The sequence below is a fragment of the Mycoplasma sp. AC157 genome (assembly GCF_054343415.1).
The window spans coordinates 1-55367 of sequence record NZ_JBTGVE010000005.1 but is presented as its reverse complement, the minus strand read 5'-3'; the positions used below and the strand labels follow the sequence as shown (position 1 = coordinate 55367).

Here is a 55367-nt window from a genome sequence, read left to right as displayed (position 1 = left end):
TTTTACCAGTGATATCACTGGTAAAATGTGTCCCAATAAATTGTCCCACTTTATATCACTAAAAAAGGGACATTTTGATTAATAATTTACATTGTTTTAATAAAACACCACTAAATTTTGAAGTGGTGTTTCTTTATTCTTTAAAGCTATTTTTTTATAAATTCTCTAAATTCTTTGTAATTTAAGAATTTGCTTTTTATTTGTAAATTATTTAATTCATCATTTGAGAATAATGATTTAGAAATTTTAAAAGCAGTATAACTAAAAGTTGGTCAAAAATACTCAGTAGTTTTAAAAATAGGTTCTTCTTTATTTTTGCTCTTTAAATATGAATAATGTTCTAAATCTGCGGAATTAAAAATTAATTCATTTTTATTTTTTTGTACTATTGAATAATAAGGAATCTCAATTTCAAAATTATTTATCTTATTAAAATCTGAATCTGAACTTTTATACAAATTTTGAAAAGTGGCAAATAAATCTCTACTTTTAGCAAAATTATTGAAAATATATATATTGTTATTTAAGTCTAATTTGTTTAAATAAATTAATAAATTTTGATAATTGATTGAATTATATAGATTTTCGTTTTTAAATCTCGCTTCATTTTTTTCTTCTTTATACTTTTCAATATAAGATGCAAAAATATCTTTTATTTGCTTAATATCTTCTTCATTTTGAATAATATAAAATTCTCGCAATTCATTTTTGGTGTTTTCGCTATTAGTTAAGAAAGTAAAATTTTTATTATTTTTTATAATTTTACTTTCTTGATATTTATTAAATTCCTTTTTATATATATTATATTGCTCACTTTCATCAATTGAGTGTGCATTTATGTTACAAGAAACAAAAGTTGTTAATACAGAAATGGGCAAAATAAATGAAAAAAATAATTTATTTTTTAACATAAGATAACGCTAATAAATCATCTACTGAATTTTTAAATAAAGCTGATTCTTTATTTAAAACTCTTAATCTATAATCACCAGTTTCATTTACTTTGTATCTAATAAATTCAACATTAGAATCTTTTGAATTAATTTCAACAACCTTATCTCATGTATTATTTTTTAATTTTTTTTCTAAAATTAAATTATAATTAGAAAATTTTAAATTATTTTGTCTTTTTATTGTTTCTTCTTTTTTTAATTGTTTTGATGAAATATGTTTTTTATTCCAATCATCTTTTTTTCAATAATTTCAAAATTCTCATCATCCTACTTCTGGGATTTTTTCCTCTTCTTTTAGTAAACCTGCATTATAACTTCAAGCAATAGATGCTTGTAATGTTTCACCTTTATTTAAATGAATATTTTCAGAAGTTAATACATATTTTTTTTCTTTATCTTCAAAAGGAATGGAAACTGTTTTTAAATTATTTTTAGCCTCTAAAATTTTTGAGTATTTAATTAAGCCAGCACCTATTTTTTTATCCAAACCATTTGTATTTTTTACAATGGCTCCATTATAATCTTCAGTATCAGCAGATGTAGTCAGAATTGATTTATAAATTAAAGGATTTAAAATTCCAAAATCTAAATCTTTTGTTCTCATTAATAGAGAAATAACTCCAGTAACAATCGGTGCAGAATAACTTGTACCAATTAATGTTTTTTCTGGTTTATCATTGAGAAATAAAGTTTCCCCAGGAACAACAAGAAGTGGGTGAGGTAATTCTTTATCTTTTTCATGCAATAAATAATTTGAGAAATCAGACTTTAACATAATATTATTATCAAAATCATAATAAGATGAACCTACTACAATATTATTATATGCTTTTTTGTATGAATTTATAAATTCATTTCCAGTTTCTCTTTCGTCATCATTATTTCCTGAACTAAAAACATTTATAATTCCATATTTTCTAGCGATTGTGTTTAAAAATTCTTCTGCTTCTTCATTTTCATCGTTATCTCCGTTAGTTCCATAACTATGATTTATCACTTTCACTTTTCTTTCTAAAATTAATCACTCTATTTTTTTTCTCCATTCATTTCAAGAAGAAAAATTAGCGTAATTTATTGAAGAAAATCTATCTATTCCTTCATTTCCTGTGGCGATTGAAGTTACGTTTGTACCGTGATTTGAAACATTAGAATCTAATTTATCAAAATCTTTAGCAACAATTAATCTATTTTTAAAATTGCTATTATTTATATTTAAATTGTTTTGATCATCTTTTGTTCTGGTCTCCATTATTCCAATATTATTTTCGTTTTTTATATAAAGGTTAGAATTATTTTCTTTTTGTCTTTCATAATATATTTCTATTAATTTAAACAATTTTTCAAAGGAAATATTGTTATATTTAGAATCCTTTTGTTCTTGCTTGTATTCGCTTTTATAATAATCTGGAATATAATTCTTAATAGTGTTAAAATTATCAACAATATTTTTTAAAGAAAATTTATTTATTTTTAAATTGTTTTTTAACTCTTTATCAATAAATTCTATTAATAATTTTTCTGAACCATAAACTCAAATTTTTGGTTCAATTAAACTAAATTCAAATTTTAATAGTTTATTTTTTTCTGCAAATTTTGAAATATATTTTAAATTTTTATTTTTTCAAAACTCGGTGTTATTTGATGATTTGTCTTTCTCGTTTTCTGATGAATTATATGTAAATTCAATATATTTTTGACTGTTATTGTCGCTTTTTTCCTTAAAACTTATTGTAGGAAAAATGGTGCTAAATGTAATAATTGGTAAAGATAATGTCATTAAAAATTTCTTTTTGATACTTTTTTTCATATAATCTCCTTTATGTTTTTTACAATTAAATTATAGCAAAAATTCATAAAAATTTATTAATACTCATTAATTTATTTATAAAATTTAATATAATATTAAAAATTTGCTCAAATTTATCAAATTTAACTATTATATTAATATATTATTAAAATGAAAATTATTTCTGTTTGGTAAAAATTCAATAAAATTAATAAAACACCACTAAATTTTAAAGTGGTGTTTATTTATTTATTTATATTTTAAAACTTATTTTTTAAGTTTGTTTAATTGGTGAACTGCGTTTCTTGCTGCTTCTCATAACACTTCACTAAATGTTGGGTGTGGGTGAATTGTTGAAGCGATGTCATAAATTGTTGATTCTAAATCCATTGCAAGAACTACTTCAGAAATTAAATCTGTAGCTGCAGCACCAATGATGTGACAACCAATAATTTCTCCATGTTCTTTATCAATAATAAATTTAGCAAATCCTTTTGATTCATGAGCTGCTAATGCTTTTCCGATGAAAGTAAATTGGTGTTTTGCAACAATAAAGTCTTTACCTTGTTCTTTAGCTTGATCTTCTGTTAAACCAACAACAGCAATTTCAGGGTGTGTATAAATACATGCTGGAACTGTTTTTGCAGAATATTTTACTTGTTTTTTAAGAATATTTGAAACAGCAACAACTGCATGACGATAAGCAACGTGAGCTAACATAGCTTGTCCTACAACATCTCCTATTCCATATACTCCTTCAACATTTGTTTGACAGTATTCATCAACTACTAATTGTTTTCTGTCTCCAAGTTTAATACCTACTTCTTCTAATCCAAGAGATTCAGGAACTCTACCTACTGAAACTAAAACTAAATCAGATTTAATTGATTCTTCTTTTCCATTAACTTCATAGAAAATTTTACCTTTTTCATATTTAGTTGTGTTGGCATTTGCTATAACTTCAACACCCATTTCTACTAAGTCATTTGAAACTTGTTTAATAATATCTTTATCTAGCATTCCAAGCACTGTTGGTAAGTTTTGGATGATTGTTACTTTTGTTCCTGCTGAAGCAAATACTTGAGCAAATTCAACTCCAATAACCCCACCACCAATAATTGTTAATGATTTTGGTTGTTTTTCTAAATTAATAGCTTCTTTAGAAGTGATTAATTTTCCTTCAGCATAACCTTGTTCAAATCCAGGTAAAGGAATTTTTCTATCACTTGAACCGGTAGCAATAATAATATTTTTAGCTTTATAAACTTTAGAATCAACTTCCACTTCGTGAGCACCTACAAATTTTGCGGTTCCAAAAATAGTTTTTACTTTATTCATTCTCATTAATGCTTGCACACCTGAAGTTAATTGTTTAACAACTTCAGATTTTCTTGCATGCATTTTAGTTCAGTCAATTTTTACGTTTATATTTCCTGTAATTCCGTATTCTGTAGCATGTTTAACTGAGTGAAGAACTTCTGTTGTTTTTAAAAGTGCTTTTGTTGGGATACATCCAACATTTAAACAAACTCCACCTCAGAATTCTCTTTCAATAATTAATGTTTTTAGTCCAGCTCCACCAGCTTCTTCAGCTGCTAAGTATCCACCAGGACCTGATCCAATAACAATAACATCGAATTCTTCTTCAATTTTTCCTGTGTATGCTTTGCCTTGTTCTTTATTTGAAGATGCTTCTTTTCTTTCTGATGGTGATTCAACTTTAGTTGTAGCAGTTGTAGAAGGTTTTTTTAATGAGGATAAATCAAATAATTGATTTGAAACTTTCACTTCTCCTACAACAGAAGCACCTCCTCCAGTAGATTCTTCTTTTTTAGACTCTTCTTTTTTAGGTTCTTGGGAAACTACATCACCTTTTCCATCATCAATGTGATAAATTTCTTGTCCAACGTGGATTGTATCTCCTACTGCCATTAAAACTTTAACAATTTTTCCTGTAGCAGGAGAAGGAATATCGGAAGTTACTTTATCTGTTTCAACAGAAAATAAAGAATCTCCTTCATTAACCATATCTCCTTCTTTTTTATAAATTTCAGCAACTACACCTTCATGTAGTCCTTCACCTATATCAGCAAATTTAAATTTATGCATCTTATAAAACTCCTAAAATTTCTGGTTTTTCTAATAATTCTTTTACTCTTGAAGCAAATCTACCAACTGTTGCTCCATCAATTCATCTGTGATCTGCTGATACAGTTAAATTCATAATTTTTCCTGGAACAATTGTTCCATTTTTAACAACTGCACGATCTACAATTGAACCAACTCCAGCAATTGCTAATTCTGGATAATTAATAACTGGTGTTCCAAATAAAGCACCTACTGAACCATAATTTGTTATTGTAAACGATCCGCCTGACATTTCATTTGGTTTTATTTTTCTATCTCTTGCTGCTAAAGCTAATCTTGAAATTTCTTTAGCTAATTCAACAATGGTTAAATTTTGAGAATCTTTAACAACAGGAACCATTAATCCAGCTTCTGTATCAACAGCAATTCCTAAATTTAAAGTTGTAGGAAAGACAATTTCTGAATTTGCTTCATCATATTTAGCTGCAAGAATTGGGAATTCTCTTAAAGCAACTAAAATTGCTTTTGCAATATAAGGTAAAAATGTTAATTTTACACCTGTTGTTTTTTGCACATCTTCTACAATAGATTTTCTTAAATCTCAAAGTTTAGTCATATCAATTTCATTAACTAAACTAAAGTAAGCAACTGAATCTCTAGAATTAATCATTGCTTTTGCAATTGCTTTTCTAATTGGAGTAATTTTTTCTCTTTTTCCATCTAAATAATTAGTTGAAGAAACTTCTGGTTTAACTGCAGGTGTTACTTCTGTTTTTGGTGCAACTTTAAAAGATAAAACATCTTCTTTTAAAATTCTTCCAAATGGACCTGTACCTTTAACTTGATTAATATCAATTCCCATTTTGGCAGCAATTGCCCTTGCTAAAGGGGTTGAAATAATTTTATTCATATTTTCCTTTCTTTTAGAACTTAAATCCTACTACTTCTTTTATTTTAGCAACTATTTTATCGCTATCAATAGCATGATATTTTTCTCCTCTTGCTAAAGGAACTGTAATATCATAACCTGTTAATCTTGTTAAAGGTGCTTTAATATATTCAAACGCTTTTTCATTAACTCTTGTAATAATTTCTGCAGAAACAGAGAATGATTTAACAGCTTCATGAACCACTAATAATCTTCCTGTTTTCTTTACAGAATTAACAATTGTTTTAGTATCAATTGGTTTAATAGTTCTTAAATCTATTAATTCAACACTAATATTTGATTTCTCTTCTATTAATTTTTTAATAGCTTCTATTGAATCATGAACTTGTGCTCCATAAGTAACAAGTGTTAAATCATTTCCTTCAATTAAAACATTTGCTTTTCCAATTGGAACTTCATAAATTTCAGCTGGTATTTCTTGTTTAAATGAACGATAAATTTTTTTAGGTTCTAAAAAAACCACTGGATCTGGATCGTTTAACGCTGCAATCATTAATCCTTTTGTATCGTAAGGTGTTGAAGGCATAACCACTTTTAAACCTGGAACATGAGCAAACATTGCTTCAATAGCTTCTGAATGGTGTTCTAAAGCTCTAACTCCACCAGCCATTGGCATTCTTAATACTAAAGGAACACTAAATCTTCCTCTTGATCTATTTCTATATCTTGCTGCGTGAGTCATAAGTTGTTGAAATGCTGGGTAAGAAAATCCTTGAAATTGCATTTCAACAATTGGTTTTAGTCCAAAAAGAGCTGCTCCTATTCCAATCCCCATCATTGAAGCTTCTGCAATAGGTGTATCTCAAACTCTTTCAACACCATATTTTTTTTGCAATCCTTCTGTTGCTCTAAAAACTCCACCTTCATATCCTGCATCTTGACCTCAAAGAACAATATGTGGATCTTTTTCCATCATTAAATCGATTGCGTGAGTTACAGCGCCTATATTATTTAATTCAATTTTTTTATCCATTATTTATTCTCCTTTGAATAGTAATCAATTGCTTCTGCTTTTTGTTCTGCTAACTCAGGTGTTAATGTTGCATAAGTATGATCAAATACTTCATTTAAGTCAACATCTAATTCTTCTAGTGATTGTTGATAAGCTTCCTTAACTTGATTTAAAGATTCTTCTCAAATTTTATCTTTTTCTTCTTTTGTTAAATATTTTTTACTTTCTAAATAAGTCTCAATACGGTGCATTGGTTCTCATTTTTCATTTTCTTGTTCTTGTTCTATAGTTCTATAAATTCTTGGATTGTCACTTGTTGTATGAGGTCCTTGTCTTCAAGTTATAAACTCAACAACAACAGGTCCATTTCCAGATCTTGCAAACTCCACAGCTTCTTTTGCTACAACATAGGAAGCTAATAAGTCATTTCCATCAACTCTAACTCCTGGGATTCCAGCAGCTGCTGCTTTAGCTGCAATAGTTTCTGAACCAGTTTCTAAATGTTCTGGTGTTGAAATTGATCATTGGTTATTGTTTACACAGAAAACTGATGGTCATTTTCAAATTGCTGATGTATTAATTGCTTCATAAAATTCACCTTCAGCAGTTCCACCATTACCAATAAATGACATTGAAACTACATTTTTTCCAGTTAATTTTGATGCATAAGCAATACCAGCAGCATGTGAACACTGTGTTGCTATAGGAATATTAATTGGAAGTAAATTTATTCCTTCAGGTGTAACGCTTCCTCTTTCGTTTCCATTTCAATATAACATTTGATTTTTTATAGGCATTCCCATATATAACATAGTTGCATTTGATCTAAATGCAGGAACAAATCAGTCATCTTCTTTTAAAGCCATAGCTGAAGCTACTTGTAGTGCTTCTTCACCAAAATTAGGTGCAAAAGTTAACATTCTTCCTTGTCTTTGTAACTGTGACATATATTCATCTTGTCTTCTTGAAAGAACCATAAATTTATAAGCTTTTAATAATTCTTCTTTGCTTAATTTTGGTTCGTTGTTTTTACCTTCTTTAGTTAAGTTTCCATCTATATCTAAAAAACGAATGATTTCGTCTTTAGAAAACATAACTTTGCCAGGTTTAACAAATTTAAATTGCATTTTTACTCCTTATTTTTTTAAAATTAATTAGAATTTAAACTAATATTATAATTATATTCTTTTTATTGATTTTATTTCAATTTAAAGTATAAAAATTCATTTTTTTATTAATTTTTTGAATTTTTAACATTTAAATTCAAAAAAATATTGTTGTTGCGATAGTTTGAAACTTATTTTAATTAAAAATATTAATCATTTTTGACTTATATTTTATTTATTAATTACTTTTTAAATTTTCTTTTATAGTTAACATTAAATTTTCAAATAATGCTGTTATAGTCATAGGACCAACCCCGCCTGGAACTGGAGAAATAGCTTCTACTTTATCTAAAACATCCAGAAAATTAACATCACCAGTAATTTTATTATTAGATAAAGTGTTTATTCCAACATCGATAATTATCGCTTTTTCTTTTATATTATCCTTTTTAATTAAGTGCGATTCTCCTGCTGCTACAACTAAAATATCAGCTTCTTCAGAACCTTTAATTCCTGTTTCTTTGTTGAAACTATGAGTAAAAGCTCCTGCATCAACAAGTAATTTTTTTGTTGGTTTTCCTACTAAATTAGATTCACCAATAACATAGCATTTTTTGTTTTGAACTTGAATATTGTAAAAATCTAATAGCATCATAATTCCTTTTGCTGTCGCTGGAGCAAATGAAAATTCATTATTATAAAATTGATTTTGATTTTTACTTGAAAGTCCATCGATATCTTTAAAAACAGGAATAGAATCTAAAACTTTTTGTGAGTTTATGTGTTTAGGTAAAGGTAATTGAACTATTATTCCATCGCAATCTATTGATTCTTGTCTAACTATAGATAACAAAGATTCTTCACTGATGTTTTTATCTAATTTAATTAATATACCATTAACACCTAATTCTTTAGCTCTTTTTAATTTATTTTTTATATAACGATTTGATGCTTCTAAATTACCTACTTGAACAATTTTAAATATTGCTTTTCTTGGTAAAAGATTAAAAAAATTAAGCTGTTTTTGAAAAAAAAATTCTGAAGCTTTTTTACCATCTAAAATTTTTGTCATTTTAATTTTTGAAAATAAAAAAAGGTAATCTTACCCTTTTCTAAATTTTCCATCTTTTCCTTGGATCATAACAGCTGTTGTTTCTTTTAATTGTTTTGCATATTCAATAGCTTCTTTTTGAGTTTTAAAAATTTTTGTAGCTCTTTCTGCATTTGCGTTTTTTACAGCTCAATCTCCATTATGGTTTACAACGTACTTTATCATTTTTTCTCCTTAAATATGTTTTATTTATTTTTTTCTATATATAATTTTAACTTTTCTTTATATAATTTTAACTTTTTTTCTTCATTTTCAATTTTTTCTTTTGGTGCTTTTGCTAAAAAGTTAGAATTTGATAGCATATTTTCTGCTCTTTTTATTTCAAATTCAATTATTTTTATTTCTTCTTTTATTCTTTCTGCTTCTTTTTTTTCATGTTCTGCAGATAGCTGAATATAAATTTCAAAATTTTCTGTTTTTAAAACTGAATGTTTGTTTTCAAATAATTCAGCATTACACATATTATTTATCATTAATATTGATGTTACATCAAGTTTTTTATCTGCGATTCAATATTTTAGAACTTCTTTTTTAGAAATGCTATGTTTTTCTCTATATTGTCTTAAATTTTTAACTATTTCAATAACTTTATCTATATAGTTAACATTTCTATAAGTTGTAATATCTGTATTTTCGTGTTCTAAAAGTTCTTGATTAAATAATTTTTCAAATAAATAATCTGTTAAAAAAGGACAGAATGGATGAATAATAATTAATAATTTTTTAATTATTTCTAATCCAAATGTTTTACTTGGTTTGGTTTTAGATAATTCAATATATCAAGACGAAAGATCTTCAAAAATAAATTTATGTATTGCTTTATAAACTAATGTAAAGTCATATTTTTTCATAAATTTATCTATTTTTTTATTTAAATCACTCAATTTATTAGATATTCATTTGTCTTTGTCTGTAATTTCTTGACAAGTGCTGCATTCTTCTAATTCATAAAAGTATTTAACTATATTTCATAGTTTGTTATTAAAAATTCAAGCAGCATATATTTTGTCTTTAGAAAATTTAATATCCTGCCCTGGTGTTGAATTAAATATTAAAGATTCTCTTAAAACATCTGCACCGTATTGATCAATAACTTCCATCGGATCTATACCATTACCAAGTGATTTAGACATTTTTATCCCTTTTTCATCTCTTATCAATCCGTGCAACAATACTTCATCAAATGGTTTTTCATCCATAACGCTTAAACTAAAGAAATACATTCTTGCAACTCAAAAGAAAATTATATCTCAACCTGTTACAAGTAATGAAGTAGGGAAATATCTTTTTATTTTTTCGTTTGACTGTGGTCAACCTAAAAAAACAAATGGTGCAAGCCCTGATGAAAATCAAGTATCTAAAACATCTGGATCTTGAATTCATCCTTCACCAGGAGACTCAATTTGCACTTTCATTTCTTCATTTTTATATCATGCTGGTATTCTATGTCCTCATCATAATTGACGTGAGATGGTTCAATCATATACGTTTTCCATTCATTTTTTAATAACTGTTTGAAAACGTTTTGGATAAAATTTAACAGCATTTTTGCTTTTTAAATGATTTAACAGCATTTTTTGTAAGTCTTCCATTTTTACAAATCATTGTTCTGACATAATTATTTCAGAAACTTCACCACTTCTTTCTGAATACCCTACATTAGATATTATTTCTTCTGTTTTAACAATATAATTTTCTTTTAATAGTTTTTGATAAATTTGTTCTCTTGCTTGAAAACGGTCTAATCCTTCAAACTCTAAAGCTAAACTATTCATTTTTCCATCAGGATTGATTGATTCATTAATTTCTAAATTGTGTTTTTTTATAATATCAATATCTGCCATAGCATGTGCAGATACTTTCATAACACCTGAAGCAAATTTTTTATCTATATAATCATCTTCAATTATTGGAATTATTTTTTTAGTAAAAGGATGAATAACATTTTTACCCACAAGTGATTTATATCTTTTATCTTCTGGATTAACACCAAGTGCCACATCAGAAGGAATTGTTTCAATTCTTGTTGTAGCAACTGTTAAGAATTCATCGCTGTTTTCAATAAAGTATTTAATATAATACATTTTTTGATTAGTTGGTTTATTAATTATTTCAATATTTGATAAAGCTGTTTTTTGTTTAGGATCTCAATTAATTGCTTTTTTATCTTTATAAATTCATCCTTTATTATAAAAATCAACAAATATCTTTAAAACTGCTTCATTAGCATCTTTATCTAGTGTAAATCTTTCATTTGTGTAATCGAGTGCTAAACCTAAAGAATTTCACTGTTCTTTAATTTTATTGTAATATTCATCTTTTCATTTTCAAACTTCTTCTAAAAATTTTTCTCTTCCTAAGTCATGACGAGTTTTATTTTCTTTTCTCAATAATTCTTCAACTTTTGTTTGAGTTGCTATACCCGCATGGTCAACTGCAGGTAAAAATAAAACATCATACCCTTTTAATTTTTTATATCTAATAATAGTGTCTTGAATATATTCATCTCACGCATGTCCTAAGTGCAATTTTCCTGTAACATTAGGAGGTGGCACAATGATTGTAAATGGTCTTTTACTCGAATCGTGATATGAAAAATATTTTTTATTAATTCATTTCTGGTTTCTGTTTTTTTCTATATCTTTATGATTAAAATTTTTATCCATATTTCCCCTTTTATTCTGTATTTTCTAAACTTTTCTCTTCTGTATAATCAATTATAACCGTGTCTTCTAATTTTACAAAATTAGGTGTTTTTTTCGGTTTTTGTCTATGACTTAAAATTTTAGATGAAATTAATTCATTATCTGAAATATAAATTTCTGATCGATTACTTTTAAAGTATCTTCTTGAAGAATATAATTCATCATATTCATGTTCGCTAATTTTATCAATAATAGAAAAATCGAAAGATTTAAATTTATAAAATTTTTTAGCAAATTCACTTTCAAATTCCTTTTTAATATTATTAAATGAACATTCAATTATTCTTGATTTTTCTATAAAAACAAAATTTTTAATATGTTTTGTTTCAATAAAATCACTTGCAAAAATTATTAAACTAGTATTTGGATTTTTATTTGCCACCAATTGATCTACATACGTTTTATCAAAAATTGTCTTATTTAAATCAACAAGAGCAACTTCTGGAGAATATAATTTTAATTTTCCTATGTCTATTTTTATTTTCTCTTCTTGTGTTAAATCTGAATAAGGAATTCAGAGTTTATCAATACCTATATTAATAGATTTTAAAAAATTATATAATTCATTTTTAATAATAACGTTCTGAATGATTTCATTATCTTCAAAGTCATTTGTATATAAAAAAGAAATAGGGTGATAAATAACATAAAAATGATCATTTAAAAAAATTACGTTTTTTATTTTTTTAAATATTTCTAATTCCACTTCATTGCTATTTTCATTTTTTCTTTTTAAGAAAGAAAATAAAAATCTATCAATTTTAGTAATTGCAATAATATTATTGATAATTTCTTGTTCTAATTTAGAATTATTTTGCATTTTAATTTCAATGCTATTAGCTAATAAATTTTCATTTTTTTCTTTTTCTCATACATAATTTGCTTTTTTTTCTCATAAAACATTTGTTTTTTTATGTTTTTCTACTTGATCGATTTCTTTAGAACCTTCAATTGTTGCTTTTTTTAAAAAGTTTATTTCTTTTTTTAATTCTTTTTTTTCTATTAAAGTGTCTAATAATTTCTTTTCATTTAAGATTTTTATTTTATTTAGTGTAAATTTCTTTTCGTGATATTCTTCTATTATTTCTAGTTGATTATCCAATTTAATTGTTTTACCCCTTTTAAAATCAAAAAATAGGTTATTGAAAAATTCAATTTCAAATTCTTTAATAGTGTTATAAAAACCTTTAACAACGCTCGGTTTTACATACTTTAGATGTTTTTTATTATGTTTAAAAATATAAAGTGTTTTTCTTTTGATTCAATAGTTTATTTTAGCTTTTACAATCTGTTCTTTGTTTGCAGATTTATATGCTTCTTTTAAATCCTTTTTAGTTTCTTTAATTTTTAGTTTCAATGATTTTATAAGTAAATAATATATTCCATTTTTTAAAAACCCGTTTTTTAAAAAATTATTTCTTTTTTTAAGTTCTGCTTTTAATTGATTAATTTCTTGAAAGTGATTATGAGAAGCGATTTCAAATTCTGAAGAATGTTCAAATGATTCAACTTCTTTTTCAGCAATTTCAAATTCAGTTCTTAAATTTTGTAATTTTCCTTCATTTTTTCTGTATTTATCTCTATATTTTTCATAAACATTAAATTTTTTAATTTCATAGTAAGTTATATTGTTTAAACTTGTATTTAGCATATCTATTCTTTTATCTAAATAATTATTTAACTCATTTAAATTAAAACTATTTTGCTCTAATTTCTGTAAAAATTCTTTATAATTAATTTTTTTAAAAAATTGATCAAAAATTTTAATTTGTGTTTCAAAAAGATCGTATGATATTTTTTCTTCCTCTTCTTTTATGAAAAAATGATATTCATCACTAACTTCTTTTCAATCTTTACGGAAATCTCTCATTAATTTAAAATCATATTCATTAGTATTAAAAGAATATTTCATTATTTCAAATAATGGTTTATCGAAATAGTGATTTTTATTTTTATTAGAAAAAATTGATAAAACTTTTTCAGGTATTCAAAAATCTTTAAAATTCTTTTTTAAAAAATTCTTTCCTATTTTAATGACGCCAGAATAGTTTTTATTTTTAAAAACTAAGAGTTCTTTAAAACAAAAAGGAATTTTCTTATTAGAAGAAAAAATAAGGACATCTTCTCCTTTATTTATTTCTAAATTTAAGTTTTTTAATTTGTCTTCATAAGTAACATCAAGTAAAGAAATTATTTTGTTTGTAAATTCCATATTTTCCTTTAATAATTATTTCTATTTTTGTTTTTTACAATCGGAAGGATTACTAAACTTGTAAGGTAAATAACAAATAAATTAACTCAAATTTTAATAGGCGACACAATAAAATGTGTAATTAGTGCTACTTCAAAAGTTGGGAAAGCACCAGATTGAACATCACCTAAAGCTAATATTGCACTTGATGTTGGTTCTAAAATAACTGAAAAAGCAATAATAGGAACCATTGTAGTAAATCTATCTTTTTGTTGAAAAAATTTTAAAAATCTTGCTATTGTTATAAAAATCAACATGGTTCCGTTTCCAGATAACATTAAAATTAAAAAACCTACTTTATTTTTTATGTATTTTGATTCTTCTAATAATTTATCAGGAGCTAAAAATACAATGGTAGAAACAATAGCAGCAACAACTATCATTATAATTCAACAAAAAATTAACATAGAAGTAAATAAAGTATTTTGTTGTGTTTCTTTATTTAATCTATTAATTCTTTTAGAAATTGTTGAAATTTTTTTATTAATTTTTTTTATTTCTTTTTCATTAGAAAGAGAAAGTAGTGATAAAGAAAGATTTTCTATTTTTAAAGCATAAAATTTACTTTTTTCTTTTATATTTTTTTGAATATAATTTTCATTTAATCTTTTTTTAATAAAATCAAAAAATAATCATGAAATTATTCCTGGAATAAATCCAGTAATAGATAAAGCTAAAGTGTAATAAATTGAATAGGTGCTAGGAACAAATTGAAAAGAAATTAAATCTGATAAAAATCCTGTTAATAAACCTACAATTGGTCCAAAAATAAATCCTGTAATTTTAATAGGTAAACCAATTATTGAAAAACGAAAATTAGGTAAAGCTGCAAAAGGAAAAAATCTAATACCCAATAAAAGCATTATTGTAGATATGGACATAAAAACAGCAACAAATGCTATTGTTTTTGCGTTAAATCTTCTCATAAATCTTTCCTTATATATAATTATTTAAATTTTACCACTATTATTTTAAGATTTTAAAATATATTTTTTATTTTAATAAAAAAGAAACTTAGAAAAGTTTCTCTTAAATTATTTATTGAATTGATTTGATTGTTTCTTTAACAATTCTTACAGAATTAGCAAATTTTGCTTTTTCTTTGTCGTTTAAATCTAAGTTAAGTATTTCTTTTATTCCTTCAGAACCGATAATAGCAGGAACTCCGATTACAACATCAGAAGCACCATATTCGCCATTTAAATACACTCCTAAAGGTAAAACAGCATTAGAATCTTCTTGAATTACTCTAACTATTTGTGCTAAACATGCACCGATACCATAAAAGGTTGCTCTTTTTCTTTCAATAATTTTATATGCTTTTGTATAAACTGGTTTTTCTAATTCTTCTTCATAATTTGAAGCATTTACTCCAGATTTTTCTTCATATTTACTAAAAGGTAACCCTGCTATTTTAAAAGTTGAATAGTTAATTAATGAAGAATCTCCATGTTCACCAATAACAAATGCTTCTATATTGCTTGTTGAAACTCCTGTTTTTTTAGAAAGTAATTGTTTTAATCTTGAAGTATCAAGAATTGTTCCTGAACCAATAACTTTTTTAGGATCAAAACCTGTTTCTTTTAAATATACATATGTAAGGATATCAACTGGATTTGATGCAATGATTGTAATTCCATTGAATCCACTATCTTTAATTTGTTTTGCAATATCTTTCATAATTAAAGAATTGTCTTTTACCATTTCTAATCTTGTTTCACCAGGTAATTGTGGTCTTCCTGCTGTTATAACAACTATATCAGCATCTTTAGCATCTGAATAATTTGCTGAAAATACTTCATATTTTCTAACAGAAGGAACAATAGCATCTTCTAAATCAAGAACATTCCCGTCTCTTGGTCCTTCAAATTTATCAATGATTCCGTATTTTGCAGCTAATCCTTGATTAATGGCGGAATATAAGAAAGAAGAACCAACTGCTCCTGCTCCTACTAAAATAACTTTTGTTGCTTTCATTTATTAAAAATCTCCCTTTTATTAATTTTTATTACATTAAAATTATAAAACATAAAATAAAAAATCATGTTTTTTTATAGTTTTCTTTACATTTTATTTTTATTTTGTATATATTTTAATTCTCCCGTCTTTCCCAGTTTCAAGAATTAAAAAACCGTTTACGCCTGTTTTATGGGGCAAAACGGTTTTTATTTATCTGATTTAATTACAATTTTTTTGATCTCATCATACTTGTTTCAAAGATCGATATCGCTTCCTGATTTTTCTCTTTTTCTTTCTATTTCTTCTCCTGTAATGGTATTTATAAATATTTCTTCTCTAACTAAACTTAAAATTTTAATAAATTGTCATTCAGTAAGATGATTATTAATTCTGTGTTTAAAATAATATTCATTTGTTTTATGAATGAATAATTTTAAAACCACTAATGAAGCAAAACATAAAAGTATGTGAGCTACAATGTGGCTATCTAAATAAACATAAGTTGGTCTTATTGCTAAATAACTTTTTAAACTTCTAAAATTTGATTCAATTTGTCATTGCTTAGAATATAAATGAATTATTTTTCTTATTTTACTTGTAAAGTTTTATCTCTATGAAATTTTAAATACTTTTCATGATTAACAGAAATTTTAATTCCTATTTTATCTTTTAAAGTATTTTGAAAAAAAGAACTTTCACTTTTTAGAAATTTATTTTCTTTTGTTAAAACATTTCCATCAATATCAAAAGAAATTAAAAATTTATCAAATAATTTATCATGATTTGCACAAAAAATAAATCCATTATAATAATCACAAATTTGTTCTCTTTTGTCTTTAATGTCTATTTTTTCTTTTAAAATTTCATTAATTGGTTTTATATGGGAAGCAATTAACAACTCTGGAATATCTATATCGCAATTTTGAAAAGCACATTTTTCGGGATAAACATTAAATAAATATTGTCTAAAAAGTCTTCTATACTTATTTTCATTTTCCGGGTTTTTAAATTTGTTCCTATTTATTGTTTTTAATTTTAATTCTCTCTCTATATCCTTTTTGTAAAAATCTAAATATATTTGTGGAATTTCATTTAAAAAGAAATCAAGTATTTTAGAATTATGAATAATATAAACATTATTTCTATAATTTAATTTATAAATTTCTTTACTTTCTTGTTCGTTTATACAATTAAGAATTTCTTCATTAGTTACTCATCTTGAACTTGAAGTTCCCGATTCCATTGATTTGCTTTTTATAAATTCTTCTGGATTTATTATAAAAAAAATTGTATTAGAATAGTCTAGTTCTTTTACGTTTGAAAAAGGAATGTAAACATTTATAATCAAACACTTTTCTCTTAGTTTAATTAACTCCCTAAATTTTTTATTGTTTGTAATCGCTATTTTTTTAGCATTATTTCTTCCGCCATTATCTGTGTGTTCAATAAAAATATTATATTTTTTATTGTTCAAGTTTAAAGAAAAAATTTCTTTTGATTCAAAAAGTTTTTCATATTTAACAACATTATTATTTTTTGACAAAAATTCAACAAGAATTTTCATAAACTTTTCTTTATCCTTGTTATTCTTTCCTTCTAATGGATGTATTGTTTCTAAGTTTTCAATTTTATTTCCAACAATATGATTGTATTTTAGCATTATTTATACTCCAATAATTTTTCAATAACTAAAGCAACTACAAAAATATTAACTGAATTTCCTAATTGTTTATATGCATAATGATCTTTGTGATTTTCACTTAATTCATTATGCAAAATAAAGTTTTTTGGGAAGGTTTGAAGATTTGCTGCTTCCCTTGGAGTAATGTATCTTCATTTGTTTTTTTCTTTATCAAAAAGAATTGATGTTTGCACGATAGCAACTAAAGTAGGGAAAATTTCTGCTTTTTTGCATCTTATTCCAGATTGTCTCATTTGAATAAATGTATTTTGAATATTTCTAACTTCTTTTCCCGCTTGCCATTCAAATTTCTTATCTCTTAATTTTCAAGATGAAACATTGTATTTTTCCATCCATTTTTTTATGAAAATATAATTTTCTTCAAAAAATTCTCTCATATTTTCTAAATATTTTTTTCTTCAAGGTACTAAACCTTTTAACTCATAATTTTGATCAAATTCATCTAATCAGATTACCGGTAAAGTTCTTGTTTCTGGAAATTTTACTTCCCTAACAAATTCATCTCACGCATTTAAAATCTTAAGCAAATATTCATCTTGTAAAAAATATTTTTCATCAACATTTTTTTCTAAAATATTAATAAATTCGTTTGTTTTTTTTGAGTCGAAAGAAAAAATAAAATCTTTTTGTTCTATTTTATTTTCTTGTTTTTCTTTTAATATACCAGGAATAAAAACTCTTTCTCTGTTTTGTGGAATTCCAAAATTATGTGGAGACAAAATCAAGGGATTTTCAGGTATTAAATAATTTAATTCCTCTTCTAATACTTTTTTTATTATAGTTCAAGTTCTACCTTTATCATGTTTTACCAAATGTTTCACATTTTCGAGAAGAATATACTTAGGTTTTTTTGCTTTTAAAATTTTTACTATATCAAAAAATAGAGTTCCTCTTATTTCATCTTCAAAACCTTTTTTGTTTCCTGCATTTGAAAATGTTTGACAAGGAAAACCTGCAAATAAAATATCATGTTCTGGAACTTGTGAACAATCTTCATCCAATAAACGAATATCTATAATTTCTTCTTTACTCTTTTTAAAATTATGTGAATAAACCTTTATTGCTTCTTTATCAATTTCACTACTAAAAACACATTCAATTTCAAAATTTTTATTTTTCGCTACTTTTTCAATAGCTTTATAAAAACCGCCGATTCCAGCAAACAAATCTATAAATTTATATTTCATTATTACTTATTTCTTTATTTTTCCTTTCTAAAAAATCAAGGGACACTATATTCAAAAGGTTTTTGTACATTTAATTTTAATATTTGTGCCGCTAACGATCTCTTATTAGTTAATGATAATGGATCTTCGTTATTTCAATTAATTCCAAAATAACTATGTGTAATTGTTTCATAGTTTCAAGATTGTAAAAATGTTAAAGATGCTCCTGAATTTATAGTTGAAATATAACTGTTATTTTCTCCTAAAATTCCTGTACCTGAATTTCCATTATTAAAGAAAGTAGGAGTATATCCTTGTTGTCTAGATAACCCAACATTTCCTGAAGAGCTACCTGCTCTGTTAATTAGATAACCTGATTGTTTTCCATATGGAAAACCATTCATTGCAAAGTTTTTAAGATTTGCTCCAAAGAAAATCGCTCCTTCTACACCTGTATAATCTAAATTAGTATTTGGTAAAGTAAATCAGTTTTTAAAATATGCAACCATATCCATTTTACCTTCTAATTGTGCTTCTTTAATAAGTTCAAAAGCATCTACAACAAATACAGTCATATCAACAAAATTACCTGCTGTGTTGTTATTTCCGTTTTTATCATATTGATTTAATCCAGTTCATATAATACCAGAGGTTGCTTTAGAAATTCTATTAGATCCTGATCAATAAGAATATCCTGGTTCTACATTATTATCAAAGTTATTAGATGATTTAACAATATATTTATTAGTAACTTCTGTTGGTAAATTATTGTCATCAAAGACATATTTTTTTCCAGCTTCTACGTGGTTGTTTGTAATAATGTAAAATTTACCATCATTAGGATCGCTACTTACTTTTGCAAACATTGTTGCAGAACCAAAACCATAAGCAATTGCTCTTGATCTTACGTTATTAACTAAAGGAATATCCTTTCAGTCTTTGTGAAGAAATTCATTATCTTGTTTATATCCGTTATGTAATTCATAACTAACATTTTGATTTGGATTGTATTCATTACTTAAAATTACTTCTTGTGGTGTAAAGAAAGTAATGGGTTGATTTTCTTGATTATAATCTAGATTTTTATAACTAAATAGATTAGTTTTTTGACCAAAATCCTCATGTTCAATTGTATTTGTATAATTTAGCGAAATAGAAGCACCAGCATTATTTATTAAAAATGCTTTATTTTTATTAAATTTATCAAATTTAGTTTCATCTTGTGTTTCTTTAAAAATAATTGCTTCTTTGTATGGATTTCCTACAAAAAGTTTATAGTTTTTATCTTCCAATTCAACTGTGAATTTTATTCCTTCATTTTGCTGATATTTAGCTTTGATAACAAAATAAAATCTTGGATGTTCTCCACCATTTAACTTGTTAATTATAATGGTTTGTTGTCTAAAAGAAATTTCTTTGCCAAGTATTAGATCTTCAAAATTAAACTCAAAGTTGTACCCCTTGTCTAAAGAAGAAATATTTGTTAGTCTTTGATCGTTTTGAACCAAAGTATTTCCAAATAAGTGAAATTTAATTTTTCGATTTGTGGAATTGTTGCTTAAAAAGGTTTTTTCTATATATTTGGTTTTTAATGTTCAACTTGCAGCTTCTGTTTGAGCATCAAAAGATCATAATAAGTCTTTTTGATAAGGTTCAATTTCTCTTTCTCTTCTTATTTCTGAAGAAGATTCAAAAATAGTTTTTAACTCTTTTTTAGCAAAAGTTAATTCCTCTTTTGAATTAACAGATGAAGCAAAGCCTTGAATTTTATATCATACATTCCCTTTAATAACGCTGTTGTTATTTTTAGGATTTGTATATTGTAACTTAACATAAATAGAATTATTATCTATGTTTTTAGCTTCTGCAATTGAAATATTACTTGTGTTGATTTTGAAATTGTTATAAGTGATTTCATTTGATTTTAAAGATACATAATTTGAAAGATCACTTGAATTATTATTTACTTTATTTTTAAAATCATTTGCACTAATTTGCTGTATATTTACTGTATTTATGTTTAAATCACTGTATTTAATACTGTTTAAAATTATTTCTGGATACAAGTTTTCTTTATAGTCATTTGTTAAATTAACTAAAGTAATGTCCTGATTATTTGTATAACGTTTTTCAGTATTTTCTTTATTTATAAAACCTAATTTGAATGTTAAACTTCCTTCATTTTCACTTCTAACATCATAAAAGTATATAAAGTATTTATTATAAATATTAGCTAAATTTAAATTATTTTCTGAATCATTTGTGTTTTTAATAGATGTTTGAGAAGTGAAAAAACCATTTACAGATGAATTTTTATTTGAAACATCTGCATCATCTTTATTTGCACTTCCTGTGTTTGATAAATTACTAAAATTATTGTCATTAGAATTAGAAGTATCTGAATTTGCATTTTTAAATTTTAATAAGAAATTGAGTGATTCAAAAGCTTTTTGCTCTATTATGTCTTTAGGATCTAAAACTCTAAATTGAAGATTTTTTAATTTATCAATCACTCCATCAACTCTTCTATAATCAAAATTTGAACTATTAATTTGATTAATAATTGTTTTATCATTTTGATCGATTATTTCTTTGTTAATAAAATCATTTTGTGTAAATCATTCATTTTCATTTATTGGTTTAATATCTCTAAAACTTAAAGGTTTAAAGAAATTAATTGTTTTTAAATGAGAATTAATAAACATTGTGGTATTTATTTTTGGTAAAGGCACTTCTATTCCATCTTTTTTATATCACAGAAAAACTTTAGCTTGACCACCGTTAGTATTTCCTGTGTTATTAATTATATCCTTAACTTCTTTAACAAAAATTTCATATTTACCTATTTTTGGCATTTTATACGATGTTTCTAATGCTTCTTTAGCATCTTTAGCATTAAACATTGTGTGGTTTATATTTGGATTTTTAAATTCGATATTACTTCAAAATAGATTAGCAGAAGGAGTTGAAATAGTTTTTCCATTAGTTGTAACTTTATTAGCTTCAGTTATAATTTTAATAATTTTTTCTTCATCTCTTAAATCTTTATCACTAGCATCAGATTTTGAATTATTTAAATAATAATTAAAAGTTGTTGATTCTTCTCCTTTAGTAACTTTTATTTTAAAAGTAGCAAAAAGTGAATCGCCATTTACTTCATATCTTAAATCATTGCTGTAATTTATTATTTCAACTTTTACACCTTCTGGTTTTTGTATATCAAATAATAAATTCTCTTTATAAATTTTATTAAATACTTTATTAATTTCTTCTTGAGTTAAAGCATTAGCAGAAGCATTTGTTGGATTAGTTAAAGAATTTAAAGCAGTTTCTAATGTTTTACTTGAATATTCAGGAAAAGTTTTTAAAACTTCAGAAAATAAATCATCTTTTAATCACATATTAAAAATATTTATTTGTTTAATGTTAGCATAATATTTTTTAATGTCTTCTGAATTATAAAAATCATAATAATTTTGAACTTCTCTATAAAATTTAGAATTGGTAAATATTTCTTTTGGAGTTATTGAAATATTTTTCAACAAGTCACTTTTTAATTGTACAGAATTTTCTGTTTGTAAAGGAATTTCCTTTATTTTAGTATCATTTACATAAAAACCAATGTTTAAAGTTATCTTATTATCGGTTATAAAAATATTATCTGTTTCTTCAATTTTATATTTAAAAAAATTATTTATTATTTTTTGTTTGGAAACAAAAATATCCTTTATTTTTTCAAAATTATTTATTAAATCAGATTTATATAAATCTAAAAATTGATCATAACTAAAATTAAAAATCTCATCTAAATTACTAATTTTAATTGTATTAATTTTAGAATTTAAATCATTACTAAAAGTAATTGTTTTAGTAACTTTTGCAAATTTAGTAGAATCAGTAGTACTTTTTGCAAGATAAACTAAATTTAAATTATTAACATTAGTAGAATCTATTTTTACTTCTTCTAAAGTTAAATTCACATTTTCTATATCGTTATGTGATAAATAAATATTTTGATTTTCTTTATTGATAGATGCACTATATAAGAATTTTTTTAAATCATAAGCTTCTATGTTTGGATTAAAATTGATTTCCAGTTTTCTTTCTACATCTTCTTTAAAAGTTTTATCTTCTTTTATAGGTTCTAGATTTTGTTCATCTGAACCATTTAGTTTCTTCTCTGAATCTTTTAAATTAACTAAAGTAGAATTTATTTTATTTAAAAAATCTAGTGTTTTAATTTGTTCAACATCAGAAACTAGCTTGCTGTCTTTTAAAAATTTTTCTGTTTCTGATAAAAACTTATCAAACTCTTCTTTATTATTTGCTTCTGTATATTTCTTTGTTTCTTTAACTGTTTGAGCATTTAAAACATTGCTTATTATTTTACTAACAATAGAATTATATTGTAAAGAAAGATCTAAAATATTATTAATTTCTTCTTTTGAATTTAATGAATTTATAAAAGCAACTAAACCATTTTTAGTTTGGTCATTTAAATTAGAATAATTTTCAATTTTTGATTTACTAGATTTTTTGTAATCTTCTAGATTTTCTTCTGTGTTTTCATTTGAATTTGTTTTTTTGTTTCTAGTTAAAGCGTAAGTTGTACCAATAACTGCAGAACCTACACCAACAACACCAGTTAGCAATAACAATGCTAACAATAATTTTTTCTTTTTTTTATTCATTTATCTTTTACTTCTTTCAATTATTTTTTAAGTTTTTCTTCAATTGTTTTAATTGTTAATTCATTAGCTTTTTGAGGATTTGCCTGACCTTTAGTTTGTTTCATTATTTGTCCTAAAAAGAATTTAATAACTCTTTCTGGTCTATTTTCATAATCATTTAATAATTGTTCATTTTCTAAGATTAAATTATTTAAAATTTTTTGAATTAAATCATTATTTTCTATTTGAACCAAATTGTATTTTTTAATAATTTCATCAATACTTAAATTTTCTTTTTCCTTATATAAAACTATTTCTTTTGCTTGTTTTGATGAAATAGAATTATTTTTTTCTAAAGTTAAAATTTCAACTATATTATTTGGGGTTATATTTAACGAATCAGTGCTTTTTTCCTTTATAATTGGAACAATTTCAGAAAAAAAGAATTTAGCTAACTTATCCTTATTGTCAAAATTTATTTTATTAAAGAATTGTAATCAATCAAAATTATTTAATAACTGTTCTACGTAAATATTAGAAACTGATTGGTTTAATAATTCTTCTTCCCATTCTCAATGTAGCTTATCTAATTTAATTGAATCAATAAATTCTTCTTTTAATTGAATAACAGGAATATTTGGTTCAGGATAATATCTATAATCAACTGCTCCAGTTTTTTCTCTCATTACTATATTTTGTTGTAAAACATCATCAAAACGTTTGGTTTGTTGAATTATTTTTTCGTTATTATTTAATTTTAAAGTTTGAACTTCAATTTCTAAATCTATTGCTTTTTTCACATTAGAAATGGAATTAATATTTTTAATTTCTACTTTAGTACCAAAACCTTCTCCCGGTTTGTTTAAAGATAAATTAATATCTGCTCTTAGTGAACCTTCTTCTAATTTTGCATCTGATATTCCTAAAAATTTTGCTATTTTAGCAATTGTTTCTATATATTTTGCAGCTTGATTGGAATTTTTGATAACAGGGTGTGTAACAATTTCTATTAGCGGAATACCTGCTCTATTATAATCTAAAAAAGTTCCTTGTTCAGTGTGTAATTGTTTTGCCGTATCTTCTTCCAAATGTATTCTTTCTATTGAAATTTCATTAACTTCATTATTAATTTTAAAAGAAACTTTTCCATTCTTTCCTATAGGTCTAAATTGTTGTGTGATTTGAAAACCTTTTGGTAAATCAGGATAAAAATAATTTTTTCTATCAAAATGTAATTCATTATCAATATTCATTTTTAATGCTTTTGCTAATTTTATAGCTTTTATAACAGCTTCTTTATTTAATAAAGGCAATGTTCCAGGATAAGCTAAATCAACTAGACTAATATTTTTATTATTTTCTTCATTAAATGAATTTTTAGCTGCTGAAAACATTTTAGTTTTAGTGTTTAATTCCAAATGTATTTCAATACCTATAACCACTTCATAATTATTCATTAGTTTTCTCCTTTAATTTTTCTTCAATTCAGAGTGCATAACTCAATAATTTTTCATCATTTTGCATTTTAGAATCTATGGCTATATTAAAAGGTAATTTATTATTTGGGTCCACACCTAATTTCATTGTTATAGATGGAGAACCAGCTAAATTAGAACCTGTTAAAATATAATCCATATAACTTCTTTTTTCTGTATTTTCAAAATAAGGAGCAACATCGGGCGCTGCTGGATAAATAACTATGTCATATTTATCGTATAATTCATCTAAATAATTTTTTATCAACCTTCTAATTTTCTGAGCCTTTAAAAATAATTCATCTTGATTTTCTTTTTCAAGGAAATAAGAACCTAATATTAATCTTCTTTGTACCATTTTTCCAAAACCTTTTGAACGGGTATTAGTCATTATTTCGCTTCAGTCTTTACCTTTTTCTCTTTGCCCAAATGCTATTCCATTTAAATTAGCTAAATTGGAACTTGCTTCAGAATAGGAAATAATGTCATATACTGGTTTAATTGCTTTTAATAAATCAGCATTAGGTTCAATTGATTCAATTTCCACATTTGTGGAAATTTCCTTTATAAAAGAAAAATATTTTTCATAAACAGATTCACTTAGTAAGTTTTTAGGAATATTAAAATATCCAATTTTATTTGGTTTTGTTTTTATAATATTGTTAATTAAAATGTTTTCAGAAGTCATGTCATTATAATCTTTTCCATAAGCAACTTTAGCGACCTCTATAACATCATTAACATTATGAGTAAATCAGGAAACTGTATCTAAAGAAGAAGCGTATGCAAACATACCAAATCTTGAAACCGCTCCATAACTTGGTTTAAACCCTACTTTTCCTATGTATGATGCGGGTAGTCTTACAGAGTCTCCTGTATCTGAAGCTAAAGCAAAAGAAATATTGTTTGTCAATGTAGCTGCAGAACCAGAAGAAGAACCACCTATTTTTCTTTTATTATCTAAAGGGTGAGAAATAATTCCTCAATAAGAATAAATACCTTCTCCACCTAGAGCTAATTCATCATTATGAACCTTTGCTACAGGTATTGCTCCATTATCAAGTAATTTTTGCACAACAGTAGCATTATAAGAAGGGTAAAAATTTTCAAGCAATCTAGAAGATGCTTGTGTTTTAGCTGTTTTTGTAGCAAAAACATCTTTAATAGTAAAAACACAACCACTAAGTGCTTTGTTTTCTATAATTTCTTGTTCTGGAAAAAGAAAAGAAACTGCATTGTTTTTATCTTTATGTAACTCTTTGTAAGCTAGTAAAAAATTTCCTTTATTTTTTATCATTTATAACCCTTTCTAATTGAACAAAATTTTCATTTTTTGCAGGTGCATTTTTTAATAAAATCCCTTTATTTTCTGTATATTCAGCAACTTCATCTTCTCTAACTAAACTAAAATCTTTAATTTTTGTTAATCTAACTAGTGGTTCCACATTACTAACATCTATCTGTTTAAATTCGTTTAACATTTTGTAAATTTCATCAAATTCTTTTTCTAATGATAAAATAACTTCATCATTTGGAATGAGTTTTAATATTTTAGCTAATTCAATTATTTCTTCTCTTTTCATTTTTCTCCTTGCTATCATTTTGGATAACTTATAAATTCTTTATCATTTAAATAAGATAAATCTCCACTTAAATCTTTGAATTTGATTTTGTGTGAATGTAAAAAAACTCTAAAATTTTTTTTACCGTCATACTTTGTATCGCCATAAATTGGAAAACCTAAATGCGATAAAGTAACTCTAATTTGATGTTTTTTCCCTGTTATTAATCTTGCATATTTTTTAGAATTTTCACTAAAAAATTCTGTTATGGCAAATATATTTGAGTCTTTTACTACTTTCATTTTTTGTTTATTTTCATCTTTTTCAAGAAAAAGTGAAGAAGTAAATTTATTCTCTATTTTTATATCGGATTTAAAGATATAAATTTTTTCAAATTTCTTTTGTTTTTCTTTTAATTCGACAAGTGCTTTATAATTTTTCGCATATATTACTATTCCTGAAGTTTTCTTATCTATTCTACCTATGTGAGATGGAATAAAAGAATCTTTTTGCTTAAAATTCAAATAGTTTAAAATTTGCAAATCTAAACAATTATCTTCACTATGAATAGCTATATTTTCTTCTTTATTTACTATTAAAATATTTTTATCTTCAAATATTATAGAAAAGTTTTTTTCTTTACTGTTAATAGCAGTTGTAAATTCTTGATTTATTTTTTCTTCATTTAATCCATAAACTTGAATTTCATCATTAACTCTAATAATATATTTTTTATTATTGTTTCTTTTACCATTAATTTTTATATCTTTTAAGCGAAAAAGTTTTTCTATTTTAGATAAAGGAACCTTGTTAAAATATTTAATTATAAATTTATATAATGTTCTACCTTCATCATTTAACGTTGCTTTTATTATTCTCATAATTGAATTTTACTTTAAATTTATTTTTTATTTTATAAAAAATTAATTTTCTTCTATTCTAGATAAAATAAACAAAGGAGCGGTTTCTGCTCTTAATATTCTTTTTCCTAAACTTATTGCTTTAAAGTTGTTTTTTAAAGCTAAGTCCACTTCTTGTTGACTAAAACCGCCTTCTGGACCTATTAAAAATAAAGAATTTTGAGGAAAAAGAATATTTTTATCAGAAGTTTCAACTTTTTCATATGCTATATATTTATTTTTTATATTTAAGTTTAAAATTTCTTTAAAGTTAATGGGATAATGTATTTTCATAACTTTATTTCGGAAACTTTGTTGCGTGGAACTTTTGGCAATTTCTTGTCATCTTTCAATTTTTTTGTCAATGTCGTTGCCTAATTTTTGCTCAACATTTTCACTAAAAATTGGATAAAAATCACTTGCACCTAGTTCTGTAGCCTTTTGAATTAATCACTCAAAACGCTTGATATTAATTATTGCACTTGCTATGATAACAGGTTCATTAAATTCGTGATTTTCTTTAAGTTCTTGCTCAATTATCGCTAAATCACCTTCTAAATGACAAATATAGAATTTTTCTTCATATATACAAATTATTTTTTCGTTTTTTATTCTAGCTACCTTTATGTGATGGAGAGTTTCATTGGATAATATAAAATAATTATTTTCTTTTTTTTGTGCAAAAAATCTCATCATAATTTACTCCTATTTTTGTTAAATTAGTTTATAATATTATAGAAAAGCCATCATAGCTCAGTAGGTAGAGCGCATCCATGGTAAGGATGGGGTCGCAGGTTCGATTCCTGTTGTTGGCACCATATCAAATAGACCATAAAAATCTCTTCTTAAAATAAAGAAGAGATTTTTTTATTTTTCACTTGGTATTATGTGAATATGAGTATGAAAAACTTCTTGACCTGCTTCTTTTTCGTTGTTTACAAGTAGTTTAAAACCTTTTACATTTAATTTTTGAGTTTGTTCAATTGCAAGTTCTTTTGCCTTTACAATTAAATATTCTAAGTCACTATTTTCAATAGAAAATAAATTTCTAGAATAAATTTTAGGAACTACTAAAAAATGTCCTTTTGTAACTGGTTTTATATCAAGAAAAGCTATAACTCTTTCATCTTCATAAATGATATTTGCTGGTATTTCTCTATTTATAATTTTTAAAAATAATTGTTCCATTTTACATCTCTATTTTTTAGTTGTATTTTTATTATTTGATTCTGGGTCTAAAATTGAATCTTTATATTCAATTTTGTAACCAGCATCTTCATAGAATTTTTTAATCTCTTCATATAGAGTGTTTTTGTCTGCTAAATATAATGAAAATGCCAATATTTCCTTTTGTTCTACTGTATTTCAAGGTGTGTGATCTAAAGAGAAATAAGTTTTATATGTTGTTACATTGTCTTTTGTTGTTGCTTTGTTTTCATCAAATAAAGGCACAATTTTATTTACATAAGAAGCTGATATTTTGGTTAAATCACTACTTATAGCTTTTACAGAAGAAGGATAATCACTAAGTACTCTACCTGCATCAGAAATATTAGGAGAGTAAGAAGGTGTGCTTGAATCTCAAGTTACATCTACTGCATAAGTTCTTACAGAAGGGTGTTGTTGGTCTTTGTTTGCAGTCAATACCATCTTGATAATTACTGTTGCTCTTTTTTGGATGCTATCTGATTCAAAAGGCATAATTTTTTCAACAGTATAAGTAACATCACTATGTTCTGCTGCTTTAACAACTTCAATATCTTCTTTAGTTAATTGATATTTTGTTTTTGTCTTGTCAAAAGAGTCTTTTAGTTTGATAGGTAATTCTTTTTTACCTTTTCAACTTTCTGCAGCTGCTAAATCATTTTTAGAATATATAATTCTAGAATTTTCATCCACAAATCCGCTCTTTATATTTGTCTCTCTTTTCAAAGTATAAACATCATAATTAAAACTTCCTTTAGGGTTAGAACCTTGATTGTAGAGAATTCCTTGATATGATAATAATTGTTTTAAATCAATATCATCATTCACATTTAATAACTCAAAATCCTGTATTTTATTGGTGTTTTTGGAATTTTTAAATCTTTCATCTACTAAAGAGTTAAAAGAATTTTCATCTTTAATTTCTAATAAATTATAAGTGGCTAAGTCATCTGAATCAGTAGACTCATATTTTCAAATTTGAGCAGGTTGTTTTTCTAATAAAAGTGTTTTTAAAAAGAAATCTTTGGTTTCTGGATTAGTATTTTGATATGCTAATCTTTGATTATAATTTGTGTTTTTTTCCGCTGAATTTGTTTTATATTTATTGGATTCAATAATATCTTTAGATTCAGAACTAGTTAAGAATTTAAAAACTAAAACCATTTTTAAAATATTGTTTTTTAAATCTGAATTATTGTTGTTAAATAAAATTTCAAATCCTTTTTCTGTAAATAATTTATTTGGTCCTACCTCTGTATATAATTCTTTTAATTCTTCTGTAGTTAAAAAATTATTAGAATTTAAATCATTTATAAATTTTACTGTAAAGGTGCTGTCTTTTTTCAACTCTTGTTTTTGGTAAAAATTAAATGCTTTTTTAGCTAATGCATAAAATTCGCTATTTTTGTTTTTAAATTCTTGATCTAAGTTTTGATTTTTAAATCATTTATCAGTTAAAATGGTTTCGATATATTTGGTTTCAATAAATCTTTTAACTACTTCTTTTTTTAATTTCTCATCTTGAATTATTTTTTCTGAACTTTCTACTTCAACAGGAGAACAAGAAACAACAGATAACGGAATAATTCCCGCTATAACACTTGTTAATAATGAATATTTAATTTTTTTCATTTCATTCTCCTTTATTTATTTTTAATAATTCCAAAATGTTTTTGTAAAGCATCATAAATAGTGTCTACATCTGATTTTTCTGTTTTTCCTGTAATTGTTCAGTAGTTTTTAGTGTTGTCAAAATTAAAATCAGCATTTAAATTGTATTTTTTAATTTCTGTTAAATAAGTTTCAATTTTAGTATTTATTTTTAAAATTAAATCATTAGAATAAGAAATTATTTTATTATCAATATTTTTTTCTAAAGACTTAATATAATTGGTTTTTTCTTCTTCAGACTTATTACTTTTTACATCTGTCAATAATTTAGTTTTAAATTTTTCATCAGATATTGTGTCTTTTAAAACAAAACTTTCGTTTTTTAATTCATTAAATAAGTCATTTATTTTAAGTCTGTTAGTTATTGAAGAGTTAATTTGATTATTAGCATTTAATTGTAATTCTTTTTTAAGAATTTCTTGTAATTTATCAAAAGTGTTTATTGAATTTTTTAAAATAATATTCAATCCTTTACTTGAATAAATAATTGAACTGTTTTCAGTTAATTTATAAATTGTGTGAATTCTATAACTTGAATCGGTAGTTTCTCCAAAAGTTTCTTTAAAAGCTTCACCAGCTTTTTTAAGTTCTCCATCGCTTAGTTTATCAATAAAATCTGCTATTTTTTTATTTAGTTCATTAATTTCAGTTAATTTTTTATTAGTTAAAGTTGAAGCATCTGGAAGTAAATTTTCATGTCCATTTGCAAATAACTTTTCTTTAATTTTACTAAATAAAGTAGTGGATAAAATATGTGTTGCTTCTTTTGCACTAAATACATTATCTAAAAATGTAATGCCATAAGAAGAATCTTCACTATCAAAAATTTGACTTAAATTTCTTAAAGGTAATTGTCCTAAATTTTGTGCATTTGTTTTATTAACTGATGAATTAATTGTGTTAAGTAAAATTCTATCAGTAGATTTTTGATTCTCATCTGAAGTAGCAGTATTTCCTTTGAAGTTTTCAATTAAACTTAGTGTAGTTTTTACTTCTTGTGTGGTTAAATCATTAGAATTTATTTGGGTTACTGAATATCTTAATAATTCTTTTAAATCAGCTTTAGCAATTGTTCATGCATCTTGTGCATTTGAAGAATTTTGATTAGCATGAATAACTAATTGAGAAACATCAAAAAATGAAAATTTATCTTTTAATAAAGCATTATTGTTAAAATAAAATTTATTAATTACATTATTTGCATTCATATACTCTTTGACATAAGAATTTGTTAAAAATGCAGAAACTTTGTATTCATCTTTAATTTTTTCTTTTTCAGATTCTGTTTTAGATTTATCACTTTCTCTTTCGATATTTGGAATAAATCCATTTACAACGTTTGAACCTTTGTCAGCATCATCTTCTAAAATGATAATATCTTTAAATAATCTATCACCTTTTTTATAAACAATATTTCCATTTTTATCTTTAATATCTTCACTTAATACTCTATTTTTAACATCTTTATATAAGTATGTTGTTGAAAACTCTGGAGTAAATCTTGCGAAAGCTTTTTTTTCTGCTTCTTTATATGTTAAATATTCAACTGCTTTATCAAAATTGACTGCTCCACCAAATTTTGGATCTGTAGAAATATATTTATTAAATTCAGATTCTCAGTTTTGGAAACCATAAGTTCTTTGATATCTTCTTCTTTCGTCTTCAAGGAATTTTTGTTGTGATTGTTTTAAATCATCGTAACTTTTAAAATTAGGATTGAATCTATCGTTTGCACTTGTTTTACCTGCTACATAAGATTTATCTCATGCTTTTTTGAATAATTGAGAAGCATCATATTCTTCTTCATAAAGATAATTAATTAAAACTTTTTGTGCTTCATCAAATTGTTCTTTATTAATAACTGAATCTGTTTGGGTTGCGTTGATAATATCTTGAAGATTTAAGTTTTTAGGACCGTTTGGTGTAGATATACTTACTAAAATATCTGAATCTGCTCTAGCTGCAATTTTTGTAGGTTGTGCATTAGTGATACCTAAAGGAATTCCTATAGCCAATCCAGAAACTACCAAAGCAGCTGATGCAAATAAAACTCCATTAAGGATTTTTCTTTTTTTAATTTGTTCTGGTGTTCTTTCTTTTTTTTGTTTTTTCTCGCTTTTGGAATTTAATCTTGCAAGTTTTTTAGAAAGTTTTTCTTTTGACATATTTACCTCTTTAGTTTGCTATTTAATTTATATTAATTAAATTAATATAAAAATTTTACCAAATTTTAATGTAATATAAATTAAAAATAAAAAAATAAAAAATTTTTCATTTTTTTGCTTTTTATAATTATAATAATTAATACACAAGCAAAGGAGTATGAATGATGTACAAAAAATTTTCTGAAGGAATGATTGAAGTTATTACCGGTCCTATGTTTTCCGGAAAAAGCGAAGAATTGTTAAAAAGAATTAGGATTTTAGAATATGCAAATATTAAAACTTTAGTAGTTAAACCACACTTTGATAATAGGTTTGCAGAAGATGAAATAATTTCTAGATCAGGAGCGAAAATATCAACTTTTAATGCTTCTACAGCTGAAGAAATAAAAGAGTTATTTAATAAAAAAAATTATAAAGCAATCGCTATTGATGAAGTTCACTTTTTTGGTAAAGATGTTCTTAATTTGCTTAGTGATTTAGCTGATGATGGTGTAAGAGTAATAGTAAGCGGTTTGGATATGGATTATTTAAGAAGACCTTTTAGTATTGTTCCAGCATTACTTTCAATGGCTGAAAATGTTACAAAATTGCAGGCAGTATGTGTAAAGTGTAAAAATGCAGCATCTACAAGTTTTAGAAAAATTAATAGTAAAAATGTAAAACTTTTAGGGGACACTGAAGAATATGAAGCAAGATGTAGATCTTGTCATATAAAAGGCGAATTTGGAAAAATTAAAGATAAAAACGAAGACAAAAGTGAAGAAAAATAACCTAAAATTTTTAGGTTATTTTTTGTTATATTAATTAAAAACTAGTTTGATTTACCGTTTTTACGTAAAGTTCTTGCTGTTTTTGCACTTACTTTAATTGTAACAACTTGCCCTTTTTCATTAAGTATTTTCATTTTTTGCAAGTTTAATCTAAAAGTTCTTTTAGTAGCATTTAAAGCGTGAGATCTTTTATTTCCCACCATAGGACCTTTTCCTGTTATTGCATCTTTTCTTGCCATATTTATTCTCCTTTTCTAATTATTTTAAAGCACTTTTTGCTTGTTTAATGATAGTTTCAAAAACTTCATGATGATGAATTGCAAGTTCTGAAAGCATTTTTCTATTAACTTCAATATTAGCTTTTTTAAGTCCGTTAATTAATTGAGAATATGTAATTCCAAGAGGTCTAGAAGCAGCATTAATTCTTGCTATTCATAATTTTCTAAAATCTCTTTTTACTTGTTTTCTATCTCTAAAAGCATAAGTTCAAGATTTAACAACTGCTTGTTTTGCAACTTTAAATCCTATTGATTTATGTCCTCAATATCCTTTAGCTAATTTTAATCATTTTTTTCTTCTTTGTCTTGTAACAGTTCCACCTTTAACTCTCATTGTTGTTACCTCTTTCTATGTTATTAAAATAAACCTTTTATTCTTTTTAAATCTGATGCAGAAACTAATGTAGCTTTTCTTGCGTGTCTTTTTTGTTTAGTTGTTTTGTTTTGAGCTAAATGAGATCTATAAGCTTGTCCTCTTTTAACTTTTCCACTTCCTGTAACTTTTAATCTCTTTTTTAAAGAGGATTTAGTTTTCATTTTTGGCATTTTCGGTTTTACCTTTCTCTTCTTGTTTTAATTCTTTTTCTTTTTTAGAACTTGTCAAATGTGGTAATTTCTTTTTATCCCTTTCAACATACATATCTAAAAATCTTTCATTTTGCTGTGCATCTTTTGTAATTTTAGCTATGTCAGAAATGTATTCATAAAATTTATCCAACACAACTTTTCCAAGTTCAGGTCTAGAAGCTTCCCTACCTCTAAATTTTAAAGAAATTTTAACTCTATCTCCATCTAAAAGAAATTCCCTAGCTTTTCTTGCTTTAGTTTCAATGTCTTTGACATTTATTCCTGGAGTTAGTCTAATTTCTCTATTATTAACAAAAGTTTGTTTTTCTTTTACTTCCTTTTGTTTTTTCTTTCTTTCATATTTAAATTTTCCATAATCCATTATTCTTCCTATTGGTTTAGGTTTGTCACCTGAATTATCAATAGAAATAATAACTAAGTCCATTTTTTGTTCTTTTGCCATTTCGATGGCTTCATTTTTTGAAAGAACACCTATTTGAGTATTATCTGAATTGATTACGAAAATTTTTGAAAAGGGAATATTATCATTAACAAAATGTTCTTGTTGTGGTTTCTTTTTATTCCCAAAATTGTTATTTAATTTACTAATAACTGTTTCTCCTTACGAATTTAAATAAAATAAAGTGGTAATAACCACTTTCTCTCTATTAGTTACAATTTACAAATAAAATAAGTTTATAAACAAAATTGTAGCATACCCATGGAATAACCAATTAGGTGAGAGATTAATCTACTTTCTGCAATTTTTATCTATTGCTATTAAATTATATATTTTTTTTATTTTTTGCCAAATAAATAAATTTTGTTTTATTTTCTATTTAGAAAAAATAAGTAGTTTTATTTATCAAAAATTTTTAAATGTTTAATAAATTCTTCCATATATTCAAAATAAATTTCTCCTTTTGAGTTGATAGGGAGTTTAATTTCAATACTAGGTACTTCGTTTTTTTGAGTTCTTCCATGCCCTATAGATTTAAATAATCTTTCGCTAATAATTATTGCTAAATAAAATTGTGATAAAGGGAATTTTTCTGCTTTTTCTTTATAAACTTGATTAATATCTAAAATATTTACAAATGAAGTTGCTCCAAATTTAAAGTCACAATAATATGTTTTACCCCCTCCTCCATCACCACCATTAATCATTACTATTTTATTTTCAAAAACTTCACTAATATCTTCTTCCGGTAATAAACCACCGATTCCATTATTGTCTTTTTTTGCAATAATTACTGGTATTCCTTTTATATATTTATTTTCAAGTTTTCTATCAATAGATTTCTTTTGTCTTCCCTTAGAAACAAAAGAAAGGATGTCGCAAATTTTAAAATTTTTATATTCTAAATTTTCATATTTTTTCTTTATGTTAATTTTTTCAAAAAACATTTTAGGTTCGATTCCTGATAAAATTTTAGCCGCAATGTTTTCCCTTAAATATTTAATAAAAGTTTTGTCCAAAACTTCTAATTCCCTATTTGTTGAATACTTTTCAAAAGCAAGTTCATCTTTAAAAGAAAGGTTTACAATCTTTGCTTGAAACTCATTGTAATTACCTTCTAAAATTTGGTAAAATTTTTCTACTTTTTCTTTATATTTTTCAGTTTCTAATCTTCTTTCATTAGCATATACAAAACCATCATCACTAAAATCTATCAACATTATTTCTTGTTTATGAGTTTTTTCTAAAAGAGATGGATTATTTTCTAAGATATCAAGTTGTTTTTGTGAATATTTTTCTAAAACAACTATTGAAGTATTAACACCAGCATTAGGTTGAAAAACATCCCTTGGAAGCGAAATAACTTTATCTATTTTTGAGAGTTCAAAAATTTTCTGTAAGTAATTATAATTTGCACTTGAACCATTTAAACAACTTTTAGGTAAAATACAAGCTATTTTACCTTCTGGTTTTAAATTTAAAAGAGTATGATATAAAAATTTTAGTTCTGTATCTTTTTGACTAAAAGGAGGATTCATAAGAACTTTGGAATATTTATTTTTTAAAAGTGGTAATTTTACAAAACAGTCGTCTCAATATATTTGAGTACTTCCATCACCATGTAGCAACATATTAATTCTAGCAAGAGTTGTATTAAATTCATCATATTCTATTCCGATTAATTGCTCTTCTTTAATTTTTTGAGAAATTTCATAAATTTTTGTTATTTTAGTAGTTTCATCTAAATTATGTTTATAATTTAAAATTGCTTCTGCGTCTTTAGTCATATTTGCCATAGCATTTGTTAAAAAGGTTCCACTACCACATGTTGGATCTAAAATTACATCATTAAAAACATCAATATCTAATATTTTATACATAATTTCAGCAATATGATCAGGAGTAAAAACTTCTCCTTTCTCTTTTGCATTGGCAGAATTTCATTTCCTAAAAACCTTTAAAAAAGTATTCATAATATCATGACCTTTTTTATCTCTATCACTAATATTAATTAAATTATAAATAGTAGTAATTATATCCATAATTTGTATTAAATCACTTACTGCAACTTTTTCAAAAGTTGGATCATCTAAATATTTTTTGATAGTTTCTATTTTTTCATTTTTAAATAAATTATTTCGTTCTTTTATATTATTAACAATTTGTTCGCCTAAAGATTTAATTAAATTCTTTGAAGATTTACGATCTAGTTCATTATAACTACCTCATTTGCAACAAAGCATAACTGCTCCTATAAAAGGTACAGTCATTTGTTTGTTAATTTTAGCATATCTAAAAGAATTTGCTAATTGTTTGGAATAGTCATAAATTAAATCTTCATTATTTTCTTTTGAAGAATTAAAATATTTATTTTTATAATATTCATAATTTTTAATTCTTATTTCATCTTTAAGGTGCTTGAATTCATTGGCTTTAGTCTTTAAATAAACATTTAATTCAGTTCCGTTAAATTCAAATCCAATGATATTTTTATGCTTATCTAAAGTCATATAATCTTTAAGTTGTCCCTTAAAAGGTTTATTTTCTGCTTTAGCATCTAATATAAAAATAACACCATCATAAAAATAATATCCATCTGGTTTTGTAGCTTGATATTCTTTAGAAGTTTTCTTATAAAAAGGAATTGTACCATCTGTTCTGTTGATAAGACCAAGTTCTTTGCTAAACTTATCTATTATATAAAATTCTGTTTTTCTCATTTTTCCCGTCTTTCCCAGTTTCAAGAATTAAAAAACCGTTTACGCCTGTTTTATGGGGCAAAACGGTTTTTATTTATCTGACTTAATTACAATTTTTTTGATCTCATCATACTTGTTTCAAAGATCGATATCGCTTCCTGATTTTTCTCTTTTTCTTTCTATTTCTTCTCCTGTAATGTTATTTATAAATATTTCTTCTCTAACTAAACTTAAAATTTTAATAAATTGTCATTCAGTAAGATGATTATTAATTCTGTGTTTAAAATAATATTCATTTGTTTTATGAATGAATAATTTTAAAACTACTAATGAAGCAAAACATAAAAGTGTGTGAGCTACAATGTGGCTATCTAAATAAACATAAGTTGGTCTTATTGCTAAATAACTTTTTAAACTTCTAAAATTTGATTCAATTTGTCATTGTTTAGAATATAAATGAATTATTTGAGATTCACTTAAATTTAATAAATTGGTTTCATATACATAAACACCATCAAATTCTTCATCTCTTTGAATTTTTTTGTAATCCAATTCAAATTTTAATTTTGATATCTCAGTAAAGTATTTACATTTTTTAGTACCAAGCATTTTTGAAGAATCTACAGTTCCATCTTTATTTTGTTTCTTTTTAAAATTATTAATTAAATTTTGTCTATCTTCTCTATCTTTTAAAGCTCTTGATTTGCTTATAGTTACAATTCTTCTTCTGACATTTTCTGTAACTCTTTTGTTTTTAAAAGTGGAAAAGAAATCTGTTGATTTGTATTTTAAATTATCATTTACATAAACATAATCTTTCTCATTCAAAACATATTCTTTGAATTCTTTAGAACTTGCTTTTGCTTTGTAAGAAATGATGAAGCCATAACCTTTTTGCTCTAAAAATCTGATATTTCCGGATGTACTCATTCCACGATCGGCAATTACAGTTATGTTTTTAATTTTATACATTTGCTCAAGTTCAAGCAAGAATTCAATCATAGTTTTTGAATCTGGAGTATTACCACTAAAAACTTTAATATGGAAAGGGACTCCATTTCCATCACATGCTAAGGCAATTACAATTTGATCTTCTTTGAATTTTCCATCTTTAGAATAACCGGTTTGTCTATAACCTGTTCTTTGAAAAGATTCAAAATAAACAGTTGATGAGTCAAAATAAATTTCACTTAAATTCCTGTTTGTTTCTTTCAATACCATTTGATGCAGTGCATTTACAAGATTTGATTGATTGTTTTCAACAATGTCAAGAAGTCTATAAAAGCTATTTTTTGATGCTGAAATATCACTATTGAATTCACCTTGATCACTAAAGGAAGAGAAAATACTTGAAGGATTGTAAATCCTTTTTGCAACTAAAAAATTGAAGATTTTCTTCATATCCTTATGTCTTGTTTTCTCAAAAGATTCAAAAATGTTGTGTTTATTGAGTAAGTCTTCTATCAATTCGTGTCCAACATTTTTATTTACTCTTACAAACTCAGCGCTTTCCAAAGACTCCAATAATGCAGACCGAACTCTTTCTTTTTTATCAAGTGAAGAAAAAGATTTTAGTTTTTCTTTTAGAATTTCTACTGCATTTTCTTTTTTCTCAAGTAATTTTTCTAAATTTCCAAGGCTAAATCATCTTGTTGGTGCTTTTCCAAAACCCGTTGTCCATCCAACGTATTTATAAATTACACCTTTTTTGTTTCCTGAAACATTAAATAATATTAAATTTTTCTTTTCCATCCTTATATTATACCACAAAATGCAATTAAGTGCAATTATTTTTTTTATTTTTTTTAATAAAAATTACTATATATGTAAATATATAGTAAAAATCTATAAATTCCAATTTTAGTCTAATTTCTTAGGGCAAACTGGGAAAGATGGGATAAAAAGGAATTGTACCATCTGTTCTGTTGATAAGACCAAGTTCTTTGCTAAACTTATCTATTATATAAAATTCTGTTTTTCTCATTTTTCCTCCTTAATCACTTGGATAATCTAATTATATTATTTTAAACAAATATTTCTACAAAAAATAAAAAAAGACAGCATCTACCGTCTTTGGTCAAAATTTGAAATGGTGGGAACGAATGGAATCGAACCATCGACCTCACGATTATCAGTCGTGTGCTCTAACCGTCTGAGCTACGCTCCCATTAATAAATTTATATGCAAATTGCATACAAATTATATCACAAAATGTGTGTTTTATATTAACGTTTAGAAAATTGTCTTGCTCTACGTGCTTTTCTAAGTCCGTATTTTTTACGTTCTTTAGATCTTGCATCTCTTGTTAACATACCTGTTTCTCTTAAATTAGGTTTATAATCTTTTGAAGATTCTAATAAAGCTCTTGCTATTCCTAATCTAATTGCTCCAGCTTGCCCAGATAAACCACCACCAGAAGCATTAACGATAATGTCTCATGTTCCTTCTGTTTCTGTAATAGTTAAAGGTTGTAAAGCATCTTTAATTAAAAGATCTGACATTAAATAGTCTTTAGCTTCTCTTTTATTAATTGTAAATTTTCCTTTTCCTGGTTTTAAGATAACTCTTGCAGTAGAAGATTTTCTTCTTCCTAAACCACGATAGAATGTTCCAGTTAACATTTTTTGATTTTTCATTTCTTTAGCCATTATTTAACCTCTAATTTCATTGGTTTTTGTGCTTCATGTTTATGTTCAGGTCCAGCATATACAAATAAATTTACTCTTTGTCTATTTCCTAATTTTGTGTGTGGTAACATTCCTCTAATTGCTTTTTCAACAATAGCTGCTGGTTTTTTTGCTCTTAAATCTTTTGCTTTAATTGATTTTAATCCACCTGGATAACCTGAGTGTGAATAATAAATTTTATTTTCATCTTTGTTTGCAGTTAAAATTACTTTTTCTGCATTTATAACAATAATGTTATCTCCTATATCAACATTTGGAGTAAATGTAGGTTTATTTTTTCCTCTTAAATAAGTAGCAGCTAAAGTTGCTAAACGCCCTAAAACTTGTCCTTCTGCATCAATAACATATCATTTTTTGTCTGTTTCAAGATGCTTAACAATAGTTGTTTGTCTCATTGTTCCTTCCTTGATAATTTAATAATTTATTTAATAATGTAACAGGTATTTAATAAATATTGCTTTTAAATTATAATACTTTTTTTTATAAAACCAAATCTTTTATAAAAAAAATAACCAAAAACGGTTATTTTCATATTTTAAACTAATTCGATAATAGCCATTTTAGAATTATCACCTTGTCTTGCAGGCAATTTAATTATTCTTGTATAACCACCATTACGACTTTTATATTTTGGTCCTACTACATCGAATAAATATGATAATGCTGATTTACCATCACTGGTTTTTACATCTCTTAAAAATGCAGCTGCTAAACGACGAGAAGCAAGTGTATTAGTTTTTGCTTTTGTAATTAATCTCTCAACGTGTTTTCTTAATTCTTTAGCTCTTGCTTCTGTTGTTGTGATTCTTCCGTGAACAATAACATCTGTAGATAAAGAACGTAAAACGTGTTTTCTTCAAGTTGAATTTCTTCTAAATAATTGTGTTGGATTAGCCATTTTTAGTCTCCTTTCTTAAGTGAAATACCGCGTTCAGCTAATTTTTCAATAATTTCTTGAACGGATTTTTTACCTAAATTTTTAACATTATTTAATTCTTCTTCATCAATTTTTTCTAAGTCTGCTACAGTTCTAAATCCTGCACGTCTTAAAGCATTTAATGATCTTACTGTTAAACTTAAATCATTAATATCAATTGATTTATCTTTAGGAGTTTCTTCTTTAACTTTTTCTTCTTCAAAATAGTCTTTTTCATTAATTTCTAAATTTTCAGTATTTGAAACTATTTTCAAATGTGCAATTAAAATTTTTGCAGCTTGAGCAATAACCTCTTTTGCTTCTACTGTTCCATCTGTTTTAACATTAAATTCTAGTTTTTCTTGAATAATGTTAGAAGCTGAGTTAAGTTCACTAAATTTATATTGAACATTTGTAACAGGTGAAAAATCTGAATCAACTGCTAAAATGGTTCCTGATTTTAAATTTGATTCTAATTCAGAACCATATTCTAAAATATTTTTTTTGTTGTCTTCAAAAGAAACAAATCCTCTTCCTGATAATAAAAACATTTCGAATTTTAAAGCGTTTGCTTTAGAAAGAGTTGCGATTTGTTGATCAGGGTTTACAATAGTTACTCCTGCTGGTAGTTGAATATCTTTTGCAAAAATATTTTTTTCAGTAAATTTATCATAATTAAATGAAACTCTTACAGGTTTTTTATCAATAAAAACTTCTTTATTATAAATAAACTTTACTTTCTTTAAATTATTTAATAAAGTAACTACATCTTCTTCTACGTTGTCGATTGCTTGAAATTCGTGATCTACTTTTTCAATTCTAATTGCAAATGGAGCAACTGAAGAAACTGAAGATAATATTGTTCTTCTTAAAGCTGTACCTAAAGTGTTAGCAAATCCTCTTTCTAAAGGTTCTAAAACAAAAGAAGTGAAATAATCTGAATGTTTATTTTCTTTTTCTTCTTTGTAATTTACTTTTGCCATTTTTTGCATAACTTAACAACTCCTATCTTTTTGTTTCTCTTTTGATTACTTTTCTTGGAGGTCTTGTTCCGTTATGTGGAATAGGTGTAACATCTTTAATTTCAGTAACAGTAATACCTGAAACTTCAATTTGTTTTCTTGCTGCATCTTTTCCTGGTCCTAAACCTTTAATTTCAACTTTAACTTCTTTAATTCCATGTTCTTTAGCTGCTTCAGATGCTGCTGCTGCTGCTAATCCTGCTGCATATGGAGTTTTCTTTTTTGTCCCTTTATATCCAATAGCACCAGATGAAGATCATGCAATTACATTACCTTTTTCATCTGAAAAAGTTACAATTGTGTTTTGGTGAGTTGAGTGAATGTGAGCGATTCCGCTAGTAATATTTTTTCTTTTAACTTTTCTAGCCATATCTTATTTACCTTTCTTTCCAGCAACAGTTTTTCTTGGTCCTTTTCTTGTACGTGCATTTTTCTGAGTTACTTGACCACGAACTGGTAATCCTTTTCTATGTCTGATTCCTCTATAACATTTAATTTCCATTAATCTTTTAATGTTAATAGCTACTTCACGACGTAAATCACCTTCTGTTGTATATTGTGAAGCTATATCTCTTATTTTTGATAATTGTTCTTCACTTAAATCTTTTACACGAATATTTTCGTCTATTTGAGCCTTTTGTAAAATTTCTTGAGCTCTTGATTTTCCTATCCCAAAAATATAAGTTAGAGAAATAACAACTCTCTTATTATTTGGAATTTCTATGTTTAAAATTCTAGCCATATTTTCCTAACCTTGTCTTTGTTTGTGTTTTGGTAGAATACAAATGATTCTATTTATTCCATTTCTTTTGATTATTTTACAGTCTTTACACATCTTTTTAACTGATGCTCTTACTTTCATAAATCTCCTTTATTTATGACGATAAACAATTCTTCCTTTTGTTCAATCATAAGGACTAATTTCAACATCAACACTATCTCCAGGAATTATTTTAATGTGATACATTTTCATTTTTCCTGAAATGTGAGCTTGAATTTTAGCATTATTTTCTAATAAAATTTCATACTCACTAGAATTGTGTGCTTGAATTACTTTACCTGTCATTTTGATTGCATCTTTTGCCATTTATTGAAATACCTCTTTTGGTTTTTTATTTGTACAATTAATGTTTGGTATTTATTATTATTTTATTTCTTTAAAAGTAATTGTGCCCTTTAAAGAAATACCTGGACTTATTTCGACATTGCCTTATGCCAGGCTTGTATAATTAACATTAAAAATTATACTAAATTTTTGAATTTTTCCAACTCTTTGAATTAACTTAAAATTATTCCTTTTCCATTTTTAATTAAAATGGTTTCTTCCACGTGAACTGTTTTTTTACGGTTATATTTTGGAACCACAGTTCAACCATCACTTAATATTTTAACTTCCGGACTTTCTTGTAAAATCATAGGTTCTATACAAATTACCATATTATCTCTTAACAAAATCCCTTTATCTCCTGTATATAAATTGTAAACATTAGGTGCTTCATGAAGTTTTTTTCCAATTCCGTGGCCACAAAATTCCTCTGTTGTAAACATTTTGTTTTCAAAAATAACCTTGGAAATTGCTTTAGAAATATCTCCTATCCTTGCTCCAGGTTTGATTGCATTTATACCGGCATCTATTGCTCTTTTTGCAACAGAAATCAGTTTTTCGTTTTCAAGATTATTTTCTTTTCCAACTGATTTGGAAAAGGCAGAATCTGAATAGTATCCTTTATATTTAACTCCTAAATCTATAGAAATTAAATCCCCTGTTTTTAAAATTCTTTGATCCGGAATTCCGTGAATTAACTCATGATTTAAAGAAGCGCAAATTGTGTTAGGAAAATTTTGGTAACCTAAAAAAGCTGGTTCTGCGTTTCTTTTGATAATTTCATCATAAGCAAGTTTGTCTAGTTGCAATAAAGAAACCCCTTCTTCTATTGCATCATAAACTATTTTTTTTACTTCTGAAAGAATATTTGCTGATTTAGTTATTAATTCTATTTCAAAATCTTTTTTTATCAATTTGCTCATTTTATAAAATTTCTTTAACTATTTTTTGTACTATGAATTCTGGAGTTTGTGTTGCATCTATAGTGATTAACATATTTTTGTCTTTATAATAATCTATTAATACTTTAGTTTCATTATTATAAACTTCTAATCTACGAATAATTGCTTCTTCTTCATCATCTTTTCTTTGTAATAAAACTGTATCGTCATTTTCGCAAAGTAATTGCTTTGCAGAAGGTTTGAAATCAAGATGATAAGTTGCAGAACAAGTAGGGCAATATCTTCTTTTAGAAAGTCTTTGAATAATAACTTCACTTGGAGCTTGTAATAAAATAACATTTTTTATTTGAGAAGTGCTTAAATTTGATAAAAAATCTGCTTGATTAATTGTTCTTGGATAACCATCTAAAATAAAGTTAACGTTTTGTTTGTTTAATTCTTCTAACTTTTCTTTTACTATTTCATTAGTTATATTGTCAGGAACATATCTACCACTTTCAACAATATTTTTTAATTCCAAACCTAATTTAGTTTGGTTTCTAATTGCGGTTCTAAAAATTTCTCCTGTTGATAAATGAATAAAATCAATTTCTTTTGCAAGCAATGATGCAACAGTTCCTTTTCCAACTCCTGGTGCACCTAAAAAAATTATGTTTTTTATCATAATAAATCTCCGTTATTTTTATTTTGTTTAGTAAATGATTTACTAATTTTTCTTCTTTTTTGTGAAATTTTTTCTGATTGTCTTCTTGCTTTAATTTGACCTATTGTTTCTAATGCTGTGGTTATTAAAATAATAATAGAAGTTCCACCAAATGTAATGCTCCGTGGCATTCCAAACATTTGCATAATAGGTTCTAAAGAACCAATTGCTACAAGATAAAATGCAGAGAAAATAGAAAGTCTTAAAACAACAGAAATTAAATAATCTTCTGTTTGTTCTCCTGGTCTTATTCCAGGAATAAAGGTTGAATTTTTTCCAAAATCTTCTGAAATTTTATCCACTCTAGACTGTTGTAATCCCATACCAATTGCAAATAAAAAGGTAATAACTACAAATAGACTAAATCCAATTGGATCAGTTAATCTTAAACTTCTTTCTACAAAATATCTTGTAGATGAAGTGTATGGATCAAGAAGTCCTACTATTAAAGTTGGTAAAGATAAAACAATTAAAGAAAAAATGATTGGCATAACACCTGCTGGATTTACTTTAATTGGCAATACTGAAATATCTTTAACATTTTTAGTCATTCCAGATCCTGTTTGTTGAATAGGTATTTTTCTTTCTGCAGTATAAACATATGCAACTATAAAAATTAAAACTAAAAAACCAATAATATAAACTCCAAAGAAAATTATATTACTAATCAAAGAGTCTGAATTAGATCCTGAAATAAAGTAATTAAAGGCTCCTTTTAATTTACTTGGTAAACGTGTTGCGATTCCTGTAAAAATTAAAAGTGAAGTCCCATTACCAACTCCTTTTTCAGTAATTTGTTCTCCTAAAAATAAAGAAAACAAAGAACCGCTAATAAGTATACAAGGTAAAATAAAGTATTTATAATAAGCTGCATTGTTGCTTAAATATACAAAACTTTGTGCTCCTAAATTGGCATCAAACAATGTTCTAATTAAGAAAATTGATTGAGCTATAGCTATAAAAATAGTTAAAAGTCTTGTAATAATATTTATTTTACGTCTACCTAGCGGTCCTGATTGACTTAACCTATGAACTGGTGGAAATAATTTAGTTTGAGCGACCATCATAATCAAAGATGCTGTTATGAATGGTCCTATTCCTAAGGCTACTATTGAAAAGTTAGTTAACCCTCCACCACCTACAATATTAATTATTCCTAAAAATGAATTAGAATCTAAAGAAGCATTTTTATTTATAGATACACCAGGTAATGTGATTGTACCTGCTATAACAAAAATAGCTAAAATTCATATAGAAAATAATATTTTTTTAGTTAAGATTTTTTCTTTGGAAAATGTTTGAATTTTATGTTTTATATTTAAATAGATTTTTGAAAAGATTAATCCTATCCAGTTTAATACTTTTTTTAATCTATAAAACATCTTAAACCAATTCTACTTTTCCACCTAATTTTTCTACCGCTTCTTTTGCTGAGTTTGAAACGGCATTAACTTCTATAAATATTTTTTTAGTTAATGTACCTGAAGATAATAATTTTACAGGCATTGTTTTTCTTCTTGCTAATCTAGTTTCAAATAACATTTCTAATGTTACTTTGTCACCATCTTTAAATGTAGCATCTAATTTTTCTAATGATATAACTTGATATTCAACTTTATTAACATTGTTAAAACCGATTTTTGGTAAACGTCTGAAGAGAGGGTTTTGTCCTCCTTCAAATCCAGGTCTTACAGTTCCACGTTTTGTTTGTCCTGATTGTCCTCTACCAGCTTGTTTTCCTTTACCAGCTGCATGTCCACGACCTTTACGGTGTTTTTCTTTTCTTGAACCTTCAGTGTATTGTAATGTATGTAATTTATATGACATTTTTCCTCCTGGACTATTTATTGCTTAACAAATCTTCTACTTTAATATCTCTTAATTCAGCAATTTTTTCTACTGTTCTAAGATTTTGTAAAGCAATGATTGTTGCTCTAACGATATTAGCTTTTGTTCTTGAACCATAAGTTTTAGTATAAATGTTTGAATATCCTGCTAATTCTACAACTGCACGAACTGTACCAGATGCTATAATTCCTTTTCCTTTTGGAGCTGGTTTTAATAGTACTTTAGATGCTAAGAATTTTTGTTTAATTTCATGTGGTACTGTTGCAGCTTCTTCTACCACTGGAACAGTTATTAAATTGTTTTGTGCATCTTTAACTGCTTTTTTAATAGCATCTTGCACTTCATTAGCTTTTCCGTGACCAAAACCAACTTTTCCTTTTTTATTACCAACCACTACATATGCTGAGAAAGAAAATCTTCTTCCTCCTTTAACAACAGTAGTTACCCTTGCAACATCAATTACTTTTTCTTCGAATTCATTTTGGAAAGGTTGTTTGTTAAATTCTTTTTTTGGTCTTGAGAATTTACGATTATTATTAGATGTTTTTGAATCTTTGTCTTTAGAATGGAAGTGTTTTTTTGGTTCTCTTGAAGATTCTATTTTTTTAGTTGGAGTTGCTTTTTTAACAACTTCTTTTTTAATTTCTTTATTTTCCATTATTAAAATTTAACTCCTTCATTTCTAACTGCTTCTGCAAATGCTTTTACTCTTCCATGATAAATATAACCTGAACGATCAAATACAATTGATTCAATTTTTAATTCTTTAATTTTTTGTCCCATTAATTTTCCAAGTATTTCAGCTACTTTAATATTTCCGCTATATTCTTTATGTTTTAAAGTTGAAACAGATGCTATTGTTACTCCTTTAGTATCATCTATTAATTGTGCATAAAAGTTTGTTAGTGATTTGAAAACTGATAAACGTGGTTTGGTTGCTGTACCTAAAACTAATTTAGATTTAATTCTATGATGTTTTTTAATTCTAGCTTTATTTCTTGATAATTGAGCCATTGATAATACCTCGCTTCTATTCTAAAATTATTTAGAAGCTTTTTTCCCTTCTTTACGTCTAATGTTTTCATTTTTATACATAATACCTTTTCCTGAATAAGGATTAGGTTTTCTAACACTTCTAATAACAGCAGCTAATTGTCCAACTTGTTGTTTATCAATACCAGAAACAATTATGGAAACTGGTTTTGGAACTTCTACTTTTAAAGTATTTGGAACATCTATTAATACAGGGTGTGAATATCCTGCTAAAATTTCAATTTGGTTACCTTTTAATGTAGCTTTGTAACCAACACCCTTAATTTCTATTTCTTTTGAAAAACCAGAGGTTACACCTTTAATCATTCCTGCAAGTAAGGAATTAGTTGTACCGTGTAATTGCTTTGTATGTTTTTCTTCGTTTAATCTTTCTGTTGTAACTTGATTATTTTCTACTTTAATTTTGATTAAATTAGAAAATTCTCTTTTTAATTGTCCTAATTTACCTTTAACAGTAACTAAATTATTATTAACTAATACTTCTGTTCCTTCTGGAACTAATAAAACTCTTTTTCCTACTCTAGACATAAATTATCAAATGAAGGCGATAATTTCACCACCAACATTTTCCTTTCTAGCTTCTTTATCAGTTAATAAACCTTTAGATGTAGAAACAATAACTGTTCCATATCCTGAAAGTACTTTTGGTAAATCTCCAACAGATGAATAAACTTTTAATCCTGGTTTTGAAACTCTTTTAATTCCGGTAATAGCACTTGTTGTACCTTTATATTTTAATTCTACAACAAGTTTTTTTTCTACACCTTCTCCTTGAGTTTCAAAATTTTGAATATAACCTTCTTTTTTGAAGATTTCTAAAATTTTGTGTTTTTTATTAGAATGTGGGATTTCAACAAATTTGTGTTTTCTCATAAATGCATTTTTGATTCTTACAATCATATCTGCAATTGGATCTGTAATTATAGCCATAATTATCAACTCGCTTTCTTAATACCAGGAATTTTTCCTTCATGTGCTAATTTTCTAAAACAAATACGACAGATTTTAAATTTTCTTAAAACAGCATGTGGACGACCACATAATTCACATCTTGTATATTCTCTAACTTTGAATTTTTTATGTTTTTTAGCTTTTGCTTTTAATGATGTTTTTGCCATTTTACTCCTATTTTTCTGCCTTACCAAAAGGCATTCCTAATTGTTCTAATAAAAATTTTGCTTCTTTATCTGTATTTGCTGTTGTAACAATAATTACATCCAATCCCTTAATTTTTCTAATTTTATCGAAACTAATTTCTGGAAAAATAATTTCTTCTTTAATTCCTAATGAATAATTTCCTCTTCCATCAAAAGCTTTAGGATTTACACCTCTAAAGTCTCTAATTCTTGGAATTGCTACATTAATTAATTTATCTAAGAATTCTCACATTCTTTCTCTTCTTAATGTAACTTTTGCTCCCATTGGCATTCCTTCACGTAATTTTCATGAAGCTAATGATTTTTTAGCAACTGTTTGATAAGGTTTTTGCCCTGAAATTAATGCCATTTCATTCATAACTTCTTCTATAGCTTTAGAATTAGTTACTTCTTTTCCAGCTGTCATATTTAAAACAATTTTTTCAATTTTAGGTAATTGCATTACAGATGTATAAGCAAATTTTTCTTGTAAATTCTTTTTAACTTGTTTTTCGTATTTTTCTTTTAATGTCATCTTTATAAAATTACCTTTCTAACTAAATTGTTTTCCCTGTTTTTTTAACAAAACGCACTTTTTTATTATTTACCATTTTGTAACCTATTTTTGAATATTGAGCTGGTTTATCTTTAGTAGCTTTTTTAACTAATAAAGATACTTTTGAAACGTGTAATGGGAATTCAACAACCTCAATTGAACCTTCACTTCTTGATTGTGATGGTTTGTGGTGTTTAGTTTTTTTATTAATATCTTTAATTTTAACTTCTTGTGTTTTTGGATAAACTTCTAAAACTTGACCAATTTTTCCTTTATGTGATCCTGAAATAACTATTACTTCATCATTTTTTCTAATTTTCATATCAATAATTATTCCTTTCTATAAAACCTCTGGTGCAAGTGAAACAATTTTGGAATATCCTTTGTCTCTTATTTCTCTAGCTATTGGACCAAAAACACGTGTTCCCCTTGGAGAACCATCTTCTTTAATAATAACAACTGCATTGTCATCAAATTTTATATGTGAACCATTTTTTCTTTTGATTCCATAAGTTGAACGAACAATAACTGCTTTCACAACTTGTCCTTCTTTTACAATTCCGTTTGGAAGAGCTTTTTTAACTGAACAAACTATCACATCACCAATATTTGAAGTTTTTTTAACTGAACCACCTAAGTTTCTAATTAAACCCACTTCTTTTGCACCTGAGTTATCTGCAACAACTAATCTTGAGAGTTCTTGAACCATTATTTAGCTCCTTCTTTTGCTTTTTCACGAATTTCAACTAATCTAAATGTTTTAGTTTTTGAAAAAGGTCTTGTTTCACTGATTTTAACAATATCTCCTAAAGAAGCTTCTTCTTTTTCATCGTGAGTTGCAAATTTCTTAGTAACTTTAAATCTTTTTCCATATAAAGGGTGTTTAACATAAGAATCTACTGCAACAATAATTGTTTTTTGATTCTTATCAGAAACAACAGTACCAATTAATGTTTTCTTTGTATTTTTTCTTTCCATTATTTTCCACCTTTATCATTGTTTTCTTTTTGTTGTATAGCTGTTAAAACTCTGGCAATATTTTTTCTAATTTCTTTGATTTGATGAGTTTTATCTAAACGTGATGTAGCATTTTTAAATCTTAAAGAAAATAACTCAGCTTTGTGTTCAGCTACTAATTGTTTTAGTTCTGAAAGAGATTTGTTTTTTAATTCTTTAAATTCCATTATTCATCCCCTTCTTCATTTGCTTTAACTATTTTTCATTTTACTGGTAATTTATGTCCACCAAGTCTTAAAGCATCTCTAGCTATTTCTTCTTTTACTCCTGAAACTTCAAACATCATTGTATTAACTTTTACAACTGCTACTCACTTTTCAGGAGAACCTTTACCAGATCCCATACGTACTCCGATAGGTTTAGAAGTTAATGATAAGTGAGGGAAAATTCTAATATGAACATCTCCTTCACGACCCATTCTTCTTGTGATAGCAATCCTTGCAGATTCAATTTGTCTAGCTGTTACTCAAGCAGAAGTTGTTGCTTGTAAACCAAACTCTCCAAATGAAACTTTATTTCCTTTATGTGCTTCTCTTTTATCGTGTGAAATTCTAAAATTTCTTCTATATTTGGTTCTTTTTGGTTGTAACATTATTTATCACCCTCTTTAACCTCTCCTAAAGAAATTCATACTTTCACTCCTAAAGCACCATAAGTTGTATGAGCTGTTGCTTGAGCATAATCAACATTTTGTCTTAAAGTGTGTAATTTCATTTCTCCTTCAGAATATCCTTCTGCACGAGCCATTTCCACACCGTTTAATCTACCAGAAACTTGAGTTTTAATTCCTTTAGCTCCTGCTTTTAAAGCAACTTTAATTCCAAATTTTTGAGCTACTCTAAATGATCCTCTGTTTTCTAATTTAATAGCTATTTGTTCAGCTACTAATCTTGCGTTTAATTCCGGTTTTTGAATTTCAACAACATCAATTGATAAATTTAATTTTTTATTTTTAACAAATTTTTGAATATCTGTTGTCATTTTTTTAACATTTTCTCCACCTTGACCTAATACTACACCAGGTTTAGCTGTATGAATTGTTAAAGTAACTTTGTTGTTTTGATCTCTTCTAATTTCAACTTGTCCTATTTGATAATCTCTAACAAATTTTTCAACATATTCTCTAATTTTTACATCTTCTAATAAGTAAGTAGCAAAATTAGCTTTATCAGCAAATCAATTTACATTATGTTTTTTAGTAATACCGTATCTAAAACCATTTGGATTAACTTTTTGTCCCATAAAATTTTCCTACTTTCTTTCCTCTACTGTTATTGATAAATGTGAAGTTCTTTTTAAAATTGAATATGCTGTTCCTTTAGATCTTGGTTGAAATCTTTTGTATGTAGGTCCTTCATTAACTTGAACTGAACTTACAAATAAATTATCACCATCCATACCAAAGTTATTAATTGCATTAGCAATTGCTGAATTTAATAATTTAATAAATAATTTTGATGCTTTTTTATTTGTGTTATGTAGGATTGATAGTGCTTCTGTTGTATTTTTATAACGGAATAAATCTGCTACTAAACGAGCTTTTTGAGCAGATACTCTTTGCATTTTAACACTTGCTATTGCTTTTTGCATTATTTTTTCTTCCCTTTATCAGCACCATGACCTGTATAGGTTCTTGTTGGAGAAAATTCTCCTAATTTATGTCCTACCATATCATCTGTTACAAAAACATCATTAAATATTTTTCCATTATGAACTTGGAATGTTAGTCCTACAAATTGAGGAAAGATTGTTGATCTTCTAGATCATGTTTTAATTGGTTTTTTATTTTTTTGTTCATTCATTAATTCAACTTTTTTTAATAAAGATGCATCAGCGAATGGACCTTTTTTAAGTGATCTAGCCATTATTTACTTTCCTTTCTTCTTCTTATAATTAATTTTGTTGAAGATTTCTTATTATTTCTTGTTTTAACACCAAGAGCTTTTTTACCTCATGGAGTTAATGGAGATTTTCTACCAATAGGTTGTTTTCCTTCTCCCCCTCCATGTGGGTGATCAATTGGGTTCATTACAGATCCACGAACAGTAGGTCTAATACCTAAATGTCTATTTCTTCCTGCTTTACCAATGTTAACTAATGAATGTTCTTCATTACCTACAACTCCAATGGTTGCTCTACATTTTGCTAAAATTCTTCTATATTCACCTGATTTTAGTCTTAAAACTACATATTTTCCATCTTCGTCTTTTCCTTGGATTTGTGCAGAAGACCCAGCTGAACGAGCGATAATTCCTCCACCTCCAGGTTGCATTTCGATGTTATGAACAACTGTACCTTCAGGAATATTTGATAAAGGTAATGAGTTACCTACTAAAATATCAACTTGTTCACCTGAAATAACTTTTTGTCCAACCTTAATATCTTTAGGTGATAAAATATAACGTTTTTCACCATCTGCATAAACAACTAAAGAAATGTTAGCTGATCTATTTGGATCGTATTCAATAGATTTAATTGTTCCAAAAATATTATCTTTATTTCTTTTGAAATCAATAATACGATATTTTCTTTTATTTCTTCCGCCTTTGTGACGTGTAGTTATTTTTCCTTGATTGTTTCTACCTGATTTTTTAGGTAATGTAACTAATAAGCTTTTTTCAGGTTCGTGTCCTGATAAATTTTGCTTGTAATCAAGGGTAGACATACCACGACGACCATTTGAAGTTGGTTTATAATGTTTAATCGCCATTTTCTCTCCTTATTTTATTAATAACTTTAAAATATTTTTTTCTTTAAAGTTCTATGAATTATTTTTTTTCTTTATTTTTTTTAGCTGCTATTTTTTCTGCAACTTTTTTATCAACTTCTGATGCTGATTTAGAAACTTTTGTTTCTTTTTTAGTTTCTTCCACTACATTTGTTTGTTCTTCTGGTGTTGGTGACTCTAAATCTTCATTTAGAACAGCAATTGTGTGCCCTTCAACCAAAGTAACAATAGCTTTTTTGAAAGAATTTGTAAATCCTTGATATCTACCTAATTTTGCAGGTTTTTTTGGAACATTAAAAATATTTACTTTTTCTACTTTAACATTAAAAATATATTCAACTGCTTTTTTAACTTCACTCCTGTTAGTTCTTCTATCAACAGCAAAAACATATGTTCCTGAACTCATTTGTAAATAACTTTTTTCAGTTAAAATTGGGTATTTGATTATTTCATTAATATTCATTATTTAACCAACCCTTCTAAATATTTAATATCATCTTGACTTAAAATCAATATATCTGCTTTTACTAAGTCTTCAATTAATAATGAAGTAACTTTTGTCACTTTTACATTTTGAAGATTTCTTGCAGAAATATAAACTTTTTCATCATTTGAAACTACTAAAATATTTCTTAATTTTTCTACTTGTAAATCTTTTAGTTTAGAAACAATTTCTTTTGTTGAATATTTTTCAACTTTTATTTCCTCTACTATAACTTGTTTGTTTTTAGCTAATTGTGATAAAGAACTTAATAAAGCTAATTGTCTAACTTTTTTATTAACTTTTAAATTATAATTTCTTTCCACTATAGGTCCAAAAGCTCTTCCACCACCTACTCAAATTGGTGATCTCATAGAACCAGCTCTTGCTCTACCTGTACCTTTTTGTCTTCAAGGTTTTTTACCAGTACCACTTACTTCAGCTCTATTTTTTACTTTATGTGTTCCTTGTCTTCTTGAAGCTCTTTCAGCAATAATTGAATCAAATACAGCTTGTTGATTAAATGTTTCAATTCCAAAAACTTCTTTTGGTAATTTAACTTCTTTTCTTACTAATGGAGTATCAACTTTTTTTGATGTTTTAACTTCTACTTTTTTAGTTGTTTTAGAAACAGGTTTTTTTGTCGATGTTTCTTTTTTAGAAGTTGTTGATGTTTTTTTAACAACCTTTTCCATTATTTATCTCCTTCTGCTTTATCTTCAGCTGCTTTTAATAATTCTTTCATTTCTTTTACTGACATTTCCATATGTAGTTCTACATTATATTTTTTAGCTAATTCAAATAAATGATTTTTTTCTAAAGCCTCTTTTAGGTTAACTAATTGCACAGGTGTTTTAGAAGGTAATTGTTTAACAGCTTCTTTTAGAATAACAAATGATTTTTTAGGTCCAGGAACTGAACCTTTAACTATAATTAAATTATTTTCTAAATCAATGCTTAAGATTTCAAGATTTTGAACTGTTCTTTTTACATTTCCTAATTGTCCAGGCATTGTCATACCTTTAACAACTTTGTTTCCTGAAATATCTCCTAAAGATCCTGTTTGTCTTAATGGTTGTGATCCACCACCACCACCGTGTGATTTAGGTCCGATTGCTTGGTTATGTCTTTTAATTGTTCCAGCAAATCCTTTTCCTTTTGATGTTCCTGTAACATCGATTAATTCACCTACTGAAAAAATAGATAAATCAACTGATTGTCCAAGTTCAAATCCAACCATTTCTCTAATTTCTTTTACGAAGCGCTTAGGTGCTGTGTTAGATTTTTTAAAATGACCTTGTTCTGGTTTGTTTTGTCTAGAAACTTTCTTGTCTTCTAAACCTAATTGTAATGCATTGTAGCCATCTTTTTCTTTTGAAAAAACTTGTGTTACAACATTTGGTTTAACTTCAATAACTGTTACTGGTAATAAAATACCTGAATCAGCATATAGTTGAGTCATTCCAACTTTTTTTCCTAAGATTCCTTTCATCTTGGATCCTCCTTATTTTATTTATTTAGTATCTATAAGTATTTGAGCACCTACTGGTAATTCAACTCTCTTAATTTTGTCTAATACTTCTTTTGAAAATTTGTTTAAAACAATTAATCTTTGATGTGTTCTACTTTCAAATTGTTCACGTGATGTTTTATTAACATGAACTGAACGTAAAATAGTAAATACTTCTCTTTTTGTAGGTAATGGTACTGGACCACTAAAATCTACTTTTAATTCTTTTAATAAATTTACTAACTTAAGTGATGCATTATCAACTATTTTATGATCAAATGCTTTTAATTTAATTTTTAACTTATTTTCCATTAAAATTGTTGTCCTTTCTGTTCTTTTTTTGATGAACTAGACTCCACATAAAAACCGTTACTCTGCTAACAACTAATTTCGGAGTATCGCAACCTTATGTTTCAACGTCTAAATTTACTTTTAAATTATACTACATTTTTTAAAAAAGTGAATTAAAAAATAATAAAAAAACTCCTCTAAGGAGCAAATAGTTCTTTCAAAACTGAATAGCAAATTACTTCTCAAATTAAATTAAATACCT

The 55367-nt window shown here is 25.8% G+C and carries 61 protein-coding genes, 2 tRNA genes and 1 pseudogene; 2 read left to right on the top strand and 62 right to left on the bottom strand.

Translation table 4 applies throughout. The features are described from left to right. Positions 1-146: 146 nt before the first annotated feature. From ACXX84_RS01525 to ACXX84_RS01425, 21 genes are all read right to left on the bottom strand, one after another. Positions 147-911, bottom strand: coding sequence for a hypothetical protein (locus ACXX84_RS01525; RefSeq protein WP_458557717.1), 765 nt, complete (start codon positions 909-911; stop codon positions 147-149). Beyond that, on the bottom strand, positions 898-2760 hold the full coding sequence (locus tag ACXX84_RS01520; RefSeq protein WP_458572769.1) for a S8 family serine peptidase: 1863 nt from the start codon (positions 2758-2760) through the stop codon (positions 898-900). Before ACXX84_RS01520 ends, ACXX84_RS01525 begins: the two co-directional genes overlap by 14 nt. 246 nt (positions 2761-3006) lie before the next feature. Then, positions 3007-4848: a dihydrolipoyl dehydrogenase gene (gene lpdA, locus ACXX84_RS01515; protein WP_436358640.1), complete on the bottom strand. Its 1842-nt coding sequence runs from the start codon at positions 4846-4848 to the stop codon at positions 3007-3009. 1 nt (position 4849) lies between these two features. Further along, positions 4850-5737: a 2-oxo acid dehydrogenase subunit E2 gene (locus tag ACXX84_RS01510; RefSeq protein WP_458560363.1), complete on the bottom strand. Its 888-nt coding sequence runs from the start codon at positions 5735-5737 to the stop codon at positions 4850-4852. A gap of 13 nt (positions 5738-5750) precedes the next feature. After that, positions 5751-6749 carry an alpha-ketoacid dehydrogenase subunit beta gene (locus tag ACXX84_RS01505; protein WP_458572768.1) on the bottom strand — a complete coding sequence of 333 codons (999 nt, stop codon included), beginning with the start codon at positions 6747-6749 and terminating at the stop codon, positions 5751-5753. Next, positions 6749-7855 carry a pyruvate dehydrogenase (acetyl-transferring) E1 component subunit alpha gene (gene pdhA / locus ACXX84_RS01500; RefSeq protein WP_458560999.1) on the bottom strand — a complete coding sequence of 369 codons (1107 nt, stop codon included), beginning with the start codon at positions 7853-7855 and terminating at the stop codon, positions 6749-6751. The genes ACXX84_RS01505 and pdhA overlap by 1 nt, the downstream gene beginning before the upstream one ends. Positions 7856-8072: 217 nt before the next feature. Continuing rightward, the gene (locus tag ACXX84_RS01495) at positions 8073-8906 is read right to left on the bottom strand and encodes a bifunctional 5,10-methylenetetrahydrofolate dehydrogenase/5,10-methenyltetrahydrofolate cyclohydrolase (RefSeq protein ID WP_458572767.1); all 834 of its coding nucleotides are present in this window, start codon (positions 8904-8906) and stop codon (positions 8073-8075) included. Between the two features lie 30 nt (positions 8907-8936). Then, positions 8937-9110 carry a DUF2188 domain-containing protein gene (locus ACXX84_RS01490; RefSeq protein WP_436358645.1) on the bottom strand — a complete coding sequence of 58 codons (174 nt, stop codon included), beginning with the start codon at positions 9108-9110 and terminating at the stop codon, positions 8937-8939. A gap of 20 nt (positions 9111-9130) precedes the next feature. Then, positions 9131-11611 (bottom strand): valine--tRNA ligase, encoded by a 2481-nt coding sequence (locus ACXX84_RS01485; protein WP_458561001.1) that lies wholly within the window; start codon positions 11609-11611, stop codon positions 9131-9133. A gap of 10 nt (positions 11612-11621) precedes the next feature. Continuing rightward, positions 11622-13862: a hypothetical protein gene (locus ACXX84_RS01480; protein WP_458561002.1), complete on the bottom strand. Its 2241-nt coding sequence runs from the start codon at positions 13860-13862 to the stop codon at positions 11622-11624. 8 nt (positions 13863-13870) lie between these two features. Continuing rightward, on the bottom strand, positions 13871-14827 hold the full coding sequence (locus tag ACXX84_RS01475) for a hypothetical protein (RefSeq protein ID WP_458559353.1): 957 nt from the start codon (positions 14825-14827) through the stop codon (positions 13871-13873). Between the two features lie 112 nt (positions 14828-14939). Beyond that, on the bottom strand, positions 14940-15878 hold the full coding sequence (locus ACXX84_RS01470; RefSeq protein ID WP_458572766.1) for an L-lactate dehydrogenase: 939 nt from the start codon (positions 15876-15878) through the stop codon (positions 14940-14942). A gap of 188 nt (positions 15879-16066) precedes the next feature. After that, positions 16067-16303, bottom strand: coding sequence for a hypothetical protein (locus ACXX84_RS01465; protein ID WP_458572765.1), 237 nt, complete (start codon positions 16301-16303; stop codon positions 16067-16069). Between the two features lie 143 nt (positions 16304-16446). Continuing rightward, on the bottom strand, positions 16447-17520 hold the full coding sequence (locus ACXX84_RS01460; protein WP_458559350.1) for an HNH endonuclease: 1074 nt from the start codon (positions 17518-17520) through the stop codon (positions 16447-16449). Then, positions 17520-18749 carry a DNA (cytosine-5-)-methyltransferase gene (gene dcm, locus ACXX84_RS01455; RefSeq protein WP_458559349.1) on the bottom strand — a complete coding sequence of 410 codons (1230 nt, stop codon included), beginning with the start codon at positions 18747-18749 and terminating at the stop codon, positions 17520-17522. The genes ACXX84_RS01460 and dcm overlap by 1 nt, the downstream gene beginning before the upstream one ends. A 14-nt stretch (positions 18750-18763) precedes the next feature. Then, a complete protein-coding gene (locus ACXX84_RS01450) occupies positions 18764-23419 on the bottom strand; it encodes an MGA_1079 family surface serine endopeptidase (RefSeq protein ID WP_458572764.1) in 4656 nt (1551 codons plus the stop codon). 20 nt (positions 23420-23439) lie between these two features. Beyond that, positions 23440-24855, bottom strand: coding sequence for an Asp-tRNA(Asn)/Glu-tRNA(Gln) amidotransferase subunit GatB (gatB, locus tag ACXX84_RS01445; RefSeq protein ID WP_458572763.1), 1416 nt, complete (start codon positions 24853-24855; stop codon positions 23440-23442). Next, positions 24848-26170: an amidase family protein gene (locus ACXX84_RS01440; RefSeq protein ID WP_458572762.1), complete on the bottom strand. Its 1323-nt coding sequence runs from the start codon at positions 26168-26170 to the stop codon at positions 24848-24850. Before ACXX84_RS01440 ends, gatB begins: the two co-directional genes overlap by 8 nt. Further along, the gene (locus tag ACXX84_RS01435) at positions 26157-26456 is read right to left on the bottom strand and encodes an Asp-tRNA(Asn)/Glu-tRNA(Gln) amidotransferase subunit GatC (protein ID WP_458557686.1); all 300 of its coding nucleotides are present in this window, start codon (positions 26454-26456) and stop codon (positions 26157-26159) included. Before ACXX84_RS01435 ends, ACXX84_RS01440 begins: the two co-directional genes overlap by 14 nt. Positions 26457-26467: 11 nt before the next feature. Next, the gene (locus ACXX84_RS01430) at positions 26468-27316 is read right to left on the bottom strand and encodes a pseudouridine synthase (RefSeq protein ID WP_458572761.1); all 849 of its coding nucleotides are present in this window, start codon (positions 27314-27316) and stop codon (positions 26468-26470) included. Between the two features lie 42 nt (positions 27317-27358). Next, positions 27359-28030: a 16S rRNA (uracil(1498)-N(3))-methyltransferase gene (locus ACXX84_RS01425; RefSeq protein ID WP_458557684.1), complete on the bottom strand. Its 672-nt coding sequence runs from the start codon at positions 28028-28030 to the stop codon at positions 27359-27361. A gap of 46 nt (positions 28031-28076) precedes the next feature. On the opposite strand from ACXX84_RS01425, the gene ACXX84_RS01420 reads away from it, so the two are divergent. After that, positions 28077-28152, top strand: a tRNA-Thr gene (locus ACXX84_RS01420). Between the two features lie 49 nt (positions 28153-28201). On the opposite strand, the gene hinT is transcribed toward ACXX84_RS01420, so the two are convergent. The 3 genes from hinT to ACXX84_RS01405 are packed head-to-tail and all read right to left on the bottom strand — an operon-like array spanning position 28202 to position 32376. After that, positions 28202-28522, bottom strand: coding sequence for a histidine triad protein HinT (gene hinT / locus ACXX84_RS01415; protein WP_436358842.1), 321 nt, complete (start codon positions 28520-28522; stop codon positions 28202-28204). A 9-nt stretch (positions 28523-28531) separates the two neighbouring features. After that, positions 28532-30172: a HinT-interacting membrane complex lipoprotein P60 gene (locus tag ACXX84_RS01410; protein WP_458572760.1), complete on the bottom strand. Its 1641-nt coding sequence runs from the start codon at positions 30170-30172 to the stop codon at positions 28532-28534. Positions 30173-30183: 11 nt separating this feature from the next. After that, entirely contained in the window at positions 30184-32376 is a 2193-nt protein-coding gene (locus tag ACXX84_RS01405; protein WP_458572759.1) for a HinT-interacting membrane complex protein P80, read from the bottom strand. Positions 32377-32537: 161 nt separating this feature from the next. On the opposite strand from ACXX84_RS01405, the gene ACXX84_RS01400 reads away from it, so the two are divergent. Next, on the top strand, positions 32538-33146 hold the full coding sequence (locus ACXX84_RS01400; RefSeq protein WP_436358839.1) for a thymidine kinase: 609 nt from the start codon (positions 32538-32540) through the stop codon (positions 33144-33146). A gap of 41 nt (positions 33147-33187) precedes the next feature. Here ACXX84_RS01400 and rpmB read toward each other — a convergent pair whose 3' ends face one another. The 38 genes and pseudogenes from rpmB to rpsJ all read right to left on the bottom strand — a co-directional run bounded on the left by rpmB (position 33188) and on the right by rpsJ (position 55126). Continuing rightward, positions 33188-33385, bottom strand: coding sequence for a 50S ribosomal protein L28 (gene rpmB, locus ACXX84_RS01395; protein WP_436358838.1), 198 nt, complete (start codon positions 33383-33385; stop codon positions 33188-33190). Positions 33386-33404: 19 nt separating this feature from the next. Then, positions 33405-33758 carry a 50S ribosomal protein L20 gene (rplT, locus tag ACXX84_RS01390; protein ID WP_436358837.1) on the bottom strand — a complete coding sequence of 118 codons (354 nt, stop codon included), beginning with the start codon at positions 33756-33758 and terminating at the stop codon, positions 33405-33407. 23 nt (positions 33759-33781) lie between these two features. Next, on the bottom strand, positions 33782-33961 hold the full coding sequence (gene rpmI / locus ACXX84_RS01385; protein ID WP_458561189.1) for a 50S ribosomal protein L35: 180 nt from the start codon (positions 33959-33961) through the stop codon (positions 33782-33784). Further along, positions 33951-34592 carry a translation initiation factor IF-3 gene (gene infC, locus ACXX84_RS01380; protein WP_458572770.1) on the bottom strand — a complete coding sequence of 214 codons (642 nt, stop codon included), beginning with the start codon at positions 34590-34592 and terminating at the stop codon, positions 33951-33953. Before infC ends, rpmI begins: the two co-directional genes overlap by 11 nt. 257 nt (positions 34593-34849) lie before the next feature. Further along, a complete protein-coding gene (locus ACXX84_RS01375; protein ID WP_458572758.1) occupies positions 34850-37171 on the bottom strand; it encodes an HsdM family class I SAM-dependent methyltransferase in 2322 nt (773 codons plus the stop codon). 69 nt (positions 37172-37240) lie between these two features. Further along, complete coding sequence (locus ACXX84_RS01370; protein ID WP_458572757.1) at positions 37241-38902, bottom strand: IS1634 family transposase; 1662 nt, start codon at positions 38900-38902, stop codon at positions 37241-37243. Positions 38903-39240: 338 nt separating this feature from the next. Further along, positions 39241-39317: transfer RNA gene (locus ACXX84_RS01365), tRNA-Ile, on the bottom strand. A gap of 58 nt (positions 39318-39375) precedes the next feature. Continuing rightward, positions 39376-39798: a 30S ribosomal protein S9 gene (rpsI, locus tag ACXX84_RS01360; RefSeq protein ID WP_436358835.1), complete on the bottom strand. Its 423-nt coding sequence runs from the start codon at positions 39796-39798 to the stop codon at positions 39376-39378. Further along, positions 39798-40232, bottom strand: coding sequence for a 50S ribosomal protein L13 (rplM, locus tag ACXX84_RS01355; protein ID WP_458572756.1), 435 nt, complete (start codon positions 40230-40232; stop codon positions 39798-39800). Before rplM ends, rpsI begins: the two co-directional genes overlap by 1 nt. 140 nt (positions 40233-40372) lie before the next feature. After that, the gene (rplQ, locus tag ACXX84_RS01350; RefSeq protein WP_436358833.1) at positions 40373-40735 is read right to left on the bottom strand and encodes a 50S ribosomal protein L17; all 363 of its coding nucleotides are present in this window, start codon (positions 40733-40735) and stop codon (positions 40373-40375) included. A 2-nt stretch (positions 40736-40737) separates the two neighbouring features. Beyond that, on the bottom strand, positions 40738-41745 hold the full coding sequence (locus ACXX84_RS01345; RefSeq protein ID WP_436358832.1) for a DNA-directed RNA polymerase subunit alpha: 1008 nt from the start codon (positions 41743-41745) through the stop codon (positions 40738-40740). Between the two features lie 13 nt (positions 41746-41758). Then, positions 41759-42145 carry a 30S ribosomal protein S11 gene (gene rpsK / locus ACXX84_RS01340; protein ID WP_436358831.1) on the bottom strand — a complete coding sequence of 129 codons (387 nt, stop codon included), beginning with the start codon at positions 42143-42145 and terminating at the stop codon, positions 41759-41761. 3 nt (positions 42146-42148) lie between these two features. After that, complete coding sequence (rpsM, locus tag ACXX84_RS01335) at positions 42149-42517, bottom strand: 30S ribosomal protein S13 (RefSeq protein WP_436358830.1); 369 nt, start codon at positions 42515-42517, stop codon at positions 42149-42151. A gap of 6 nt (positions 42518-42523) precedes the next feature. Continuing rightward, positions 42524-42637 carry a 50S ribosomal protein L36 gene (gene rpmJ / locus ACXX84_RS01330; protein ID WP_027123513.1) on the bottom strand — a complete coding sequence of 38 codons (114 nt, stop codon included), beginning with the start codon at positions 42635-42637 and terminating at the stop codon, positions 42524-42526. A 9-nt stretch (positions 42638-42646) separates the two neighbouring features. Beyond that, positions 42647-42862, bottom strand: a complete 216-nt coding sequence (infA, locus tag ACXX84_RS01325; protein WP_436358829.1) for a translation initiation factor IF-1 — start codon at positions 42860-42862, stop codon at positions 42647-42649. A 191-nt stretch (positions 42863-43053) separates the two neighbouring features. Continuing rightward, entirely contained in the window at positions 43054-43803 is a 750-nt protein-coding gene (gene map / locus ACXX84_RS01320) for a type I methionyl aminopeptidase (RefSeq protein WP_458559339.1), read from the bottom strand. A 1-nt stretch (position 43804) separates the two neighbouring features. Further along, positions 43805-44446 carry an adenylate kinase family protein gene (locus tag ACXX84_RS01315; protein WP_436358827.1) on the bottom strand — a complete coding sequence of 214 codons (642 nt, stop codon included), beginning with the start codon at positions 44444-44446 and terminating at the stop codon, positions 43805-43807. Further along, positions 44440-45867, bottom strand: a complete 1428-nt coding sequence (gene secY / locus ACXX84_RS01310; protein WP_436358826.1) for a preprotein translocase subunit SecY — start codon at positions 45865-45867, stop codon at positions 44440-44442. The genes ACXX84_RS01315 and secY overlap by 7 nt, the downstream gene beginning before the upstream one ends. A gap of 1 nt (position 45868) precedes the next feature. Continuing rightward, positions 45869-46312 (bottom strand): 50S ribosomal protein L15, encoded by a 444-nt coding sequence (gene rplO / locus ACXX84_RS01305; protein ID WP_436358825.1) that lies wholly within the window; start codon positions 46310-46312, stop codon positions 45869-45871. A 13-nt stretch (positions 46313-46325) separates the two neighbouring features. Next, the gene (rpsE, locus tag ACXX84_RS01300; protein WP_436358824.1) at positions 46326-46991 is read right to left on the bottom strand and encodes a 30S ribosomal protein S5; all 666 of its coding nucleotides are present in this window, start codon (positions 46989-46991) and stop codon (positions 46326-46328) included. A gap of 2 nt (positions 46992-46993) precedes the next feature. Continuing rightward, positions 46994-47347 (bottom strand): 50S ribosomal protein L18, encoded by a 354-nt coding sequence (gene rplR / locus ACXX84_RS01295; RefSeq protein WP_436358823.1) that lies wholly within the window; start codon positions 47345-47347, stop codon positions 46994-46996. Between the two features lie 27 nt (positions 47348-47374). Next, positions 47375-47914, bottom strand: coding sequence for a 50S ribosomal protein L6 (rplF, locus tag ACXX84_RS01290; protein WP_436358822.1), 540 nt, complete (start codon positions 47912-47914; stop codon positions 47375-47377). A 3-nt stretch (positions 47915-47917) separates the two neighbouring features. Continuing rightward, a complete protein-coding gene (gene rpsH / locus ACXX84_RS01285; RefSeq protein WP_458557635.1) occupies positions 47918-48310 on the bottom strand; it encodes a 30S ribosomal protein S8 in 393 nt (130 codons plus the stop codon). Positions 48311-48318: 8 nt separating this feature from the next. Next, positions 48319-48504 (bottom strand): type Z 30S ribosomal protein S14, encoded by a 186-nt coding sequence (locus ACXX84_RS01280; RefSeq protein WP_436358821.1) that lies wholly within the window; start codon positions 48502-48504, stop codon positions 48319-48321. A 7-nt stretch (positions 48505-48511) separates the two neighbouring features. Further along, the gene (gene rplE, locus ACXX84_RS01275) at positions 48512-49063 is read right to left on the bottom strand and encodes a 50S ribosomal protein L5 (RefSeq protein WP_458557636.1); all 552 of its coding nucleotides are present in this window, start codon (positions 49061-49063) and stop codon (positions 48512-48514) included. 16 nt (positions 49064-49079) lie between these two features. Beyond that, complete coding sequence (gene rplX, locus ACXX84_RS01270) at positions 49080-49400, bottom strand: 50S ribosomal protein L24 (RefSeq protein WP_436358820.1); 321 nt, start codon at positions 49398-49400, stop codon at positions 49080-49082. 18 nt (positions 49401-49418) lie between these two features. Beyond that, on the bottom strand, positions 49419-49787 hold the full coding sequence (gene rplN, locus ACXX84_RS01265; RefSeq protein WP_436358819.1) for a 50S ribosomal protein L14: 369 nt from the start codon (positions 49785-49787) through the stop codon (positions 49419-49421). After that, complete coding sequence (gene rpsQ, locus ACXX84_RS01260) at positions 49787-50056, bottom strand: 30S ribosomal protein S17 (RefSeq protein WP_436358818.1); 270 nt, start codon at positions 50054-50056, stop codon at positions 49787-49789. Before rpsQ ends, rplN begins: the two co-directional genes overlap by 1 nt. Beyond that, complete coding sequence (rpmC, locus tag ACXX84_RS01255) at positions 50056-50262, bottom strand: 50S ribosomal protein L29 (protein WP_436358817.1); 207 nt, start codon at positions 50260-50262, stop codon at positions 50056-50058. The genes rpsQ and rpmC overlap by 1 nt, the downstream gene beginning before the upstream one ends. Beyond that, a complete protein-coding gene (gene rplP / locus ACXX84_RS01250) occupies positions 50262-50687 on the bottom strand; it encodes a 50S ribosomal protein L16 (protein ID WP_436358816.1) in 426 nt (141 codons plus the stop codon). Before rplP ends, rpmC begins: the two co-directional genes overlap by 1 nt. Continuing rightward, the gene (rpsC, locus tag ACXX84_RS01245; RefSeq protein ID WP_436358815.1) at positions 50687-51337 is read right to left on the bottom strand and encodes a 30S ribosomal protein S3; all 651 of its coding nucleotides are present in this window, start codon (positions 51335-51337) and stop codon (positions 50687-50689) included. The genes rplP and rpsC overlap by 1 nt, the downstream gene beginning before the upstream one ends. Positions 51338-51346: 9 nt before the next feature. Next, positions 51347-51685 carry a 50S ribosomal protein L22 gene (gene rplV / locus ACXX84_RS01240; RefSeq protein ID WP_436358814.1) on the bottom strand — a complete coding sequence of 113 codons (339 nt, stop codon included), beginning with the start codon at positions 51683-51685 and terminating at the stop codon, positions 51347-51349. Beyond that, entirely contained in the window at positions 51685-51960 is a 276-nt protein-coding gene (gene rpsS, locus ACXX84_RS01235; RefSeq protein WP_458572755.1) for a 30S ribosomal protein S19, read from the bottom strand. The genes rplV and rpsS overlap by 1 nt, the downstream gene beginning before the upstream one ends. After that, complete coding sequence (gene rplB, locus ACXX84_RS01230) at positions 51960-52805, bottom strand: 50S ribosomal protein L2 (protein WP_436358812.1); 846 nt, start codon at positions 52803-52805, stop codon at positions 51960-51962. The genes rpsS and rplB overlap by 1 nt, the downstream gene beginning before the upstream one ends. Positions 52806-52863: 58 nt before the next feature. Beyond that, positions 52864-53286, bottom strand: a complete 423-nt coding sequence (gene rplW / locus ACXX84_RS01225; RefSeq protein WP_436358811.1) for a 50S ribosomal protein L23 — start codon at positions 53284-53286, stop codon at positions 52864-52866. Further along, positions 53286-53999, bottom strand: coding sequence for a 50S ribosomal protein L4 (gene rplD / locus ACXX84_RS01220; RefSeq protein ID WP_436358810.1), 714 nt, complete (start codon positions 53997-53999; stop codon positions 53286-53288). Before rplD ends, rplW begins: the two co-directional genes overlap by 1 nt. Before the next feature lie 119 nt (positions 54000-54118). Beyond that, positions 54119-54796: pseudogene (gene rplC / locus ACXX84_RS01215) on the bottom strand (50S ribosomal protein L3); the annotation flags it as partial. A gap of 21 nt (positions 54797-54817) precedes the next feature. After that, complete coding sequence (rpsJ, locus tag ACXX84_RS01210; protein WP_436358809.1) at positions 54818-55126, bottom strand: 30S ribosomal protein S10; 309 nt, start codon at positions 55124-55126, stop codon at positions 54818-54820. Between the last annotated feature and the right edge of the window lie 241 nt (positions 55127-55367).